Source organism: Frateuria sp. GZRR35, assembly GCF_051900415.1.
Lineage (GTDB): Bacteria > Pseudomonadota > Gammaproteobacteria > Xanthomonadales > Rhodanobacteraceae > Frateuria_A.
The window spans coordinates 1-53652 of record NZ_JBHZGL010000002.1; the positions used below are offsets into that span (position 1 = coordinate 1).

A 53652-nucleotide genomic window follows, 5' to 3' on the forward strand; every position below is an offset into this window, starting at 1 on the left:
GCGCCCCCCCCCCCCGCGCTTGCGGGGGGCCCCTACTGTCGCGATGCAGCTTCGGTGTTTCGCACGACCGACCTGTCGGGCGAGCCCCGGCCCCTCACCCTGCCCTCTCCCCGGAGGGGAGAGGGTTCAAGAACGGATCGGCCATCCCATGGCCACGGCGCGCGTGCGTTCAGCGGTCGTCGCGCGTCCAAATCGCGCCTTCGTCCTGGCGTACCGGGAAGCTGGCGATCGGCTCATAAGCCGGCGGGCGGGTGACCGCACCGGTGCGCACGTCGAAGCGCGCACCGTGGCGGGGGCATTCCACCTCGAAGCCGAACACCTCGCCACCGGCGAGGTCGCCGCCGTCGTGGGTGCACACGTCCTCGATCGCGTAGAACTGCCCGTCGATGTTGTAGACGGCGATCGGCGTGTCGCCGTCGAACACCACGGCGAACTCGCCGGGCAGCAAGCCGTCCTGCCCGCACACGCGCACCCAGCCCTGCGCCGCCAGACTCATGCTGCGACCCCGGCCAGTTCCTTCACCAGCACCTCGAAACGAAGGTCGTCCCGACGCGGGATGCCGAAACGCTCCTGCCCATAGGGAAACGGCTTGTAGTTCCCGGTGCGGCGGTAACCACGACGTTCGTACCAGGCGATCAACTCCTCGCGCTGCACGATCACCGTCATCTCCATCAGTCGACAACCCCACTGGTCCCGCGCAACACGCTCGGCCTCGCTCAGCAATTGCTTGCCCAGGCCACCGGTCTGCAGGGCCGGGGCGACCGCGAACATGCCGAAGTACGCCGCCTCGCCCTTGCGCTCGAGGTGACAGCTGGCGAGCAGTCGGCCGTCGCGCTCGAGCAGCAGGATGCGACTGTCGGGGCGGGCCATGGCATCGGCCACATCGGCCGCGTCGGTGCGCTGGCCGTCGAGCAGGTCCGATTCGGTGGTCCAGCCGCGCCGGCCCGAATCGCCCCGGTAAGCCGATTCGACCAGGGCGACGATGGCGGGAATATCGGCCGCGGTGGCCGTGCGGAAGGAGGGCGCAGGGAGCGTAGTCATGCGTCCATGATACCGACGGGCACGCCGCAGGCGATGACCTGGGACAGGCCGGCGGTTCACGCGAACTTGCTGCCGCAGCCGTTCCACTGGCCCTCCTCATGGAGGCGTTTCCGGTGCCGCTCACCCGCCGCCCGCTGTGGCTGCTTCCCTGCCTGTTGGCGCTGGCCGCCTGCGGCGTACGCGCGCGCCTGCCGGTGGCGGCGGGCGTCGGTCCGGAACCCGCACTGCCGCCACCCAACCCATCGCTCATTCCCACAGTGAACATCGCCCCGGCCAGGGGCTGGCCAGCGGGCGGCCAACCCATCGCCGCGCCCGGACTGGCGGTGCAGGCGTTCGCGCGCAATCTCGATCACCCGCGCTGGCTCCATGTGCTTCCCGATGGCGACGTACTGGTGGCCGAGACCAACGCGCCGGAGCGCCCGGAGGACGGTGACGGACTCAAGGGCTGGATCATGCGCCGGGTGCAGCAGCGTGCCGGCGCCGGCGTGCCCAGCGCCGATCGCATCACCCTGCTGCGCGATACCGATGGCGACGGCATCGCCGAGACCCGCAGCGTGCTGCTCGATCACCTGCACTCGCCGTTCGGCATGGCGCTGGTGGGCGACACGCTGTACGTGGCCGATACCGACGCGCTGCTGAGCTTCCCCTACCGCGAAGGCGCGACGCGCATCGACGCGGCAGGCACCAGGGTTGCCGACCTGCCCGCCGGCCCGATCAACCACCACTGGACCAAGAACGTGGTCGCCAGCCCCGACGGCAAGCGGCTGTATGTCAGCGTCGGCTCCAACAGCAACGTCGGCGAGAACGGCCTGGCCGTGGAACGGGACCGCGCGCGCATCCTGGCGATCGATCCGGCCACCGGCGCGACGCAGGTGTACGCCACCGGCCTGCGCAACCCGGTGGGCATGGCCTGGCAGCCTCGGAGTGGCGCGCTATGGGTGGCGGTCAACGAACGCGATGAGCTGGGCAGCGATCTGGTGCCCGACTACATGACCGCGGTGCGCGAGGGCGCCTTCTACGGCTGGCCTTACAGCTACTACGGCGCACACGTGGACACGCGCGTGAAGCCGCAGGACCCGGCACGGGTCGCGCGTGCCGTGGTGCCCGATTACGCGCTCGGCGCGCATACCGCGTCGCTCGGACTGGCGTTCTACGACGCGGACCTCATGCCGCAATTCCGCAACGGCGCGTTCGTCGGCCAGCACGGCTCGTGGAACCGCAAGCCGCTGAGCGGCTACCGGGTGATCTTCGTGCCGTTCGTCGATGGCCATCCTGCAGGTCGACCGCAGGACGTGCTGACCGGCTTCGTCGACACGGGCGGGCATGCGCAGGGACGTCCGGTTGGCGTCGCGGTGGCGAAAGATGGCGCCTTGCTGGTCGCCGATGACGTGGGCAACACCATCTGGCGCGTGGCTCCCGCAAAACCGTAGGGTGGCTTGAGCCCACCGCTTTGATCGCCATCAGGGCCGGTGGGCTGAAGCCCACCCTACAAACTCGCGGTTACATCAGCAGCTTGCGGACCTTCTGCAACGCAGCGACGAACACGTCGATCTCTTCCATCGTGTTGTAGAACGCCATCGACGCGCGCAGCGTGGCGGGCACGCCGTAGTGCTGCATCAGCGGGTGTGCGCAGTGATGCCCCGAGCGTACGGCCACGCCCTCCAGGTCCAGCAGCGTGGCCAGGTCGGTCGACTGCGTGCCCTCAATGAGGAAGGAGATCACCGGTTCCTTCTCCGCCGCCTCGCCGAACAGCTTGAGCCCCGGCACGTCGTGCAGGCGTTCGGTGGCGTAAGCGAGCAACTGCTGCTCCCAGGCGTGGATCGCTTCCAGGTCCAGCGAATGGTAGTAGTCCACCGCCGCGCCCAGGCCGACGAAGCCGGCGATGTTGGGTGTGCCCGCCTCGAACTTGTGCGGCGGATCGGCAAAGGTGGTGCCATCCACTCGCACCTGCCGGATCATGTCGCCGCCGCCGAAGAACGGCGGCATCGCGTCCAGGTGCGCACGCTTCGCCCACAACGCGCCGGTGCCGGTGGGACCGAGCATCTTGTGTCCGGTCATGGCGTAGAAATCGCAGCCCAACGCCTGCACGTCGACCGGCCGGTGCGGCACCGCCTGCGAACCGTCGACCAGCAGCGGGATGCCGCGGCGCGCACACTCGCGGGCGATCTCGCGCACCGGGTTCACGGTGCCCAGCACGTTGGACACGTGCGCCACGCAGGCGAGCTTCACCTCGGGCGTGAGCATGGCGATATAGCGCTCCACGTCCAGTTCGCCACGGTCGTCGATCGGCGCGAACTTCACCGTGGCACCGCTGCGCTGCGCCACCAGCTGCCACGGCACGATGTTGGCGTGGTGCTCCATCAGCGTGGTGAGGATGGCATCGCCGGGCTTGAGCTGCGGCAGCGCATAGCTGTACGCCACAAGGTTGATCGCCTGGGTGGTGCCGGAGGTCAGCACCAGCTCGTTGCGCGAGGGGGCGTTGATGAAACGGGCCAGCTTGTCGCGCGCACCTTCGTAGGCCAGCGTCGCCTCTTCGCCGAGCTGGTGCACGGCGCGCGAGACGTTGGCGTTGTGCAGGCGGTAGTGCGCGTCCATCGCTTCGATCACCGCCGCGGGCTTCTGGCTCGTGTTGGCGTTGTCCAGGTAGACCAGCGGCTTGCCATGCACGCTGCGGGAAAGCAGCGGAAAGTCGGCGCGGATGCGCTGGATATCGAGGGCAGGTGCCGAGTGCGCGTGGGCGGCGGTGGCGGACATCGGTGTCTCGCTGTGTGAAGAAGGGATCACGACGTTTTAGCCTGCCGGATGTGAAGGAAAGTTGGGCTTGCCTCGACCACCTCGGGCCCGGTTCCGCCGGTCAGGCCGGCAGCCGGCCCAGCAGCAACTGGTCGATGTGCTGGCGCAGGGCCTCGTTCGGCAGCGACTCGAAGGGCGCGCGGGCGAAGGCCGTGGTCAGCAGCGTGCGCGCCTGCGCCTCGGGGATGCCGCGCGAGCGCAGGTAGAACAGCGCGCGCTCGTCGAGCTGGCCAACGGTGGCACCGTGCGCCGCCTTCACCTCGTCGGCGTAGATCTCCAGCTCCGGCTTGGTATCGATCTCGGCCTGCGTCGAGAGCAGCAGGTTCTTGTTGTTGAGCGAGGCATCGGTGCCGTCGGCGCCGGTGTTCACCACGATCGCGCCGCGGAACACGCCACGGCCGCGGCCACTGGCGACACCGCGCCAAGTCGACGCGGACACGGTGTTGCGCGCCTGGTGATGGATCGCCAGCTGGGTGTCGAGGTGCTGGCGGCCGTCCGGCAGGAATGCGCCGTGGGTGTGGAAACCGGCTGCGTCGCCGACAAGCTCCGCGCGCACGTCGTGGCGGGCCAGCGTGGCGCCCAGCTCCAGCACGTGCAGGTGCGCCTGCGCGCCGGCGTCCAGGCGGTAGTGGCTGCGCCGCACCAGGCTGCTGCCCGCACCGGCCTGTTGCAACACCACGTGGTGCAGGGTTGCGTCCACGTGCAGCGTGAAGTCGGCCAGTCGGCTGCCCAGGTGGGCCTGCTCGCCGGCGCCCAAGTGCTGCTCGATCAAGGTCAGCTCGGCGCCTTCGCCGAGCTCGACAAGATCGCGCACGTGCCAGGCCACGTCACGCTCCGCCGCCGCGCCGATGAACAGCAGGCGCACCGGCGTGGCGGCCTTGGCGCCCGCGGCCACGCGCAGCACGGCGCCGTCGGCGGCAAAAGCGCCGTTGAGCCGCGCGAACGCATCGCCCGGCTCGCGGTAGTGGCGGGACAGCGCGAAGCGCAGCGCATCCGGCGCGTCGGCCAGCGCACGCGACAGCGGCTGCAGGCTCACGCCGGACGGCAAGTCATCAAGCAAGGAGAGATCGGCGCGAAACACGCCGTTGACGAATACCAGCGCGGGGCCCTCGATGCCCGGCAGCGCCAGCATCGCCGGATCGATCGCGCGGCCGGCCGCCTGCGCATCGCCGGCGGCAAAGCTGCGCTGCGAGAGCGCACGCAGCGCAGTGTATTTCCATGCCTCCACGCGCGTATCCGGCAGACCGGCCTCGGCGAAAGCATCGAGGTTCTCGCGGCGCGCCTGATCCAGCCAGGCGATGCCGCTGTCCGGCAGCGGCGCGTCGGCCAGCGCGGCGACGAACGGTGTACGAGCCGGCTGGTTCATGCGGAGGCCCCGGCCGGTTCCCCGTGTTCGGCCACCCACGCATAGCCGTGTTCTTCCAGCTTGAGCGCCAGGCTGCGGTCGCCACTCTCGACGATGCGCCCGCCCGCCAGCACGTGCACGAAGTCCGGCACGATGTAGTCGAGCAGGCGCTGGTAATGCGTCACCACGATGAACGAGCGCTCCGGCGAGCGCAGCGCGTTGACGCCTTCGGAAACCTGCTTGAGCGCATCGATGTCCAGGCCCGAGTCGGTCTCGTCCAGGATCGCGAGCTTCGGTTCGAGCAACGCCATCTGGAAGATCTCGTTGCGCTTCTTCTCGCCACCGGAGAAACCCTCGTTCACGGCGCGATTCAGCAGGTCTGGCGAGAGCTGCATGATCTTGAGCTTCTCGCGCACCAGCTTGAGAAACTGCATCGAGTCCAGCTCGGCCTCGCCGCGCGCCTTGCGCTGGGCGTTGAAGGCCGCGCGCAGGAAGTAGGTGTTGTTCACGCCGGGGATCTCGACCGGGTACTGGAAGGCCAGGAACACGCCGGCGGCGGCGCGTTCCTCGGGCTCCAGTTCCAGCAGGTTGCGGCCCTCGAACAGCACCGAGCCGGCGGTAACCTCGTAGCCCGCGCGCCCTGACAGCACGTTGCCCAGCGTGGACTTGCCGGCGCCGTTGGGCCCCATGATGGCGTGCACCTCGCCCGGCTTCACCTCGAGCGATAGGCCCTTGAGGATGTCCTTGCCCTCGACGCGGGCGTGCAGGTTGTCGATCTTGAGCATGGTCGTGTCCATCAGGCAGAGAGGTGCGCGAGCGCGTCGAGCGCGTCCTCGCGGCGGTCCCAGGGCACGAACACGTGGTCGTGCAGGAACGCGGAAACCGGGTTGCAGGAAATGCCACGCGTGGCGAGCGCCGCGGAGACGGCGGCCATCATGCCGACCGCGTCGAGGCTCGATTCCACGCCGAGCGTGATCTGCGCCCACAGCAGCCGGTCGGCGACCACTTCCGGGCCGTCCAGGTCGTGGTCGACGATCAGCGTGACGCCTTCGTCTTCGCGGAACATCATCAGTGCGTCCTGCATGCGAACGGCGGCCTTGTCGTGCGAAACGAACAGAAACCGGCGCGGCATCGGATGCAGGCGCGGATTCAGGCCGGCGAGCAGGGCATGCAGGTCGGTGCCGCCGGGGTGCGTACTGGTGACGGCCGCGGTCATCCGACCGCTCCTTCCAGCGAGACTTCCAGCAGCTTCTTGGCCTCGACCGCGAACTCCATCGGCAACTCGCGGAAAACCTGCTTGCAGAAACCGTCCACGATCATCGAGACGGCATCTTCCTCGCCGATGCCGCGCGAACGGCAGTAGAACATCTGGTCGTCGGAGATCTTCGAGGTGGTCGCCTCGTGCTCGACGATCGCGGTGGGATTCTTCACTTCCATGTACGGAAAGGTGTGCGCGCCGCACTTCTTGCCGATCAGCAGCGAATCGCACTGGGTGTAGTTGCGCGCGTGCTCGGCGCCCTTCTCCACCTTAACCAGGCCGCGGTAGCTGTTGGAGCTGCGCCCGGCCGAGATGCCCTTGGAGACGATCTTGGATTTTGTGTCGCGGCCGATGTGGATCATCTTGGTGCCGGTGTCGGCCTGCTGGAAATGGTGCGTCAGCGCCACCGAGTAGAACTCGCCGACCGAGCGGTCGCCGCGCAGCACCACGGACGGATACTTCCAGGTCACCGCCGAACCGGTCTCGACCTGCGTCCAGCTGATCTTGCTGTCCGCGCCGCGGCAATCGCCGCGCTTGGTCACGAAGTTGTAGATGCCGCCGACGCCGTTCTCGTCGCCCGGATACCAGTTCTGCACGGTTGAATATTTGATCGTGGCGCCTTCCAGCGCGACCAGTTCCACCACCGCGGCGTGCAGCTGGTTCTCGTCGCGTCGTGGCGCCGTGCAGCCTTCCAGGTAGGAGACGTGCGCGCGGTCCTCGCAGACGATCAGCGTGCGCTCGAACTGCCCGGTATTCTGCGCGTTGATGCGGAAATAGGTCGACAGCTCCATCGGGCAGCGCACACCCGCCGGCACGAACACGAAGCTGCCGTCGGAGAACACCGCGGAATTGAGCGCCGCGAAGAAGTTGTCGCCTTGCGGCACCACGCTGCCCAGGTACTTCTGCACCAGCTCGGGATGCTCGCGGATCGCGTCGCTCATCGAGCAGAAGATCACGCCGGCATCGGCGAGCTTCTTGCGGAAGGTGGTGCCGACCGAGACCGAGTCGAACACCGCATCGACCGCCACGCCAGCCAGCGCCGCACGCTCGTGCAGCGGCACGCCGAGTTTCTCGTAGGTCTCAAGCAGCGCCGGATCGACCTCGTCCAGCGACTTGGGGGCCTTCTTGGGCGCCGAGTAGTAGCTGATCGCCTGATAGTCGATCGGGTCGATCTTGAGCTTGGCCCAGTCGGGCCGGGGCATGGCCTGCCAGTGGCGGAAGGCGGCCAGACGCCACTGCGTCATCCATTCGGGCTCGCGCTTGATCGCCGAGAGCTGGCGGATGGTGTTCTCGTCCAGGCCCGGCGGCAGGCTGACGCTTTCGATGTCGGTGACGAAGCCGGCTTCGTAGTTGCGGCCCAGGGCTTCGGCAACCTCGGCGTTGTCGCGCAAGGCGTTTTCGACAGTTTCGGTCATGCGTGGGTCCTGCCTTTGAGTTCGCTCAGCGCCACGGTGGCGACCGCCGGGCGCGGCGGCTGCAGCATGTCGGCCAGGCTCACCGCGCGCAGCGCGTTGTCCAGCACGCTGCTGATGCGTCGCCAGCTGCCGCGCACGCCGCACTGCGACTCGCGGTCGCACTGCCCTTCGACGCTGCATTCGGTCATGCCGATCGGCCCTTCCATCGCCTCGACGATCTGCGCCAGGCTGATCTCGCGCGCCGGGCGCGCCAGCCGGTAGCCGCCGTTGACGCCGCGGAACGACTCGACCAGGCCGGCGTGGCCCAGCGACTTCAGCAGCTTGCTCACGGTCGGCAGTTCCAGGCGCGTCTCGTCGGCGATCTGCGCGGTGCTGAGCACGTCGTGCGGATGGGCGGCGATGCAGGTCATCACTACCGCGGCGTAGTCGGTCAGGCGGCTGACGCGAAGCATGGGGAGAGCCTCGTCAAATCCAGACCAAAATGGTACGGATTAGGCGACGCAAAATCAACCGGACGCTACGGGTTCCCTGTAGGAGCGCCCTTGGGCGCGACCGCAATGCCGCGTGCCAGTCCGCAGTCGCGCCCAAGGGCGCTCCTACAACCGGCCGTCGACGGCCTCTTGCGGCAGCACCGACTTCACGTCGTAGATCACCGCGCCGGGCTTGCCCAGCGCGCGAATGCGCCCGGCGCCCATTTCCTGGAACTGCCGGTGCGCCACGGCCACGATGATCGCGTCGTAGCCCTCGCCGGGCTCATCCACCAGCCGCACGCGGTAGGCGCGCTCGGCTTCGGCCGGATCGACCCAGGGGTCGTACACATCCACCCGGGCCGCGGAGGACTCGAGTTCGCGCACGATGTCGATCACCCGCGTGTTGCGCAGGTCCGGGCAGTTCTCCTTGAAGGCGAAGCCCAGCACCAGCACGCGCGCATCGACAATGTGCAGGCGCCGCTCGCTCATCAGGCGGATCACCCGGTCGGCCACGACGCTGCCCATGCGGCTGTTGATGCGCCGCGCGGCCAGGATCAGCTCCGGGTGGTAGCCGGTGACCTCGGCCTTGTGGGTGAGGTAGTACGGATCAACACCGATGCAGTGGCCCCCGACCAGCCCCGGCCGGAACGGGAGAAAGTTCCACTTGGTGCCGGCGGCAGCCAGCACTTCCTCGGTGTCGATGCCCAGACGATGGAAGATCAGCGCCAGCTCGTTGACCAGCGCGATGTTGACGTCGCGCTGGACGTTCTCGATGACCTTGGCCGACTCGGCCACGCGGATCGAGGAGGTCTTGTGCGTGCCTGCGCGGATGATCGTGCGGTAGAGCGCATCGACGCGTTCGGCCGCCTCCACGGTGGAGCCGGAAGTGAGCTTGACGATATCGGTCACGCGCCGGGCATGGTCGCCCGGGTTGATCCGCTCCGGACTGTAGCCGCAGAAAAAGTCGACGTTGAAAACCAGCCCCGAGCCCTCGGCCAGCAGCGGCACGCAGACTTCCTCGGTGGTGCCCGGATACACGGTCGACTCGAACACCACCAGGTCGCCGCACTTGAGCTGCGGTCCGAGCATGCGGCAGGCCGACTCCAGCGGCTTGAGATCCGGACGCTGCGCTTCGTCGATCGGGGTGGGTACGGTGACGATGTAGACGTTGCACGAGGCGAGGTCGGCCGCACGGTCAGTGAACGACAGATGCGTGGCGGCACGCAGCTGCTCGGCGGTGGTTTCCAGCGTATGGTCGTGACCGCCGCGCAGTTCGTCCACGCGCGCCGTGTCGATGTCGTAGCCGAGCGTGCCAAAGTGGCACCCGAACTCCACTGCCAGCGGCAGGCCGACGTAGCCCAGTCCGATGATGCCGATGCGCGCGGGGGTATTCGGGTCCATGGTTCCTGGCAGGCGGATGAAATGCGCTGAGCGTACAGGATGCCGGTAGCCTGAGTCCCTGCCCCGTTCGCTGTTCTTCGACGCCCGCCACGTGAGCATGTGCGCATGGAAGAAGCCCGCTTGCCCGCCCTGCCCTGGCCCGGTTTCTCGCCTGGCCGCGCATTCGTGCTGCCGCTACCGGCCGAGTTGATGGCTGCACCCTTTGGTGACGCGTGCGGGATCGACGGCGTGCGGCTGAAACGCAAGTCCGAGTTCCACGTCACCGTGCTGGCCCAGGCGATGTGCCGTATCGCGGCCGAAGGCATCGGCGAGGCCCCGCTGCGCACGCTATACGAGTCGCTGACGTGGGCGCCGCGCCGCACCGGCCGCTATGCACTGCTGCACAAGACCAAGCCGGGCGATAGCGGCACGCTCGACTGCTGGTCGATGATCGAATACCTGGACCTGCCCGCGATGCACGCCTTCCGTGGCGAACTGGCCCGCCTGCTCGGCCCCACCTTTGCCGATCCGGTGCCGCACGTGACCCACTACGTACGTGGCGATCCCAACGGCATCGGCGTGCCGGACACACGTGCGCTGGCGGCCCTATGGGTGCGCGACGTGGCGGCCTGACCATCACCCCGCCCGCACGGCGCGGACGCCACACTCGGGCGGTCTCCCCAGCGAGGTCAGCCTCATGCAAGAACCGATCGAACCGGGCTTCATGGTGTTCGTCGCCGACGGCGAACTGGGCGTCGGCGCTGTGCGCGAGGTGCATGCCGACAGCCGCGAGCTGGTCGTCAACATCGAGAACGGCGGCGACTTTACCCTGCCGGCAGACGCGATCCGCGACGTTCACGAGGGCAAGGTGATCCTGGACGTCGCTCACCTGCCGCAGGAGGTGCGCCAGGCCTTGAAACGCCCCCACGCCGCCGAGTACCCGGACTCGGTCTACGCAGCGAGCGACCCGAAGGAAGGCGCGATCAAGGACTGATCCGGACGTGCGCAGCGAGAAGCAAAAGATGCTCGCCGGCGATCTCTACCACGCCAGCGCACCGGAGCTGCAGGCTGAACTTGCCGCCAACCATCGCTGGCTCGCTCGCTACAACGCCGCGCTCGCCGATGGCCCGGAGCGCTGGCACGCGCTGCTGAAGGAACGGCTCGCGGCGGTCGGCGACGGCGCGGTGATCCGCCCGCCCTTCCATTGCGACTACGGCTTCAACATCCACCTGGGTGCCGATGCCTTCCTCAACTTCAACTGCGTGATCCTGGATGTGGTGCAGGTACACATAGGCGAGCGCACGCAGATCGGACCGGGCGTGCAGATCCTCGCTGCCGATCACCCGCGCGATCCCGCGCAACGCGCTACCGGGCTGGAGTTCGGCCGTCCCGTGCGGATCGGCCGCAATGTCTGGATCGGCGCCGGCGCGCTCATCCTGCCTGGCGTCAGCGTGGGCGACGATGCACTGATCGGCGCCGGCGGCGTGGTCACCCGCGACGTGCCCGCGGGCGCCACCGTCGTGGGCAACCCGGCGCGCGTGCGCGGCTGAGCGACGGCACGACGGCTGAGCTCGCGCGAGGGCTGATGCGCGCAGCTGCAGGCGGCTCGCCCCATCATCTCTCCCGCTCGTCCAAGCGGTGACCTGCGGCCGACGGACTGGGCATGCCCATCGGGTGCGTTATTTCTTTCTCGGCAGCACCTAGTCGCGTGCTTAACGCCGGCGCGCGCACATTGCGCGCCCTTCGGGAGGGACTCATTGGGGAGGCGTGGGGAACGCCGCTTGCGCCACGGTCGGTCTACGGCCGGGCAACGTGCGTCAACCGCACACCTCGGTCGGATTCATCCAGGGCTTTCGTCGCTCGTCTGTGCACGTCCCGCCATGCCGCGGGGCGCTGGCGCGGTCGTGTCCTTGCATTTGCCCATGGGTGGCAATCGGGGGGATATTTCCAAACGGAGCACGACCATGAAGAAGCGCCCACTCGCGCCATCGCTTTTCGCTTTCCTGCTCGCCGTCGTGGCAGCGCCCCCTGCGCTGGCGGCCACGGCCTCGGTGTTGTTCTCACGGGGGACAACCTGGCCGGACGACACCCTGCGCACCGCCACGATCTACCGGGTCCGACCGACCACCGGCGTGGTCGTGCAGCTGACGCCACAGGTCGACAACATCTACTACTTCGGCGGCAGCTGGTCGCCCAACGGCACCACCATCGTCTACGAGAAGGCCAAGCGCGCCACGTCGGATCGCTCGCAGCTGTTCACCGTCGATCGCAACGGCGGCTCGGTCCACCGCATCACCTCCGGCGTGGGCCTCAAGCAATACGCCACATGGGGGCCGGGAGCGCGCATCGCGTACGTCGATGTGATCGGCGACCAGTCCTGCCTCTCCACCGTGCGCGGCGACGGCACCCGCAACCGTACGCTCTGGTGCACCACGCACGAGATGGATCCCCCGCAATGGTCCAGCGACGGCAAGAGCCTCTTCGTCCAGGTCGACTGGTTCGGCTCCGGGCTCGAACCGCCGTTTTATTCGCGCGCCTACCGCGTCAACGCCAGCACCGGCACCCGCACCCTGCTGACCGCACAGACCCTGGACGAGGCACGCTACTTCACGTTCTCGCCGGACGGCACGGAGGGCATCTACTATGACCTCACCGATAGCATTACACCCATGATGCGGGTCGACTTCGCCACCGACGTGATGACGTCGCTTGGCGACGGATACCTTCCGCGCTACTCGAAGGACGGTACCCATATAGCCTTCTCGCGCGAGGACCTCGGAAGCGCTCCGGAATATCCGCTCTACAGCTCGCTCTACGTCATGAATGCCGACGGCAGCGGCGTCACCGAAGTCACCCACGAGCACGTCGACGGCGTGGACTACTGGGCGGCCGATTGGTCTGACAGCGGGACGCGCGTGCTCGCCAGCCGCAACGGTGACCTGCGCATCATCGACGTGTTGACCGGCACGCAGACCTTGCTGCCCAGTGGAGGGGCCGGCCCGGGATCGTGGTACCAGCCCTGAGCGACCTTGCGCCGTCCGTCCCCGCGCGGACGGCGCGACCTCGTTGTCTATTCATCCATGCCACGGATGCCGGGGGTAGAAGCGCTGCATCATGCGGGCGACATAGGCGGTCAGGTTGGCATGGGCCTGCGCGGCCCGACGCAGCGGCGTGTCGAAGAACGGCGTGAGTACACAGGCGAGCATGCCGAAGGCGGTAGCGTCCACGCCGCTCTGGATCTCGCCCATCAACCAGGGCTTGTAGCCGAGCTGCACGGCGAGCGCGTCGATCGAACGCGTGCCCAGCGCGGCGATGTCCTCGGGCGTGTGTCGGCCCAGCCCCTGCGCGTGCAGCTCCGCCCGCTTGCGCGACTGCAGCTCATGACGCAGTTGCTCGCGCTGGTCCTGTGGCGCCGAATCGGCGAAATGGGCCGGTCCCTTCGCGAAGTTCGCCGGATCCAGCCAGCGGAACCAGACCATGGCGAAATATAGGTGATCTTCGAGCATGCGTTCGATCGCCCAGGCCTGCGCGCGCTGCAGCGCGTCCAGCCCCGCATCCAGGTCCACCCCGCAAGTACGCTCGATATGCGCGCGGATGAAGGTCGAATCGGTCACCACGACGCCGTGGTCGTCGATGTAGGGCAGCTTGCCCTTGGGCGCCTGCGGCGGAACCGCGGACTCGCGCTCGTAGCCCAACCCCGCCATCTGCAGCTGCACTTCGGTCTTGAGCACGAACGGGCTGGTGTCAGGCAGGTCGAAGCCGGCGCGGGTGGCGTAGAGAGTCAGGCTGGAAGCGGACATGGGCGTCTCCGGGGAAGGTGCCGCGGAGCATGTCGGGAGCCTGCTGACAGCATCGTGTCAGCAGGGGACGGACTCAGCCTGCCGCCGCGACGTCGAACGCGTAGCGGGTGCGTCGCGCGGCGGGTCGTTCGCGCCAGGCCTCGGTGAACGCGGCCAGGTGGTGGTAGGGCGCGAGCGGCAGCGTGTCGCGGAACTCCAGGTGTTCCAGCAGACAGAACAGCGACGCCTCGAGCAGACTCAGGTCATGCGGCGGCAAGCCGTGCAGCACCGATTCGAGGTTCGCGTCCAGCCAGGCCAGCGCGTTGCGGAAGCCGTCGGCCGCCTTGGCGAAGTACACGTTTTCCGCCGGCAGGCGCGCTACCTGCATGCCGAAGACCAGTTGCACCTGCGCGCCCATGCCGTGCCAGATGAGCTCCTGCGCATTGCGGGCACGCGGATCAGGCAGTTGTTCGGTCCACAGGATGCGTCGCGAGTCACCGACTCCCTCGGCCAGCGTGCGGCAGATGTTCTCGGCACCGAACACCGGCCCTTGCGCCAGCACCAGTACCGGCAGCTTGAGTGCAGGGTTGCCGGCGTAGTCGGCCGGATCGCGCGAGGCCAGGTCATGCACGGGCTCGAACGCGTAGGCGATGCCCAGCTCCTCGGCAAACAGCCGCGCGAGCCGGGTGTAGTGGGAGCTGCTGCGGCCAACGAGGCGGGGGATCGCGGGCATGGGGGGCATCCGTCGAGGGGCGGGCTGCCAATGTAGGACAACCGCCCGCCCCGTGGCCGTCAACTAGCGGCGCCGGCCGCCATCGCCTTCGAGGCGCCGCAGTGCTCGCTGTCAGGGCCTTCCATCTGGCGCACCTCGCACTCGAGGTCCCACGAGTCGCCATGCACGGCCAGGAAGCGTCGGGTCAGCGCGATGGCATGGTCCATGGAATCGGCCTCCAGCACCGCGTAGCCGCCAATCACCTCCTTGCTCTCGGCAAACGGGCCATCGGTAGTAGAGATATGGCCACCGCGCAGCCGCACCCGCACGCCCTCGGCGCTCGGACGCAGGCCGGCGGTATCGACCAGCGTGCCTTCGCGGGTCATCTGTTCGATCAGCCGCCCCATGTCGGCCATCAGTTGCTCGCTGGGCATCCGGCCGGTTTCCTGCAGCCGGATCATCGACAAAAACCGCATGGTTGTTCTCCTTCGCGTGGTACCTGTGCGCCGCGTGATTGCTGCGCCCGAAGTACGACGCACGAACACGCGTGACATCGACATGCCATGCGCCTCCCTGTTTACGCGGCAACCCGGAGACAGACACGCGCGACGGAGCGGCGTCAAATCACACGCATGGATGCGCAGGGCGACTGAGAGGATTGCCCGGAAGTCGGCCGCAAGCCGCCAAAAAAATCCCGGCCAGTTGCGGGGCCGGGATGATTATCTACAGGCCGACGACGGGCTCAGCGCTGGTTGCGCGGCTGGCTCGCAGGCCGTGCGTGGGTTGCTCCGGAGGCGGCTGCGCCCTGAGCCGACGAAGCGGGGTTCGACGAAACGTCCCAGCGGCGGTTGTTTTGCTGCGGGAGGGAACGACGCTGCCATCGGGGCGACACGTCCTGGCTCCTCAACGCGAGCCGGCGGTTGTCCGTGTGCGCCCAGTGCCACGAGCCCGTCGGTACCGGCGAGGTCGACACGTAGACGAAGCGAGCCTCGTAATTACCATCCGATCGGGGCACCGCCTGCATGCCTAGGTTGATCACGAACTGACTCGCCACTGGCTGTCCGTGGTCGTTTGCGGGTCGGGTGATCATCTCGTCCAGGGTCTTGCGCAGCAGCTTGTCGTAGTTCGGCCTCAACTCGACCGCGGGCGACACCTGCGTGACCTTGCCCTGGCTATCCACCTGCACCAGGACCGGCAGGACCTCGGGTGTATTCATCGTGATCGAAGCTGCCAAGGCACCCTGGCCGGCGGCCATCGTGCCGAGCAAGAGGAACGCGCACATCCGTTTCATATGAACCTCCAGGTTCCGTTACCCCCTCCCCGAAATCCGAGCCTACTCTTGCCACGAGCAGCCCGCCACTACATGAGCCATCTCGCAGCAGCGTGCGATCGAGCGGCCCTGCGCCGCTCCGGCCATAGCCGGCCTTGCCCAGGCGACCCAGCCCCCGCCTACGCCGCCCGAAGGGGCACGCCCCGCCTGGCGTCACGCCATGGCACGGCGGGCGGTCCGCTGGCATGACAAGGGCTTCGCTTCTCCGAATTTGCGCTTAAGCAGTCAGCCGCTGTCGCGGTTGAATCGCCTCGATTCGAGGCCAGCCTCTGTGGGAGGCCATCGGGCCGTTTGTCCCCAAACCCAAAGAGGAGGTGTACATGAACGCACAGAAGCGCATCGCCGTATCCATCGGCCTTTCCCTGCTTATGGTGGGCGCCGCCAGCGCCGCACCGCTGGACAGCGACAACCCACAGAGCAACAGCAACACGATCCAGAAATCCCCGGCGCAGAAGCCCAACGGCACCTGGCTCAGCCTGAGCGGCACCATCACCGACGCGCAGAACCGCTTCTTCACGCTCGACTACGGCAAGGGCAAGATCCCGGTCGAGATGGACGGCTGGACGTGGTACGGCCAGAACTACCAGTCGCTCGAGGGCGACAAGGTGACCGTCTACGGCCGCGTCGACGACGATCTGTTCGAGCGCGACAAGATCGAGGCCAGCAGCGTCTACGACCAGGACCTGGGTACCTACTTCTACGCCAACGCCTCGGATGAGGAGGGCCCGGCCAACTACGCGCTGTGGGTGCATCCGGTGGTCGTGGGCGAGACCTTCGTGCGCGGCACCGTGACCTCGGTGAACGGCCGCGACTTCACCGTCGACTACGGCCCGCGCAAGATTACCGTCGACACCAGCCAGCTCACGAACAACCCGCTGGACGACAAAGGCTTTCAGCAGATCGACAAGGGCGACTACGTCAGCGTTGCCGGCGACATGGACAGCGCCTTCTGGGGTCGCCGCCAGTTGCAGGCCGACTCGGTAGTGACCTTGTCGAACGGCTGAGCTTCGCCTGAGCCTGCGAATCCCGGTCCGCGCGGACCGGGATTTTTTTGCTCAGGGATGGCCGGGCGGATGCGAAGGCGGTCGGGTCGGCGGCGTATTGGTGGCGTTCTGCACCGGCGGGTAGTCGCGCGGCGGCGGGGTGGGCCAGTGATAGTTTGGCGGATGACGGAAGAAGCGCTGCCGCATGTCGGCATTGCGGCTTCGCAGCGCCAGCCGATGGCCATCGACGTGCACCCAATACCACGACCCAGAGGGCACGGGCGAGGTCGACACGTACACGAACCTCGCGTCGAAATTGCCGTCCGGCCTCGGCGTGGTCTGGAGGCCGAGGTTGATCACGAACTGGCTGGCGACCGGACGCCCGTGATCGTTCGCCGGCCTGGTGATCATCTCGTCCAGGCTCTGGCGCAGCAGCCGGTCATAGCGCGGCGACAGCTCCACCGCAGACGACACCTGGGTGACCTTGCCGTGGCTGTCCACCTGCACCAGTACGGGCAGGACCTTGGGCGTGAACTGGTTGAGCGACATCGAGGTCGCCAGCGCACTTTGGCCGGTGGCCAGCGTGCCCAGCAGCAGGAACGCGCAGAACGGCTTCATGAGGACCTCCGGGGGTTTCGTTGCCCTCCGCCGACCATGGTAGTCCCGCGGCGGGCGGCCTGCCAGCAGGCTCCCTGTGTCGATTTTCACGGTGGCTGCTCGTCGTAGTACGAACCCACTGGAGCGTCACATGTCCTCGACCCTGCCCCGCCTTTACGCCCATCCGTTTTCCTCCTACTCGCAGAAGGTGCTCGTCGCCCTCTACGAGAACGGCACCGCCTTCGAATACCGCTCGCTGGAAGAACCCGGGGCCAACGAGGAGCTGGCCTCGCTGTGGCCGATGCGACGCTTCCCGGTGCTGGTCGACCAAGGCCGCACGATCCTGGAAGCCAGCTGCATCGTCGAATACCTGGACCTGCACCACCCCGGCCCGGCGCGGATGGTTCCCGCGGATCCCAAGGCGGCGATGGAAGTGCGCATGCTCGACCGCGTGTTCGACAACTACGTCTCCACGCCACAGCAGAAAGTGGTGCTCGACAAGCTGCGGCCTGAGGGTCGCCAGGACGACCATGGCGTGCACGAGGCCACGGCCATGCTGGAAACCACGTACGCCTGGCTGGATCGGCGCATGGCCGGGCGCGAGTGGGTTGCCGGTACGTTCAGCCTGGCCGACTGTGCAGCCGCACCGTTTCTTTTCTACGCCGACTGGACGCATCCGATCGATCCGGCGTTCGCCAACGTACACGCCTACCGCGCCCGCCTGCTCGCGCGGCCCTCGTTCGCTCGCGCGGTCGACGAGGCGCGCCCCTATCGCGGCTATTTCCCGCTCGGCGCACCCGATCGCGATTGAGCACCTCTTCCGCAGGGTGGGCTTCAACCGATCGCCTTCCGGTCTTCGAAGCGGCGGGCTGAAGCCCACCCCGCGGGCGCCTAGCCGCGCTTGTTGTCGCGGTCGCCGTCGTGCCGGCGCACAATCCCCTGCCCGCTGGCTTCCTCGTGGAAACCCTGCTTGGAGGCGGCCTGGGGCTGGCGCCGGTTCTCGATGTCCTTGGCGTCGTTCTTTAGGCCTTCCTTGTGTTGAGCGTGGAGTTTTTGCTGATCGGGACGCATGGGCCCTCCTGTCGCAAACCGGATGTCGTGGCCATGGCGGAGCAGGAATCCGGTGGCTCCCGTGTCCGCCAAGGCAGGCTAGGAGAACGTGCGTTAGCGCGGGCGCATCGAGGCGTGATCCGCCCGCCACGATCAAACCATCGCACGCGCCGACCCCGCCACCGCGTGCCGGGATGACCAGTTTCTAACACCCATAGGCGCATGGTCGAAAGCGACGCTTTGAGCGTCCCACGCCGGAGGACTGCGGCCGACCACCGCGTACGGCCCTCCCGTCAACCGCTGCAAGGAGCGCTCCATGCCGCACAAGCAACAACCCGTCTCCGTCGCCGAACTGCACGACATCTACGGCGGCGATCGCCCCAAACCCAAAGTCGAGGACACCGCCAGCTACCGCAAATCGTCGTTCTCGGTCAGGGAGGCCGGCCACCCCGGCGCACCACCAAGGCCACTGAACGAGAAAAAGAAAGGTCGCTGAGGCGATCCCTCAGGCGACGCGTTGCCGAGGCCACACGTCCTCATGGGCATCCCGCCGCGCGAGGACCGTCAGCGGCCTCGCGCCACCGTGGCCGGTGCAAGCTTCCTTCAGTTGCCTTGCATGAAGCCGTTCACGGCCTTCAGGAAGGCCTCCGGTTCTTCCTGGTAGGTGAAATGCGCACTGCCGGGAAGAACCACCAGCGTCGCGTGCGGCAGGCGTGCGGCCAGCTCGCGTTGCGGGGCGACGCCCACGGCTCCGTCATGCGCACCGACCAGCACCAGCGTGGGCATGCGCAGGCGCTCGGGATGGTGCACCGAATAACAGATGAAGTTCGATTCGGGTGCCATCAGCGCGGCGCCGATCTCGCCGGTGTTGCGCAGGCCGCTCTGCGCGTCCAGGCGCTCCTGCTCCTGCTTGGCGGCCATCACGTGGAACTGCTGGCGATCGTGGAACGCGTGCCCGTCCGGCAACGTGGCCATGCCGGCGCCGACGAACGCCATCCGCGCGTGGGCCAGCGCGCAGGTATCGGCGGGGGCGACGGCGCGCAGCGCCTTGCCGGCGTCGGATCGCTCGGCCGCCGCGTACGCCTTGGGGAACTGGCTGGCCAGCGTCTGCATCCAGCTCTCCAGCGCACCGGGCAGGTCCACCGCCGCGTCGATCAGGATCAGCCGCGCCACGCGCTGCGGGTGCGTCTGCGCATATTCCACCGCAAGCGTGCCGCCGAAGCTGTGCCCGGCCAGCACCATCCGCTCGACGCCCAGTTGCCGCCGCAGTCCTTCGATGTCTTCCATCTGCGTCGACAGCGTGTAATCCCCACGCCAGGGGCGCTCGCTCTCGCCGCTGCCACGCTCGTCCAGGTAGACCATCGGATAGCGCGCATCAAGCGCCTGGCCGGCCGTCATGCGGAAACTGTAGGAGTTGTAGCCGGGTCCGCCATGCAGAAACACCACCGGCACGTCGGTCGGCGTGATCGGGCGCGAGGTCCAGTAGGTGAGCCGGATGCCGTTGATCACTGCGTCGTGGCGGATTTGGGCAGCCCGCGCTGAAGGAGCAACGAGGCCGGCGATGAGCACGGCGGCGACAAGCAATGAACGCATGGCAGGTCCGGGGCGATGAGGGTTGCGCAACATTGCCTCGCCTCATCGGTTCGCATAAGTGCCGTTGGTCAGACACACCCGCCGCGATGGGCGCGCGTGGGCTGCGGCGCGGAAGCGGTGCCGGCGCGGAACCGATCCAGCGGCCGCGCTCCACCCCGGATTCACGACGCGGATGCCACAACCTGAGGAGCCACTGTCGCGGAGCCATCGCTTGAGCCTCAGGGAATACGATCGCAAGCGGCGTTTCGACACCACGCCGGAGCCGCGTTCGGAAGACTCCGCGGCGGAAGGTGGTCGGCCGATCTTCGTGGTGCAGCTGCATCACGCCAGCCGGCGGCACTACGACTTCCGGTTGCAGGTTGGCGACACGCTCAAATCCTGGGCCTGTCCCAAGGGGCCGAGCTACGACCCGAACGTCAAGCGCCTGGCGGTGGAGGTCGAGGACCACCCCATTTCGTACGCCAAGTTCCAGGGCGACATCCCCGCGGGCGCCTACGGCGGCGGCCACGTCGACACCTTCGACAGCGGCGTGTGGTCGACGCAGAACGACCCGGAGGCGCAACTGGAGAAAGGCCATCTGCGCTTCGAGCTGTTCGGCACCCGGCTCAAGGGCAGTTGGCACCTGGTGCGCAGCGGCAAGCCGGCGAAGCAGCCGCAGTGGTTCCTGATGCACGACAAGGACGCCTACGCGAGCGACGTGGAGGCCGACGACCTGCTCGATGCGCGCATGATCGCCAGCACCAGGGCCGCCGCCGGTCGCTCCGGCGGCGCGAAGGAAGTGGCCGCGACGCTGGACACGCGCAAGCGCAAGAAGGTGCCGGTCGCCGGTCACCACGCCAGCAAGGTGGGCAAGCTCGCCGCCGCGGCGGAAGGCGCGAAGAAGGCGAAGGCGAGCGCCGATTTCTTCCAGCCCGAGCTTGCCACCCTACGCGAGAATCCGCCGACCGGCGACCAGTGGCTGCATGAGGTGAAGTGGGACGGTTACCGCATCCTTGCGACCATCGCCAAGGGCCAGGTAGAGCTGTGGTCGCGCAACGGCCTGTCGTGGTCGGACAAGGTCCCCGACATCCGCCAGGCGATCGAATCGCTGGGCCTCGATTCGGCCCGGCTCGACGGCGAACTGATCGCCCTGAGCGCGGACGGCCAGGCCGATTTCAACGCGCTGCAGAAGACGCTTTCCGGCGAGGCCAACGCGCCGCTCGCCTACATGCTGTTCGACCTGCCCTTCCTGGAGGGCTACGACCTCTCCGCCACGCCGCTGCACGCGCGCAAGGCAATCCTCGAGGCGTTGCTCCAGGACCCGCCCGCGCATCTCTCCTACAGTACCCATGTGGTTGGCAACGGCGACCAGGTATTCGCCATGGCCAGCGAGAAGAAGCTCGAGGGCATCCTCAGCAAGCGCGCCGATTCCCGCTACCGGGCCGGTCGCGGCGACGACTGGCTGAAGATCAAGCGCGTGGAGTCGGACGAATTCGCGGTCGTCGGTTACACCGCGCCCAAGGGCGGGCGCCAGGGCTTCGGCGCGCTGCTGCTGGCGAAGCCGGCACCGGAAGGCGGCTGGCATTTCATGGGCCAGGTCGGCAGCGGCTTCAGCAACCGGCAACTGCTGGATCTCAGCCGCACGCTCGCTACCGGCGGCAGCAGCAAGCCGACCGTGCGCAATCCGCAGGACGCCCCGCGCGGGGTCAAGTGGATCGAACCCACTGCGGTGGCGGAGGTGAATTACCGCGGCATCGGCAACCAGGGTCTGTTGCGCCAGCCGAGCCTGAAGACGATGCGCAAGGACAAGACGCCTGCCGACCTGCGCGACAGCGACCGCGCGGCGCCTGCGCCTCCTGCCACTCGACGCAAGGCCTCCGCGCGCAAGGCCGCGGCGCCCGCGCCTGCAGGCGTCACCATCACCCATCCCGAGCGCGTGGTGTATCCGGCCGACGGCTACACCAAGCAGGACGTGGCCGACTACTACCGCACGGTGATGGACTGGTTCCTGCCCGGCGTGATCGATCGTCCGACGTCGATCATCCGTTACCCCGACGGCATCGACAAACCCTCGTTCTTCCAGAAGCACATCCCTTCCGGCGGTCTCAAATTCGTGGGCAGCGTGAAGCTCAAGGAGGAAACCGGCGCCGCCGCCGTCTACCTCTATCCGCAGTCCGCCGACTCGGTGATGGAACTGGTGCAGTACGGCACGCTGGAGTTCCACCCCTGGGGCGCCAAGGTCGACACGCCGGACCTCGCCGACCGCGTGGTGTTCGACCTGGACCCCGGCCCGGACGTGAGCTGGGAGCGCGTGGTCGCGGCCGCCCGGCTGGTGCGCAAGCTGCTGGCCGACCTGGAGCTGGAATCCTTTCTGCGCACCACCGGCGGCAAGGGCCTGCACGTCGTGGTGCCGCTCAACCCGCCGTCGGACTGGGGTACGGTCAAGCAGTTCGCGCAGGGTTTCGCCGGGGCGTTGGCGGGCATCCATCCGATGGAGTTCGTCGCGGTCAGCACCAAGTCGATTCGCCACCAGAAGATCTTCGTCGACTACCTGCGCAACGGCCGCGGCGCCACTGCGGTGGCCTCTTACTCGCTGCGCGGGCGCCCCGGCGCGCCGGTGGCGGTGCCGCTGCGCTGGGAGGAGCTGGGCAAGATCAAGAGCGGCGCGCAGTTCGACATCCGCTCCCTGCCCGCCCGGCTCAAGCGGCTGCGCAAGGATCCGTGGGCCGGTATCGACGAGCTGCAGCAGAGCCTGGACAAGGTGATCGGGAAGCTGGGCGCAGCTTGAGACGCTGTCTCGTTCCAGAGAGGCGCGGCCTCCTGGTCCAGGGCAGGGACAGGCGCCAAGGTCTGGCTCCCTCTCCCCCGCAGGGAGAGGGCTGGGGCGACGGGCCGAGCTCGCGCCAAACCACACGCCCGCCGAATGCGGGCCGTCTTCCATCCAGGTGCCACCACCCACCCAGGCGGATCGCGGGAATGGCCGGCGCCCCACCGATTCGCTATGGTCGCGCTTTACGCCGCGACTGCTGCGCGCCAGGAACCGCCCTTCGTGCCCCACTACCACGGCCCCCTGCTCACCCGTCCTGTCGCCGAGACGCTGGTCGACGCACGCGACGCGGGCGCCGATACGTGGAACGGGTCACTGGACCTGGACCGCTCGCGCTCCAACGCACACCTGCAGGCGGACGCCTGGCAATGGCTGGACGCGCACTATCCCTATCCGGCGAAGCTCAAGGACCGCACGATCTACTACTGGGATGGCGAGGCCTTCGCACCCGTTTCGCGCTTCGCAGGTTCGCTGATCAAGCTCGTGCCCACCGAGTGGGGCGCGCCGACCTTCGAGATCGACGGCATCAAGATGCTGCCCACCGCGAAGGATTCGCCGGTCGAAGACGCGCGCCGCAAAGTGGCGTTGGTGGATCCGCGCGGCAAAGTGGTGCTCGACACGTGCGGCGGGCTGGGCTACTTCGCAGCATGTTGCCTGGAAGCCGGCGTGGAGCACATCCATTCGTTCGAGAAAAACCCCGACGTACTGTGGCTGCGCACCCTCAACCCGTGGTCGCCCGACCCCGACGCACCCGCCAGCGGCGGCCGGCTGCAACTCGCCCACGCCGACGTGTCCGTCGCGATCACGCAGGTCGCCGACGCCTCGGTGGACGCATTGCTGCACGACCCGCCCCGCTTCGGCATCGCCGGCGAGCTCTACTCGCAGGCGTTCTACGGCGAGCTGGCTCGCGTGCTGCGCCGTGGCGGGCGGCTGTTCCACTACACCGGCAGCCCGAACAAGCTCACCAGCGGCCGCGACGTGCCGCGCGAAGTGGCAAAGCGACTGGAAAAGGCCGGCTTCAAGGCACAACTGGCGCTGGATGGCGTGCTGGCGACGAGGCGCTAGGCGATGCTCAGATCGCTGGCGATCGGCGGCCCTTGAGGCGTATCCACAGACGCGCAAGCCACGGGCGCAGGCACAGGTGCAGGATGGCCGAGGCGAGCGCGATCACGGAAGCGACCAGCATCGGTAACAACGCGCCAAAGGCATGCATCATGCCCAACACGAACCCCAGCAGGCATTCGGCCCGGTAACCCGGCAACAACAGGGCCAGCACGAGCATTCCCTGGAACAACCAGGACAGGAATGTTTCGTACCCTCCCGTGAACGCCACCGCGATACCGATACCGAACAGCAGGCCCACGACGAAGCCCGCCACGATCGTCCGATAGACGGACAGCCTTGCGTTCTCCGGATGCCCCTCGATCCGACGCTGGATTCGCCCGGTGAGAAACCAGGCCAGCGCGGGCACCAGCAGGGCGCTCCATGCGTTCGATATGCCGGGAAGGTCCGCGCGTGCGAACAGGTGGTGCGTGGCAATGCCGCCGTGGGCATGCTCCCAACCGAGGTTGGCCAGCTCCAGCAGCGTCGCCAGGATGGTGAATCCCACGCGCCAGCGCAGCAATGCTTGTTTCCCCATGGTTCCCTCCACGCGAGGCGGGCGTCGTGCCCAGCACCCTATCGACTGAGGCTGGAGCGGCAACCTGCCAAAAGTCAGGCCATATCACAGGTATCGGTTCGGGCCCGCGCCCCCGGGGCGGTCAGGCCTGGACCAGGGCGTTGGCCACTTCAAGATCACCCATGACGCAATTGCGGCCGGCGCGCTTGGCGCGATAGAGCGCCGCATCGGCTTCCCTGCAGAGCCGCTGCACCCCGTAGCCGGACGTGGCGGTAGAGGCCAGGCCCACGCTGGCGGACACCATAATCTCGCACCCATCCTTGCTGACGGGCGCCTCGACGATCGCCGCACGGATGCGATTGGCGATATCCATGCCCTGCTCGCGCGAACACTCGTACAGCAAGATGCCAAACTCCTCGCCACCCAGGCGTCCGAACAGATCGACGGGACGCAACTGCTGCTGACAGGCAGCGACGGCGCGCTTCAGCACGGTGTCGCCCGTGGCATGGCCGTGGGTGTCGTTGACGAGCTTGAAGTGATCCAGATCCAGCACGATCAGGCAGGCGTGGCCAACCTTCTTGTTCAATTGCTGCAGGGCGCGCTCCGTCCTGCAGATGAAGTGCTGGTGGTTGAGGATGCCCGTAAGACCGTCCAGTCGAGAGAGCCGCATAAAGCGCAGCTGTGAGCGCTTGAGCCTGAACAACCAGAAGACGATCGAGAAAAGAACGACCAGCAACAACATGTTGTAGAGGCGGCTTGTCTCGGCAGCCTTCGTGGCAAGTGCTCTCTGCAGTTTGAGAATGCTGTTCTGCTTGCTGAGCGCCTCGGCCTCAAGCCTGGCTGTCAAAACATGTTGCTGGGCCACCTGATAGGCCAGGGTGCGGGCACTGACATCATTGAGATAACCCTTGTCTTGCGCCACATACTGCTCGTAATACGCGAGCGTTGCGGCAGCATTACCGCGCTTCCTTTCGACCTCATAGAGGACTCTATAGGCGTCTCGTAGAGATCCGCTGAGATCGCCGCCGCTGCTCATCGCGACCGCGGCAAGCGCCGTCTTCAGCGCCTTGTCGTCCTGACCCATTTGTTGAAAGGCTTGGGCCAGCTCCACCTTGGCCGCCAGCGAGTGGGAGTAGAACTGACCCGCGGCAATGCCGGGGGCAGCCTGATTAATTACGGCGCGCGCCTTGTCCGGCTTGCCCTCGTCAAGGTAGAGGCTGCCGAGAACCAACCACATTGCGTTGGCAAAGACGCTCTGTTTTGCCGCCTGACATGTCTCAATCGCGCGCTGCAACTCTGTACCGGAAGAACTCAGCCGCTTGGCGTTATAGAGCGCCGTCACCTGTTTGGTCAGGGGGTTGCACGAAGTCTCCCCGGGCGGGAGCGTATCTTCCATCATGCGGGCATAGTTCAAGGCCAAATCGTTCTGCCCGGCTAGGGCAAGCAACTGAGATAGATTGGCAAGAACGGAAAATCGCGCCAGGCGATCGTGGATGGCTGGCAGCTTGCCAGCCAGCCGATTGGCCAGTACGAAGGCCTCCTCGTACCGACGCTGCAACCCAAGGTTGCTCATCAATAGCGCCGAGGCCTTTGCCTCAAGGGCAACATTTCCGGAGTGGGCGATGACCCCACGCAGCACGCGATCAGCCGTGTCGTAGTCGCCTTGGTAGGACGCCTGCCAAGCATCCAGGTAACGCAGGTACCACTGCTCACCGGGTGACAGGTCAGGTGTTTCCCGATGGAGCTGCTCCAGCATGCGCACGAAGCGCCCGTGGTCTGCGGTGCGCAGACGCTCCGCCTGCTCCAGGAAGCCGGTCACGTTACCGGCTTGCCTGACAGGATGGGCGGCCTGCGCCAACAGACAAAAGACCAGGCCCGCCAACGCGAACCATGGCCTCAGACAGTGGCGTAACGAACGCATGCCGGCATCAACCGACGTGATATGGCATCAGCCTGCGTTACTGGAATCCGGCACGCGCTCGAGCTCACCAACATCATCATCGGCGGGGTCTTCCTCTTCGTGTGCTGGCGTCTGGGTTGCGTGGTCGACTTGCAACGGCTTCTGTCCAAGTTCCGCTGCGAGGCGTGAACTATCGCCAGACATCACCGCCTCCTTGAACGCATCTGATGCCTTGGCCGACTCGAGCGTGGATGCCAGTTCCTCCGCCGAGGCATGACGCAGGGCTGAGTTCTTTCCGATAGTTTCAAGTAGTTCGATTGAGTCCGACATCTCTCTTCCCCTGTTGGTATTGATTCCAGCCCGGCAAGCACGCCAGGTCAGGCTTCTTCGGATAAGGCGCCAGCGTTGGCCTTGTCCAGAGCCGCCAATCGCTCGCGCATGGCAAGGTTGGGTTGCAAGGACACAGCCGGCGGCAAGACAACGGTTTCCTCGGCGGTCAGGCTGGCGTCTACCAGATCGCGCAGCGCCAAGCGTCGCACTCGCGGCTTCTGGATCGGCAGCGTGGCGCCGCGATAGATGATGATCTCGTGCGCGAGCGGATAGTCCAGGGCCAGCAGGTCCACCAGCAGCTGCCGGTAGGCAGGGCCAGTGGAGAAGCGCTTCAGCGAAAGATCGCCCACCAAACCGACCTGCCACAGCACCAGATATCCCGCCGGGTCGATCCTACGCTCGTAGAACAACAACTGGCTCGCCTCGAAATGCTGGCAGCCACAACGGCCAGGATCGATACCCAGGTCGGCGTACAGGCAGTCCTCGGCCGAGATGCCAGGTTCCATATGGGCAGCAAAACCTTCCGCCCTGGCTACCGCAATGACCTTGTGCGGCGACCACGCGAAGATGCCTGGATGCCCGTAGAACACTCCGCAAACACGTTTGCCCGCGCGCACTTCGGCCATCATCACCTCGACCCACTGCCGGTAGGTCGTCATCCGCGACTTGCCCTCCTGGTAGTACGGCTGAAGGCTGCGCACGTCCGGGTGCAACCGCTGCAGCCATAGCTCAACGATACCGTCGGAGAGCGCCGCAAAAACGACGTCCGCCTGTTCGATGTGGCTGCGCGCCAGCGGCGTGAGGTGGGAGCCGAGAGTCATGCCCATGCCGACGCAGGCCAGGCTGCCGCGGCGTTGGCTATCCAGGGAGGAAGGATTCGGTGTCATCGCGTAATAGTAGGGCGTTTCGCATGGGTCGACGCAGTGTGACACGCGTCGCACAACATCCGGCTGTGCAGTATCGGAAAACAGATTCTTAGATGCAAAAAAGGCCTTGGTGCTTTAGCTACCAAGGCCATGTTGGCCGTGCCGAACGAGACCGAGCCGGTTGCATCTGACGCATTTAGCAGCGGCCGATGGCGTCCTCGCGCCACATCGTCTGGCTCGTTTGAGGCGCGCCCCATTGGATGACGTGCATCGCCTTCTCGGCAAGGCCCCGGGTCAGAACCGACACATCGCCGGATAGAACGGCATTCCTCAACGCCTCCGGCGCCTGCCCCTGATCCAGCGCAGACAATACCTTCGCGGAAGGAGCGTAACGCAGCCCGGCGTTCGTCCCGATCGCTTCCAACCATTCAACAGTATTCGTCATACCTGTCATCTCTCGCTCAATGCGGTCAAAGGCTTGCGCCGGCGCCAAGACCCACTTCCCAGCTATCGGGAGGCCGTAGTGGCCTCGTTTCTCCATATCGTCTGCGTGGACTGGGGTACGGCTTGGACCCCGAGCATCGTCTTCTGTCCGAACTCTTGCATCAGCAGTGCGCAATCGCCATGCGAGATCGCATTCCTGAGCGCGACCGATGCGTGACTTTCTTCGAGAGCGCCAAGAAGCTCCCGAGGTCCAGCGTAACGAAGGGCAGCATCCCTTCCGATGGTTTCCAGCAATTCGATGGTAGACACAGGATCCTCCTGGTTGATCTGTTTCAACGAGGCGTGGCGGGCGCTGGCCCATCACGCCGCAGCGAGAGCTTCTCGCCAAACCATCTGGATGACCTGGGGAGAGGCCTGAACGAGGTGCATCTTGGTCCCGAAGTCTTCCAACAGGGCTGAACCGTTACCCGAGCAAGCCGCGCGCTTGAACGCCGAAGACGCATTTGCGCCCTCCAGTGCACCAGCCAACTGTGTCATGGATGCATAACGTAGCGCAGCGTTTGCGCTGATCGTCTCGAGCAGCTTGATGGTGTTGCTCATGCGGAATCTCCTGAGATCTAGATAGATCCGCTGGTGCTTGGTCGAACCAAGGCCGGTGACGTCTTGGTACGGCGCTCTACTTACCCCGCGGCGGCGTCCATCTCCCGCCAAATCATCTGGGTAATCTGGGGCGTCGCCTGAACGAGGTGCATCGCCTTGTGCCCGAAGTCTTCCAACAGGGCTGAACCGTTACCCGAGCAGATCGCGCGCCTGAGCGCCGAAGACGCATCTGCGCGCTCCAGGACACCAGCCAACTGTGCCGTGGATGCATACCGTAGTGCAGCGTTTCCGCCGATCGTCTCAAGCAATTCGATGGTATTGCTCATGTGCTTCTCCGCTGGATTCCCTATAAACCTAAAGGCTCTGGGCAAACCAAGACAGCTGATGTCTTGGTCGGGCGCTCTACGATTCCGCGGTGGCGATTTCCCGCCATACCATTTGGGTGGACTGGGGAGTCGCCTGAACGAGACGCATCGTCTTGTGCCCAAAGTCTTCCAACAGCGATGACCTGTTGCCCGAGGAGATCGCGCGTGTGAGCGCCGCAGACGCGTTTGCGCCCTCCAAGGCACCGACCAACTGGGCTGCGGGTGCATACCGTAGTGCAGCGTTTCCGCCGATCGTCTCAAGCAATTCGATGGTGTTGCTCATGTGCTTCTCCGCTGGATTCCCTATAAATCTACAGGCTCTGGGCGAACCAAGACAGCTGATGTCTTGGTTTGACGCTCTACGATCCCGCGGCGACGAGTTCCCGCCACACCGTTTGACTGGCCTGGGGAGTCGCCTGAACGAGACGCATCGTCTTGTGCCCAAAGTCTTCCATCAGCGATACCCCGCTACCCGAGGAGATCGCACGCGTAAGCGCCGCAGACGCGTTTGCGCCCTCCAAAGCACCGATCAGTTGGGCTGCGGGCGCATACCGTAATGCAGCGTTTACGCCGATCGCCTCGAGCAATTCGATGGTGTTGCTCATGCGTCACTCCTTCGCTTGGCCTAAAAATCAATGGGCGTGCCACCGGCTCAAGCACGGGGATGCCGCGGACAGCTTTTATGACCTCGCCCCCGACATCTTTTCAGTAGCGGAGAAGCCGTGACCCAAAGGGATCGCAACTGAGCGCCAAGGCTGCATCAGGCGCCCCCTAGCGCGACTGCCCGTACCGCGGAGCGCATCGCACGATGGCTCCCGCGCGATCGCTGCAGTTCTATTCGGCGAGGAAACCGTCCCCACGCCACATCATCTGAACTACCTGAGGAATCAGTTGGACCGCCTGCATCGCCTTTTGCCCGAAGTCTTCAAGCAACGATGCTTCGTTGCCGGAGGACACCGCATTCCTGAGCGCAGGTGATGCGTGGGCGTTCTCCAGTGCTTCCATCACCTGCGCGGAAGAGGCATAACGCAGGGCGGCGTTTCCGCCGATGGTTTCAAGCAGTTGGATGGTGTTGTTCATGTGCTCCCCCTTATGGACTTACGTATAGCGGAGCGGCAGGGCTGACTGCACCGGGTGACGGTTCCAGTAGAAGCCAACTGCGCTATCCGGTGAGCCGACTCGCGTGTCACTCGGCCGCAAAACCTTCCTCTCGCCACATGACCTGGACCGCCTGCGGAGTGGCTTGGAGAACTTGCATGGCCTTGTCGCCGAAGTCCTTCAGCAACAACGAGCCATTGCCGGACGATACCGCCCCCCTGAGCGCCGAAGATGCATCAACCTGCTCCAGGGCGCCAATGAGCTGGGCCGCGGAAGCGTAGCGCAGGGCGGCGTTGCCGCCGATGGTTTCGAGCAACTCGATGGTGTTGGACATGCGCTTTCTCCTAAAGAAGCGAACCTTGCGGCCGCTCAACTAAGCCGATTCAGCCATGAAGGGCTGACTTCAGACCGTGCCTTCTTCCAATTCCTGGAAGCTGATCTTGTCCAGCTCAATCAGGCGTTTGCACATGGCGTCGTTCGTTTTCAACGGCACCGAGGGCGGCAGGACCACCGTATCTTCAGCCGTGAGGTCGGCCGTAGGCAGGTCGCCCAGGGTCACGCGGCGGATGCGGGGACTCTGGATCGGCAAGGTCGCGCCACGGTAGACGATCACCTCGTGGTCGAGGGGATAATCCTGGCTCAGGCGTTCCACCAGCAACTGGCGATAGGCCGGCCCGGTGGAAAAGCGCTTCAGGGTCAGGTCGCCGACGAGCCCCACTTGCCACAGCACCAGGTAGCCACAGGGATTGACGCGGTGCTCGCATGCGAGCAACTGGTTTGCTTCGAAGTGCTGACATCCGTAACGACCGGGATCGATGCCCAGATCGGCATACAGGCAGTCTTCCGCCGAGATGCCGGGTTCCATGTGCGCTTCGAAACCTTCACCACGGGCGACCTTGATCACTTCGTGGGGTGCCCAGGCAAAAATGCCCGGATGGCCGTAGAACACGCCGCAGACCTTCTTGCCGGCGCGCACCTCGTCCATCATCACTTCCACCCATTGCTTATAGGTGATCGCTCTGGATTTGCCCTCGCCATAGTAAGGCTGCAGGCTGCGCACGTCTCCGTGCATGCTTTCCAGCCAAAGCTCCACGACGTAGTCGGAAACTGCGGCGAAAACCACGTCCGCCTGTTCGATATGGCTGCGGGCCAGCGGGGTGAGATGCGAACCCAGGGTCATGCCCAGGCCAACGCAAGCCAGGCTGCCGCGCTGCGGGCCGTCGGAAACAGGTAGGTCGAGTGTAGTCATCTGGCAATCGTAACAGCATCGCGCAGCCGCACTGCAACCGGCCATCCGCCCAATAAAAAGATGCCCTCGCCGCGAGGCGAGGGCATCCACTGGCTGCGCAGGCTTAATGTGGGATCTTGTAATTGCCGTGATTATCGATTGGGCAAGCGCATTCGTTGCCCACCTGTTTCGGGGCGAAGTGGTAGCCCGGAATGCGGCTGGTGAGATACGCAGCCGTGGCCTTATAGGCGTTCAAGTTGTAAGGCGGCTTCGCCGAACCGAAGGTATTGCCGCCGGGGGTGGTCAGCACCTGCCACAGCGTCGGTTGCGCAGCAGATGGCGAGATGTAGAAGCTCGGCACAACGGTGTCGTTGAAGGCGGCGTACTTGTCCACGCCGACCAGATTCCAGGCATCCTGCGAGGCGTTCTTCCAGAAGCCCGGCGAGCACCACGCGCCCGGCGTCTTCATCGGCTGGCAGCCGTGGCTGACAACCAGTTGGACGTTTCCATTCCTGACGTCACCTTCGTAGGTGGCAGTGACCGGCAGGCCGACGAGCTTGTTATAGCGGTAGTACTTGCTGGCGTACTTGAAGGTGCCGCCAACCTTGATCATCTGCACGGTGCGGTCCGGCAGGGTCAACGTGGCCGATACCGCGCCATTGGCGGTAAGCACCCAGACCAGGTAACCCTGCCCCGTCTGATAGGGCTGACCGGTTCCATTCCAGTTGGCGAACAGGCCGGTGCCGCCGTCGTCGGCATCGTCCTGCCCGGTGAGGCCACAGCGCTCGTCCTGCAGGTTGTGCGTGTTGCCGTCGAAGCTGAAGCCCTGCCCGGTGTAAGTCACGACCGTAGCGGCCCACGCGGGCGCGGCCCCGACCAGGGTCAGCAGGAGGGCCAGCAATGGCATGCCGAGCAGGCGCCTGGACTTCATGAGCAGGATCTTCATGAGCGTGTACTCCCGGGGATCCGCCGCAGCGGGGGAGCGCAGCATGCGGCGCACGCCGGACCGGATGAATACTCCGATCGGAGTAGGCGCCGGGCGCCCCCGCCTGCGTGCCGCGGCGATGGACCGGCCTCACCCGGCGTGGCGCGCTGGTGGGCTGAAGCCCCACCCTGCGATGGCGGGGCGAACACGCCCCGCTCACGGCGGCGCTTCAATCCTCCGCAGGAAAACGCGGGATTGCGGGAGGGCCGCGTGATCAGCATCGTGCTCGGCGGGCCGGACCCCGCCATCCGTCTGGCCCTGGCCGCCGGTTTCGGGCGCGTCGAAGGGTTGCAGGTCGTTGGCGAAAGCGGTGCGCCGGAGCACCTGTCGATGCTGGTCGCCTCCCGTCGACCGGCCATTGCGGTGATCGAAGCGTGCTGGGCCGATGCCTGTCCGGGCCTGCTCGGTCGCCTGCTGGCCCGGCAGACCGCGCCAAGGATAGTGATGTACGCAGACACCTTGGCCCGGCCGGAGGTCCTCGCCGCCGTGAAGCAGGGCGCCCATGGCTGCCTGCCACGGCATGCGCCCGTCGCAGCGTGGCGCGATGCGATCCTGACGGTCCACGCTGGCGATTCCTGGATTCCGCGCGCCCTCATGGCCACCGCACTGGCTGACCTCCGGCACCTGTTGCGCATGGATCTGTGGCCCACGCCGGACATCGCGCCGCTCACCGACCGCCAGCGCGAGATCGTGCGCTGGGTGGCCCAAGGACTGAGCAACAAGGAGATCGGCCGGCGCATGGGCATCAGCCCGACCACGGTGAAGACGCACCTGCACAACATCTTCGAGCGTGCCGGCATCAACGGTCGGCAACAGCTGACTGTCCACGCGCTCAGGCAGGCCATCCCGGGGCACTCGGCGCCCGGAACCGGGGTGAACTGAACCGCTCCCGGCCCTCGTCGGGCGCCAGCCTCCACGGGCGCTGGCGCCACCTGCAGCCGACTAATACTGCGGCGCGTACCAAGCCAGCACGTCCCGCGCCTGGCGGATATCCAGCGGCGGGCACTGGCCCAGCTCGCCGCCGGAAAGCGCCGACTGGGCCCGCATGCGGATGCGCGTCTCCTCCGGATCCACCGGCGCGGAAAGCCGGCCCCATTTCGCCTCGCAATGTGCGACGACTTCCTGGAATGCGTTCATGCGTGATCCCTCCTTGCGACAGGTGGTTTGCCAGCAGCAGAACGAATACCGATGTCCCCATGCCCGAGCCTCATGCCGAGGGTCGAGCCCGCTTCGGTTCGCGACCAGTATCGATGGCCCACGTGAACCCCCTGCCAAGTTTGCGTGGTCCGCGTGTGTGGTCGCCCACGGAAACGAAACGGGCGCGGTGGAGCTTCCACCGCGCCCGTCATCGTCAACACTGGCTCAGAGCTGGAGCCGGGAAATACGCGTCGACCAGTTGCTGAGCGCACCGCGCGTGCCGCCGCACTGGAACAACGGCGGGGTCAGGTACTGCGCCAGCGTGCAGGCGTGCGCGATGTACTCGGAGGCGGTCCAGATGGTGTTGCCCTCGGCAGCCGCCGCACCGTAGTCGCCCCAGCGCGGACGGTTGTCGCCCAGGTAGGGAATGCCAGTGAAGCCGTCCCACGGCGCTGCGCCCGCGGCGGCGATGTGCACGTCGCCGGCGCCCTGTTTCGCATCAAAGCTGGCATAGCCGGCGCTGGGCCAGTCATTCGGACCCACCACGGTGAAGGCGATCACGCCGCGCCCGCTCTGCGTCACCGCCGAGGTTCCGTAGGTGAGGTTGGCGTCAGGCAGCGCCAGCGTGCCGTTGGCGAACACGCCGCCGGACTTCGGATCGATCACGAACCAGGCGACGCCCGACCCATGGCTGCCGTCTCCCAGCAGCACGTCGGTGTCCAGCGTGCCCCACAGCTTGCCGTTGGCGAAACTGACCTGCTGCATGCGCGAATCGTTGACCGCGAGCGCGCGTGGCGTCGAGTACACGATGTTCGGGTAACCGAGGTAAGTCGGCGCACAACCGGTGAGCGCGAAGCAGTCGCGCAATGGCGCGTCGCCGGGCTTCTGTTGCGCGAGGCTGGTGGGCACCGCGTAGGTCTGCACGCCCACCGCCGACACATCCAGCGTCAGCGCCATGGGCGCGCTGTCGATCGCGCTGGTGTGGGACACGGACCACAGCCAGATCGTGTTGGACGTGCCTTCGTCGTAGAACACCGCGTCGGAGCTCAGCAGGTATTCGGTACCGCCATGCGCACCGGCGTACTGCCCGCCGCTGGAAATGGCCGGCCACACCGTGAATGCCGGTGCCGGCACGCTGGGGTCGCCGGCGTTGAACAGCACCACGTTGGGCGAGGGATCACCCGCCACCAGTGCGCGCTTGGAGATCGCATAGATCTGCGCGCCGTAGAAGCCCGGACCGAACAGCGCGAACTCGTTGGTGGTCAGGAAGATCGCGTTGGCGTCTGCGCCGATGTGCGGGTAGTCGCCCAGGCAGAAGCCGGCCGTGCATCCGTGGTTCGGCGTGCCGTCGCTGCCGTTGTTCTGCACCGGCAACTGGTAGACCGTCCATGCCCCGGTCGGATCAGCCGTCTGGCTGACCGCGATGTCCAGGTGGTTGGTGCCCGAGAGCGCCGAACTGGTGCCGACCCGGTCGAGCGTCAGCACGACGTGGAACCAGCGGCGGGTATCGGCGTCGTAGTAGCACGTCGGATCGGTAATGCTCGGGCCGTAGGCGCCGGTGGTGCGATTGATCGCTGCCGGGTAGCCATAGAACGTGTTCAGGTCGACCGGACCGACCAGCTCGTTGCCTGCGCGATCGTAGATCGCCAGCACGTCGTTCACGCTCTCCACGACGAAGCCGTTGCCGGCGCACAGACCCTGGTCCGGCGGCTCCACGGAAAACTGGTTGCCGCCGTTGGCATAACGCTGGTCGTGGAAGTTCAGGCCCTCAAAACCACCCTTGAGTTCGGGATGCGACTTGGCGCGCGTGCCGTGGCCCATGGTGTTGAGGCCATTGTGGCGGCCGTGGTGGAGCGTGCGGTTGACCACCGGCTCGTCGCCCAGGTCATCCTCGCCATCGCCCGAATCGGCGTCGCCCGCCGCCATCGCCGGATCCTGCTCCAGGCTCGTGAGCGGCGCGCCGCCTACGGGAGTGGTGTGGGGTACGGTGGTGGTGCCCTTCTGCAACTTCAGCGTGACGGGGGTTGCCCCCATCGCGCAGGTGGCAAACGTCATCGCCGCGAGGGCGATGAGCAGTCGAGTCTTCATAAACGGTCTCCTTCCATCCGTGAATCGGTTGGGTGACCGCGTCCCCCTGTGAGCGCCGCCGTCGATCAGGCCGACGTGCGTCCACGCAAGTACGCATACGAGGGTATGCGCGCGCGCCACGATACGCCCGGGCCTGGCGGTATGCCACAGCATTAATGGAAGAGCCTGGCAGGTCGAAAAAAACCTTCGTAGGGTGGGCTTCAGCCCACCGCTCGCGAATCAGAGCCGGTGGGCTGAAGCCCACCCTACGACCGGTGCCCGGCGTCCACCTCGTCATGCCCCGCGTGATCACCCAACGCAAACCCGGCGCCGCCGGCGGCCATGCCGCCCAGCCCCCCGCCGCCAGTTTTGCCGGGCGTGTCCTTGCCGCCACCCTCGCCCCGCGCCTTGGCCGGCGAGGGACGAGTCGGCCCCTGCTTTGGCACCACCAGTCCGGCCGGGATGGGCGGCAAGTCCAGCGCGTGTCGGACGAAGTCACGTAGCGAGACCACCAGCTCCGCCGTGTGCACCGGCCGGCCGGCAGCCAGTTCGTCGGCGGCGCGGGCGGCCAGCCGGACCTGTTCGTCGGTACCCAGCAGCAGGATGTCCGAGAGCGCCGCCTCGACCGCATCGCGGATGCGCCGCGAGCGATCCGAGCTGCCCCCCTCTCCCTCCGCCGATTCGCCGCGCTGGCGCAGGTGGCGAAAGTGCGTGGGGTCGACCGCCAGGTCGCCGGTGAACGAACCGCCCAGGGTTTTGTACGCGGCCATCAATGTGCGTAGCCGCTCGTTGATCTGCCGGTTCTCCCGCTGCTGCCGACGCTGCACCGCCTGCATCGCAAGCAGGCGCATGCCCACGCCCAGCAGCGTGACCAGCACCAGCCCGAACAAGGTCGGCCACAGCGCGTGCCAGGAAGTGAAATCGAGATTGCGCACGCCGCCGCTCCGGAGAGTTGGCGCCAGCATGGCAACGCGCATGCAGGCAAAGCGTCATGGCAGTGCCCGTCATGGCATCGCCCATGGCATGCGCACCGGCGAACGGTGATATCTGGCGTACCGCCATGGCCCATTGGCTGCCGCTTTCACGACGGCCCCACAAGCGTCTGCCTAGTGTCCATGCCCGTTGCCCGCGGGGAGGCCGCGGCAGGGTTTGGCTGGAGGCAGGGGTACTCCGGCTCCGAGGTTGCCTGTGACAGGACAGCGCCATCCGGCGCTGTCGTCGCTTGACGCGCCACACGTTCGGCGCCCATACCGGAGGACCACCGCATGACACACCGTTACGCGATCAAGGCGCTGCTGGGCGCCTCCATCGCCCTTGCCCTGTCGCTCTCCGCCCACGCCGCCGCGCCATCGGGCCCGGCCGGCACGCGCTACGACGTCAGCAGCCTGGCGCCCAATGGCCATTACGACCGCTTCATCGTCACCTACCGCGACGGCAGCACCGAACGCAGCAACCACGCGGCGCTGCTGCAGAACGTGGGGGCGGCGATCAGCCGGGCGGGCCTGAACCGCGCGACCGCCGCCGGCGGCCGCAGCACAGGGGTGCAAGCCGCCTACCAGCGCAAGCTGGCCACAGGCGCGGACCTGGTGCGCACCTCGCGCAAGCTCGACAGCAGCGAAGCGGCGACGCTGGTCCGGCAGATCGCCGCCGACCCGGCGGTGGCCTTCGTGGCACCGGACGTGATGTTGCACCGCGTGCGCGACATCCAGGCGCCGGCCAACCTCGCACCGGCGACCTTCAGCCCCAGTGACACCTACTACCCGTTCTACCAGTGGGACCTGAAGGCGCCCGACGGCACCATCACCGCCTTCGGCGACGCCAACCACGGCGGCACGCGCGCCAACGACGCCTGGGACCTGGCCGACGGCAAGGGCGTCATCATCGCCGTGCTGGACACTGGCATCACCCGCCACGTGGACGTCGACACCAGCCTCGCCGACAAGGGCTACGACTTCATCACCGATGCCCTGGTCTCCGGCCGCGCCACCGACGACCGCGTGCCCGGCGGTTGGGATCTGGGTGACTGGACCACTACCGAGCCGTGGCTGTCGGCCTGCACCAACGAAAACAACCCGCCCGAGCTCAGCTCCTGGCACGGCACACACGTAGCCAGCACCGCAGGTGCCGAAATCACCGACAACGCGCAGGGCATGGCCGGCATCGCCTTCCACGCCCGCGTGCTGCCGGTGCGCGTGCTCGGCCACTGCGGCGGCTACACCAGCGACATCGCCGACGCGATCGTCTGGGCAGCCGGCGGCAAGGTGGACGGCGTGCCGCGCAACCGCCATCCGGCGCAGGTGATCAACCTGAGCCTGGGCGGCGAGGGCCGCTGCAATCCGCACGACGTGACCGCCAAGGCCGTGGCCAAGGCGAACGCGCTGGGTGCGGTGGTCGTGGTTTCGGCCGGCAACAGCGGCGACGATGCCGCCAAGTACACGCCGGCCGGCTGCCCGGGCGTAATCACCGTGGCGTCCACCGGCATCACCAGCCAGCGCGCGTACTACTCCAACTACGGACACGCGGTGGAGATCGCCGCGCCCGGCGGCGGTGTGTATCAGGATGACGATCCCAACACCGGAGCGATCTCCTACGACGGCTTCATCTGGCAGGCGCTCAACAACGGCGACACTACACCGGTGCCCGAAGGCACCACCTACAGCGGCTACGCCGGCACCTCGCAGGCCGCCCCGCACGTCACCGGCACGGTCGCGTTGATGCAGAGCGCACGCAAGGAACTGTGCCTGCCGTTGCTCAAGCCTAAACAGGTCCTCAAGCTGCTGCAGGCGACCGCCTATGAGCCGATGATCCGGCCCAAGGGCAAATACTCCATCGGCGCCGGCATCCTGGACTCCGCCGCCGCGGTGGAAGCGGCCGTGCAGTTCGTCCCGCACAAGTAAGCAAGCCTGCTCCCCGGAGAGAGGGGGCTGCGGCCAGGAACCGGATCCTGCCGCAACCGGGCTCCCTCTCCCCGCCGGGGAGAGGGCTGGGGTGAGGGGCCAAGGCTTGCGGGAAACCACAGCGACCCTCGCAACGATCTTCAGCCCTCCTCACAAGGACAGAAAAAGGCGGGCACCGCCCGCCTTCCCCTCGCATCCGGACACCTGGCCTCAGGAATGCACAGCCGCCTGCGCAGGCTTCACCCCGGCCCGGGCGAGCATGCCACGCGCCAGGAACAGCTCCACCCGCTCCAGCGGAATGCGATCGCCCGCATCACCGCCGTAGTAGGCCTCGGCGATATTGCCGTCCTCGTCGATCAGGAAATCGGCCGGCATCAGGTTGGTGGTGTTCAGGCCCGCCAGGCCGACGATGCGCAGACCTTTGATCAGCGTCGGCACGCGCGTGACGATGCCCTTGAGCTTGCGCCACAGCGAACGCTCGATCCCGTAGGTTTCATGCGCGTGCGAACTGGGGTCCGCAATCACGCTGAAAGGCCGCGGCTTGCGCGCGACAAAGCGCTGCACCGCCTCGGGCGTGGAGGTGAACACGGCCACGATATCCAGCCCCAGCGCCGACAGCGCTGGATGGTGGTTGGTCAACTCATAGATGCGGAAATTGCAGAACGGGCACGCCGCGTCGCGGAAGAAGCACAGCAGCGTGCGCCGCCCCGAGCCGCCGATATCCACGCGGCGGCCGTAGATATCGACGAAATGCAGCAGCGGCGCCTTGGAAGGTGCGTTCAGTCTCATTTCGGAATTCCCCTGTTCCTGCCGGAATCTTGCGTACCGCGGCTCGCGCGCGAGCCGATGCCGTTGGTGCCACAAACACGGAAGAAGGTTGGGTTGTACCCGAAAGCGGAAACCCGTTTCCCCGACCGACATCCGCTGACGTATTTGTAGCGTATAAACGGTCTCTCCATGCCGCCCAGGAGTCCTGCCATGAAGTCTCCGCTCAAACTCGCCGCGCTCGCCCTCGCCGGTACCGTCACCCTCGCTTCGCCGGCTTTCGCCACCCTCAAGGAAGGCACGCGGGCGCCGGACTTCTCCGCGCCGGCCTATCTCGCTGGCAAGGCCTTCACCTTCAACCTCGCCGATGCCCTGAAGAAAGGCCCGGTGGTGTTGTACTTCTTCCCGGCCGCGCACACCGCCGGCTGCAACCTCGAAGCCCATCTGTTCTCCCAGGCCATCGACCAGTTCAAGGCGCTGCACGCGACGGTGATCGGCGTAACCGCCGGCAATACCGACCAGTTGGCCGACTTCTCGAAGGAAACCGAGCATTGCAGCGGCAAGTTCCCGGTCGCCGCCGACGCCGACGCGAAGATCGCCAGGGAATACGACGCCCTGCTACCGATGCGCCCTGGCTGGTCGGACCGCACCTCCTACGTGATCGCGCCCTCGGGCAAGATCACCCACGTCTATTCGGACCTCAAGCCGAACAAGCACGTGCAGGAAACGCTCGACGCGGTGAAGGCGCTGGAGAAGTAGCCCGTCGGCAGATCACGGAAGCGCGCGCGGCCCGCCGCGCGGGCTGCCCCGCGATGCGTCCACACGGGAGATGACCATGTTGCGCTTCGCGAGACACATGGCTGGATGGGGGATCGTGCTGCTGCTCGCAGCGTGCGCCGGCGCCCCCGGCAAGACGCCTGCCGCCGGCCCCGCGCCGCCGAACGGCGACGCCGACGTGCAGCAGGTAATCAAGAGCGTGCAGATGATCCGGGACGGGCAAATCATGTCGGCGATCGATGGCCCCCTCCACAGCGTGGTCGCCAAGTACGAAGCCACCTACGGGCATGCCGACGCGATCGTCTACAGCGCCCGCGGCCCTTCGGACGCCCTGCTCTACTCCGCCATGGTCGCCAGCGGGAACCTGCGACAACCGAAAAAGGTGCTGGTCCTCGGACCCGCCTGGGCGATGGCTTACTGGGCGCGCGGTTTTGCCTACAACGAGATGGCACGCTACGACGATGCGATCGCCGAATTGCAGAAGGCGCTCGCACGCGCGCCGATGGACAGCCAGTACCAGTTGGAGATCGGCTTCGCCTATCAGGGCAAGCACCAATGGGAGGAGTCGCTGGCGCACTACAAGGAAGCCGAAACCGATGCGCCCTTCACCGCCGCGGACGTGCCCGACTCCACCTGCAAGGCCCTGCGCGGCCAGGGCTTCGCGCTGACGGAGATGCGCCGCTTCGACGAGGCCCGCGCCGCTTACCACGCCTGCCTGAAGCTGATCCCGGATGAACCGCGTTCGGTGGCCGAGTTGAAGTACATCGACCAGCAGGTCGGAAACATGCCCAGGGAAAAGGCGGGCGAGCCCGGGGCACCACGGCCGTGAATTAGTGAGCGTTCCACCCACTCGCCAGCTGCCCGCGATCGACGGCCTGACCGATCGTTCGCGCACGCTCCCCTGCTGACGTCCGCCGTCCCATTGCCCCTGTCCGGCCTGCACCCTTTCGAAGCCCGCACCGATCCGGAAATCGTCGCCTCGTGCCCGCCGGCGCAGAAGTCCTGCTAGCGCACTTTTGTGACGATGGTCGGCAGGCTCCATGCACCACCGGGGGCCAGCAGTTTGCACATGCCGCTGGTCGAGGAAGCGGTGTGCACGAACTGGCGACCGTCCCAGGCCCATTCCTCCGTGGACCAGCAATCGCCCAGGCCGCGGCCTTTCATCGACGAGCTGATACGCCCGTCCCCGTAATCCGAGCCGATCGTGGTGACCAGCACCGGTTGGTAGGGTGCGCTGTCGTTGATGACCCAGAATCCGGACCCGCTGTTGTACGCAGCAAGCCAGCAGCCAGCGGACACAAGCAGGTGATGAGCATCCAGCCGGGCAGCCCTGAACGGAACAGGACCGCCCTCTTCCGCTGGCGACAGATCGCAGTCATCGATCGAGGTCGCCGCAGCGATCGCCTTGCGTAGCGCCGGCAGGTCAACCGCTGCCGGCAGCGCGTCCGCGCTCATCGTCCGATCCACCACGCTGGCCTGGTGCACGGCCGGCACGGGTAGCGCCGGCGCGACGTCGGCTTCGTCCCGCGTGCCTTTCCTGGCCAGGGCGCCGCGCGTACCGACCCGCCGTTGGTAGTCGTCCACCTTCAACAGGACGGCCGCGGCGCCGTCGTCGGAGAGATGCCAGCTGACATCCCCGGTCGAGAACTCGATCGTGCTGTGGCCCGGCAAGGCTGCCAGCAGGGCCGCTACCTGTGCTTGGGATAGCTTGGCGGCAAGGCTTTCCTGGCTGACCGATACCGCGCCCACGGAAACGCCATCGATCGTCATCGACAGGCGCAGTGGATCGCCAAGGCGTTGGAGCAGGTCGAAATCCTCCTCGTCGTAGGCGCCTACCATCAGTTCGCCGGTCACCGGTTGGGCCGGACCGGCCTTGCGGGTCAACAGGACCGAGATGGCATGCTCGTCGCCGTCCTGTTGATACCCCGCGATGCGACAGGTGCGCGTGTTGTCACAGGCCACCTCCCAATCCCCGTGGAAGAAAGCCATCCCGCCATCCACGTTTACCGTATCGGCCTGCGCCCAGGGTGCCAGCACGGCCAGGGCCAGCCACACGATCGCTGCATAACGCTTCATCACTGCCTCCTTGTGCCAGAGGCCTATTCTGCGGCCCGCCGTTGCGCGGTAAAGGGCGGGATAAAGGAAAAGCCGGGCGCTGCGGCGGCGGTTTGCCATCGGCCCTGAGCCCTGACTTGGGCGCCTGGCAACCGGACTGACCAGCCGCAATGTCGCTGGTGGCGTGCGAACTGCGCGACCATCAGGCCGGCGGCATTTGTTGCCAAGCCTCTCGCACCGGTGCGGCGGAGAGGGCGCGCGACTGGTCGCTGACCGTCGAGGTCCGACGCATCCCGCGGCACGCCACTGGCAAGCGGTGGAGCCCGCTCACCCTTATGACACGCGCATTTTACCGCCGGCACCCTAGCGTGGCCCTTCCGGCGCAAGTCATGGCCGGGCTCAGAGTGCGGGCCGTCCCCGCATGGCGACCAACGAGGAGGAACGCATGAAACACACATTGCCCAGGCCGCTGGCCGTGGGAGTGTTCGCAGCGCTCGCGGCAAGTACCGGCGCTTTCGCGCATCAGGCCACGCCCATGCAGTCGCCACCTGCGTCCAGCCAGTCAGCGGCCGGCGTGACCAGTGAGGATGCCGACAACACGCGCCTGAACCGGCGTGATCGCAACGACGCATCGGTCACGCCCATGGACCAGTCCAACAGCTCGTCCGCGGTCGATCTGGTGGCCAAGGTCCGCCAGGCGATCGTCGACGACAGCAACCTTTCGGTGAAAGCCCGCAACGTCAAGGTGGTGGCCAACAACGGCGTGGTGACCTTGCGCGGGCCGGTGGCCAGCGCGCAGGAAAAGGCCCGCCTGGAGCGGGATGCCGCCGGCGTGCGCGGCGTGACCCGCGTCGACAACCAGCTCGACATCGAAACCGATTCCGATTGAGGAGACCTCCATGTACGCATCCGTCTATTGCACCGTCCCCGACCAGGACAAGGCCGAGGCTGTCGTCGACGACCTCAAGGACGCCGGCTTCTCCAACAACGACATTTCCGTGCTGATGCAGAACCGGCGTGGCACACGCGATTTCGCTACCGAGCACAACACCAAGGCGCCCGAGGGCGCGACCACCGGCGGTGTGCTCGGCATGGGCGCCGGCGCCGGCCTCGGCTGGCTGGTGGGTATCGGCACGCTGGCCATTCCGGGCCTGGGCCCGTTCATTGCCGCCGGGCCCATCATGGCCGCACTTGGCGGCGCAGCGGTCGGCGGCGCAACCGGTGGCATCGTCGGCGCGCTGATCGGCATGGGCATCCCGGAGGTCGAAGCCAAGCATTACGACGAGCGCATCCGCGAGGGCAATGCACTGATCACCGTGCACACCGAGGACATGGTCGAACGCGACCGTGCTCGCGCGATCTTCGAGCGTCACGGTGCGGCTGACATCGCCACCGGCACGGGCACCGGGCTCGGCGCCACGCCGAGGGGCACCGGCTCCACCCTGCACAACGGGCCGCGCTTCTGATCGGCCAGCGATCGGTTCCCCCAGGCCGGGCCTCAAGCCCGGCCTTTTTTTTGTGCGCGCGGGGCGACCCGCCCGTCTTTCAGCGGATGCGGCTCAACGGCCCAGCTCGCAGGTATCCGGCCAGCGGAATTTCGCGCCGAGCGCCGCATCCCAGTGCGGCGGTGACAGCGCATACATGCCGGCGCCCGGCGTGACCGTCAGCTCGCCGATGTACACCCGGCCTTCGTAGTAATAGCAGTCGACGCGAAGGAACCCGAAGGGCGCGGCAAGCTTCCTGGCGATGCGCATCATCTCGTCCAGCCCATCCACCACCGGCAGCGGCTTGCCGCTGGGCTTGAGGCCGCGGAAGCGGAACGGCGCGGGCGTCAGGTCGGCCAGGTAGAAGTCCTGCGTCATGGCGTCCTTGAAGCGGTCATGGACGTACTGGACGAACACGAAGGCTTCCTCGCCGCCGCCCGGGTTGAGCACGTTGAACTTGTAGTCGTCCGGCGGCTCGCCCTGGGCACCCAGCAGCGCCTGTTCGAAAATGATCCTGGGGGCGATGTTCCGGTAGTGCTTTTCCCGCTGCCTTACCGAGAAGTCAGACTTCATCCAGCCGTTGGCCAGGTCAGCCAACGCATCGAGGTCTTCGCTGCGCTTGTCACGCACGATCCGCGTCTGCCCCGCGCTGTGGTTGGCTTTCATGACAAACGTGTCAGGCAGGGCGTCGAAGGTCTCCCGGGTGACCCGGTCGCAAGTGAGGAAGACCGGTACCAGATACTGTTCGCCCACCACCTCGGCGATGTAGCGGCGTACCGCTACCTTGTCGGCCAGTTGCGAGAAGACCGGCAACGGGTGGCGCATGCGGTAGAAGATCTTTTCCGAATAGCGTTCCGGCTGCGCAAGGCTTCCGACCCTGCGGTAGATCTGGAAGTACCGGTAGGGGTAGTACACCGGGTCGGGCATGCGCTTGACGATGGCTCTTCGTATTTTTTTTATGCGAGCGACGAGGCTGGCCATTCAGGCTTTCCTGTAGATACCGGCACGCGGCCCAAGGGGGCCAGACCACCGGAAAAACCGTTGCACTGCCGTCCAGAAAGTCGACGGCCCAAGGCCGTGAAGCCTGTTTCACCTCACGTGAAGAGTCCGGCAATCCACGCGGTTATCAGATTTTTCCTACATCGACACTGTGCGCTGGCACGCAGAACACGAACGTCTTCCCCTTGCACAGCAGAAGCTGGCCGCCTTCGCGCATACCTTCGATATCGCCATCCCGGGTCACTCTCGCGGCCCGCGGGAACGGGTAACCATCGTCATGCCCGCGCTCACGGGACGCAGCCTTTTGCGGGCGGCTACCGCGTCCGCGGGGCGATGATCTCGCTCAGGTAATCCGGCGTGCCCTTGACGCGCACCAGGTGTGGGTACTGCAGGCCACCGTGGTAATCGACCGGCACGGTGCGGTAGCCGCCCTGAAACTTCAACAGGAGCTGGATAGGCGTCTTTCCGTCTTTCGCTGTGGCGATCGCACTCTTCAGCACATCGGTGGAGTAGTCCTTACCGTTCACGGCCACGAGCGTGGCGCCCGTGCTGACGCCCGCCTTGAAGGCTGGCCCCTCCCAGCGCACGTCATTGATCTGGCCGTGATCGTCCAGCGTCAGTCCGATCGACCAGGTGAAGTTGTACAAGTGCCGCGGCGACTGCGGGCGGTTGTTGTACTGCTTTTCGTAGTCGCTCGGCTGGTCGGTGTAGACCAGCTTCCAACCGGTGCCTTCCAGGCCATCGAGCAATGGCGGATCGAGCGTGTCGACGCGCGCGTGCAGGAAGCCCGCCCAGTCGTACGGCGCCACGCCGTTCAAGGCCGCAGCCACGTCGTCGAAGGTGTAGGTCTTGGTCACGAAGCTGCCGTTGTCGACGCCGAAGAACGCGCGCGCGAAGTCATCCAGCGACTTCCTGTCGTGCGTCAGCGCGCGCAGCTTGGCATCGACCTCCAGCCAGATCATCTGGCCGGCGCTGTAGTACTCCTCGCTCATCTGCCAGCTTCGGTACGGCAGGCCAGTGCGATGCGCGGCGGTCGGATCGTTGGTGGTGTCCTCCAGCGTGCGCCAGTGGAAGCCTTCGCGATTGCGGTCGTAGTTGGCCGCTGTCATGGCCAGCGCATCGCGGAACTGCTCGGGCGTCCACAGACCGGCACGCGCCGTCAGCACGAAGCCCCAGTATTGCGTCTGCCCCTCGTAAACCCACAACAGCGAGTCGCCCATCGGCACGTTGAAGTTGGGCGTCCACAGGTCGGCTGGTCGGCGGAACTTGCCGTTCCAGGAATGGGTGTACTCGTGTGCGAGCAGGTCGCGCCCCGGCGCGGCGTCCTTCCACGCGGTGAAATAGTCGGCCTCCAGCCCGTTCTCGCTGGACTGGTGATGCTCCAGCCCATTGCCGCCGAGCTGGTCGGACAGCGAGAACAGAAAGTCGTAATGGTCGTAGTGGTGCGAGCCGAACAGCGTCGTCGCCTCCGCCACCAGCGCGCGATGCGCCTGCAACTGCCCGGGCGTCATCTCGAGGTATTTGGGCGCGTCCGCGACCACGTCCAGATGTACCGGCGCGCCACCCTTCGGGGTGAGATCGACGCGCTTGAAGTACTGGCCCGCGTAGATCGGCGAGTCGACCAGCGTATTGAACGGCACCGCCTTGAAGGTCGTGGTGTCGCCCGAGGATGAGACCTTCGCCTGCCCGGCCGGCTCCAGCGCGCTGCCGAACTGCCAGCCATGCGGCAGGGTCACGCTGGGCGCGAAGGTGATACCGCGCGAGAAGTGGCCCGCCGGGTACAGCGCCACCTTGTTCCATTCCAGGTCCAGCATGCGGTCGGTCATCTCGTAACCGCCATCGCGGCTGGAGAGGTACTGGAAATCCGCATCGATGCTCGAGACCCTCGCCGGCACGTCCACATGGAATGCGTACACGTCGTATTCGTCCCGCGTCCACTTGAGCGGCGTGCCGTCGGCGCTGAGCTTCAGGCCGGCAAGCATGGCGACCGGACCGCTCGGCGAGTGGTCACCGGGGATCCATTTCGGATACAGCAGCGTCAGCGCACCAGCCTGCACTGGCAGCGTTTCGTGGACGCGGAAGATGCCCTGCCGCGTGTCGCTCGCATCCACGTGGATCGTCACGGTGCCCGGATAGGGCGTGTCCCGCGGTGGCGGCACGCGGGCGCCGGGCGATGCCTGGGCACTGGCCACGCCGGCGGCGAGGGCCATCGATACGGCTAGGGCGAGGCGCCCATACCTGCGGGATGCAGCGACCGATGAACCAGCAAGGGCGGCACGGGACATGGAGACCTCCGGCAGGCATGTGGACAGCCTGGGAACTTAGCAGCAATCGTCGCCGCAAGTTCCTGCTGGTCGGCAGCGCAACGGCTTGCGAGTCGGAGCGTCCCCGCTATCGATCAGCAGCTTCCAGAGGAGACGGATGCGCGCATCGAAACCCTCTCCCGGGCTCCGCTTTTGCCTCGCCGCCCGGAGCGACGGCATTTCACTAGCGATGTACGTCCTGCAGCGCAGGCGGGGCGAGGGTCTGAGGCAGAACCGCCAGCGAGGCGTCCGCGCGGGGCTGGGGCGCTGCGAGAAACAGGCCCCCCCGCGATGGATAGACGATAGGAGACGGGGCCACCTTCCGTTCCCGCCCAACTACCAAATAGACGGCGCCGGCCCCCACGGCGATGTCGTGCGTATCGAGCTTTCGCATGCTTTTCCTCCCTGAACTGGCGATCGATTATTCGTCGCTTACCAGGGACACGTACGTCTCCAACGTGTTGGCTCGTCCGCACTTGCGAAACATGTCTCTTTGAGAGACTTCGAGGTTTGCGATGATCTCGCTTCCGTAGAGCGTGGTCTCCAGACCGGAGCTTGTGCTGTGAAACGCCAGCCAAGCGCGCTCGGAGGCCACCAACTGCTCCTTCGCCTTACCCTCTAGCTTGCCCATAAGTGTCTTGTACGAACGGTTCAGCCGCGCGTCCTGAACGTCCTCTTCGGAAGATAGGCAGGCGCCCACGGCAATGCTGTCGTAATCAGCCCTGTCGATACATCCATAGAACGCCTCACTAATTCCTTTGGGCGCATCGCGTCGGATCGGATCGCTCGGGCGCTCGACCGCTCCTGCCGCAGAGGCGCAGGCGAAGAGAGCGAAAGCGGTGATAGTCGTCCTGATGGGGTTCATGGAAGTTCCTGAGCTTGCGTACGAAAACCAAGCATGCCGCGGTCCAAAGCGCCTGTCTTCGGACGATGGCTGCCCGGCATCGTCTTGGTTGGTCGCCGAGATAGGGTTTTGGGACGCCGCGCCTCGATCAGTAGGGCAATTTCGGCAAACATGGCTTCCGGGCGGTTCGCCAGACGTAACCAGATGGGTGCCGGGCGCCTGCGAGCGCAGCTATAGCTTTGCGTGTTTGGTTCTGGCATGCCGTCGAAACGGTTGCAAATCAAAGTTCGCTGGCAAGAGCGAGATATTCTTCCAATCGATTGGCCTGTCGACAGATCGCGAAAGTCTCGTTCTCGGTCACCTCCAGATTTCCGATGAGATCGCTCCCGTACAGTGCGCCTTCAACAGGGGATGTCTTGCCCTGCCATCTCAACCAAGCGCGCTCCGCATTGATCACGTCTTTTTTTTGATCACCATCGAGCTTGTGCAACAGCGCCTGGTACGCCCGGTTCAGGCGAGCGTCTTGGCGTTCCCGCTCCTGGGACAGGCAATAGGCCTTGTCGATGTCGCTGGACTTTGCTTCATCGATGCAGGCATAGAACGTCTCCGTTAGTCCCTTTGGGGCATCACGCCGGATGGCGTCACTCGGGCGCTCGACCGCTCCGGCTACAGAGGCGGCGAAAAGAGCAAAAGCTATGACGGTCGTCCTGATGCGGTCCATGACACTTCCTGAGCTTCGCTAAGAAAACCAAGCTTGCCGGGTTCAGAGCACCTGTCTGTCGGGCGACGACTACCTGTGCAACCGGGAACGTATGTCTGATTGATCACCGACCTCCAGTGGAGGCGCGGCACCTCGGGCAATAGGGCGACGCCCGAAGACGCGATTTCCGACGCGTTGCCATGCGCCTGCTGATGGCTACCTCGGCGAACGCAAAACTTCTGAAGCTTGCAGCGCAGGCGGGGGGAGGGTCTGAGGCAAAGCCGCCAGCGAGGCGTCCGCGCGGGGCTGGGGCGCTGCCAGGAACTTCGCGCTGCTTTGCGCCAGCGGCGTGGCGACCGCCTGCAGGATGTCTACGGCCGCGAACCGCCTGAACGGCGAATCGAGTGCCCCCTGCACGGCAAAAGCGCGCGTGGCGTTCTCGCCCAGCACCACGTGATCGATGCGGGCAAGCCCGTGCGCCTGCGCCGCCGTAGCCAGCGAACCGGCCACGTTTTTCGACAACTCGTCCGGCACCCGCCCGCATCTGGCGTCGATCAGATGGACTTTCTCCAGCGCCTGGCAAAACAGCGGATGCCCGGGATGGCTGCGATCGGCGAGGCTCGCGGCTTGTTGCTGGATGGCGTCGCCCAGCGTATCGAGCGTCTTCGGCCCGGCGCGACCATCGGTCTCCAGACCATGCGCATGCTGGAACGCAACGACGGCCTGCCGTGTGGCCGGACCGAAATCGCCATCCGGCTTCAACGGGTGGCCATGGGCGTCGGTGATGCCCAACCGGGCGAGACTGGCCTGGAGAGAGGCGACCTCCTCCCCATGGGAACCCTGGCGAAGGACGTGGATCGGCTTCCCTCGGCCTATCGTTTTCAATCCCTCCTGCAAATCCTGATCACTGGCAAAGTTCGCAGGATTGAAGTCGGCGCTTCCCACTTTGGTTTGGGCGCGCGCAAGCGCAGCGGCTCTTTCCGGATCATCGTAGGCCTTTAGGTAACGGCCTGCGGGTACTACAGCGGCCGCACCAGCGTAACCGCGATGATGGCTCGCTATCTCCTGTGCTTTAGCCACGAGATCCCCGTAATCGCCACCGTCCGAAAGAACCTTGCGGAACTCGACCATTTCCGACGGCCTTTGGTTCGCCGTCTTTGTGAGGAGCGCCAGTGTTTCAAACCGGCGGTTCTCGGGAATGTTCTTGCCGACGCAATCCAGCATATCCAGCGCTTGCTGGGCCGCATGGCGAACTTGGGGGTAGTCGATATTCGTGTGGATCCATTGTTTCCCCTCCTCGGATTCCGTCCACGCGTTGAAGCTGTCACGAGTCCCGGAAGCAATGAATCGCAGCGCACTGTGGCGCCCCTTTCCATTGCCATGAGTCAAAAGTTCCTCCCGAAGCTGCGTCCTGTCAGAAGGGAACTCGAGGTGATGCACTTCCGCATACTTCGAAGCCTGCGCGATGAGGGCGTCCACATAGGTGGTCTGGCCAGGCTTAAGCGGCGCATCTTCCGTCGCACCTAGCGGCCACGTCCCACGTTGACCAAGATCGACCTGGATTGCCCCTAGGGAGTAACCGCTATTGGCAATGACCTTTTCTACCTTTCCCCAATCCTTGTCGCCTTCTTGTCGCGTAATGCCCGCGATAGACAGCCGATAGGGATGAGGCCCCCCTTCGGTAGCGCGCCCAACGACGAAATACATGGCGCCAGCGACTGCATCGATGTCGTGCGTGTCAGGACCTTGCATGCCGTTACTCCTTTAACGGGATCAATTGAGCCGATGCCTTAGAGGCCGCTGGCAACCGCCAGGTATTCGTCCAATTGATCGGCTCGACGCGTAACGGCAAAAAGCTCGTTTTGCGCCAATTGAAGGTTGTCGATGATCTCGTGACCGTAAAGCGCCTCCTCGAATGGCCCCGTGGTGTCTTGCAACTTGACCCAAGCGCGCTCTGCTTCGACAAGATGCTTCTTCTGGCCTTCATCCAGCTTGCGCAACAAAGCTTGGTAGGTGGTGTTGAGGCGCTTTTCCTGCTGCACATGCTCTTGCGACGTGCAGTAAGCTTCTTCGATCTCGTTGAAGTTCGCTTTGTCGACGCACGCGTAAAACGCGTTGCTAATTCCTTTCGGGGCATTGTGTCGGAGCGGATCACTCGGGCGCTCGACCGCACCTGCCGCACAGGCGCAGGTGAAAAGAGCAAAAGCGATGAGGGTCGTCCTGATGCGGTCCATGGCAATTCCTGAGCTTGGATACGAAAACCAAGCTTGCCGCGGTCCGGAGCGCGTGTCTGTCGGCCGATGACTACGCCTTGCGGCGGTTGGATGGAACCCGTGAGCTGCCAGCCCATGTCTACTTCCGCCCGCGCCCGCCGGACATCCGCACGTACGCCGTGGCGCGTGCCTTCCGGCACTGCGACAGCGGCACGCAGCCCGCTACCTTGGCGCTCCCCGGAACTGCGGAAGCGTGCAATGCGTTGGTGGTTGATTCTTGGTACCTGGCTGGCCCTGCCGATGGCGGCGATGGCGCAGTCGGTGCCGGCGACCGTGGTCGTGCTGGACACGCTGCACCAGATGCATGCCGAGGTGCCGGCTTACGACAACACGGCGCTCAGCCGCACCATCGAACGGCTCAGGCCGGACGTGCTTTGCGTCGAACTGCAGCCGGACGATCTCACTGCGCGGCCGCCGGAGAAGTCCAAGCAGGAGTATCCGGCGGTCATCTATCCGCTGATCGATCGCCACCATTACCGCGTCTACGCGATGGAGCCGGCCGAGCCGCTTTACGGCACGTTGCTTGCGCCCTATCGCGCCAATACCGTGGCCTTCCACAGCCGCGAGCCGGCGCAGGCCAAGGCGTTTGGCCAGTACGTGGATGGGCTGTACGGGGTGCTCAAGGCGCACTGGACGTCGCCGGCGAGCGTCAACGACGACGTTACGGACGCCGCGCTGCGTGCCAAGCACGCGCTGCAGGAGGCGCTGATGGGCCCGGGCGAGCACGCCGGCTGGGAAGCCTGGAACGGGCATTTTCTGCAGGTCATCCAGCATGCTGCGCGTGAGAATCCGGGGCGGCGTATCGTCGTTCTGGTCGGCGCCGAGCACGGCTTCTGGCTGCGCGAGCGTTTGCGTGACGTCCCGGGCGTCACCCTGCTCGACACGCCCCAGGCTTTGGCCGACCCCGGTACGAATTGATCGAGGTCGACATCGCTCTGGCGGCGGCGGTCGGTAACACCGACGGTGGAAGGGGCGACGGTGCCGGCAGCGCGCCGCGGATGCGTGCGAGATCACCATGCCGATGGCTAGGGAGACCCCCGCCCCATTCACCAGCCGGCGCGCTGCCCTTTTCCACCTCCTTCCGCGCAACGCGTGCCCGACCGGACATCACGCGCCCCTCATTCGCGTATCGAACTCACCACGCCCTGCACCAGCCGGTTCACTGCGATGGCCGTCGGCAGCTTGTCGTAGGCGCCCGCCGTAGTCACGATGGCGAGGTCCAGTTGCGGCACCACGAACAGCCGTTGTCCGCCGTTGCCGAAGGCGGCGTGCCAGGGTATGTCCCGTCCGCGCCACCGTGCCGTGCCGGCCCACCACTGCGCGCCGTAGCGGAAATCGCTCACGCCCGTCGCCAGGCGCGGCTGCAACGAGCGTTCAATCCATGCCGCAGGCACCACCTGATGTCCTTGCCACTGGCCATGGTCGAGCACCAGGCGGCCGATCTTCAGCAGGTCGCGTGGGCGCAGGCGCAGGCCGTTGAACGCCATCGGCCGGCCATGCACGTCGTGCACCCAGTCCCACGACGATATGCCCAAGGGCCGGAACAGCCGCTCACGCGCGTAGGCATCCAGCGGCACGCCAACGCCGCGGGTGATGAGGTCGGCCAGCACCGCTGTCCCGCCACCGTTGTAATTGAAGGTGGAACCGGGCGCGTGGACCATGCGATGCGCGAACACATACGCGGGGATGTCGCGCTTCCAGAACAGGCGCAGTTCGTCGTCGTGGCCGGACTCGCCCTCGCGCCACTCCAGGCCGCTGCTCATGTCGAGCAGGTGCTGCACGCGGACCGCGCGCGCGGCATCGGAAGCCACGCGATCCAGGGCGGGATAGGAGGCGAGCACCCGGGCGGACGGATCGGGCACGCACCCTTCGCCCAAGGCAATGCCGTACAGCAGACTGGTGACGCTCTTGCCGACCGAGCGCACGTCGTGCAGTTGCATCGGGCCGAATGATTGCCGCCACGACACCAGCCCATACACCGATCGGTCCCGGCCGCCCTGGTAATACTCGGCCACGAGCCGCCCGTGGCGTTCGACGAGCACCGCGTGGACGTTGAACGGCCCGTCCAGGAGCGCGCCTGCCGCCTGCCCAAGCAAGCGGCCGTCGAAGCCCTCCGCCGCTGGCGGGGCGATCGGCCAGTCGCCGTGCAGCGAGGCCGGCACCGGCCCGACGCGCGACGCGACCGGGCGCAGCCATACCGACCAGGCGGCCGCGAATGCCAATAGCAGGATCACTACGCGCCACGTCCATCGGAGGCGGCCGATGTTCGACATGAAAAACCGTCCGGCAGGCCGCGAGGTGCGGCCTGCCTATTCTTCCAGACGCCGGCGGTTGGCGCCTGCCGGCGCCGCTAGCCGCAGTGGCCGCAGCAGGTGCTTCCGCCGCTGATGTGCACTTCCTTCTCCAGCGGCGTGGCCACGCAACCGACGCTACGCAGCGCATCGAGAATCTGGGCACCGCTTGCGCTGGCCAGCACTTCCAGACGACCGCGCCCGGCATCCAGGACGACCCTGGCGTCCGGATCCAGCGCGCGGATGGCAGCGGTGATCGGGGCCGCATCCGGATGGGCGGTGGACAGTTCGAATTGCATCGTGGACTCCATGGGGGAACCCGGCAGTCGCCGGCCCGCGCATGGTCGGGACATGCGCGCCTGTCCGCCTTGACCCGGGTCAATCCCATCGCCGGTACGCGATCGCGGCTGCCGAGAAATAGCCGTTCGGCAGGCGCTCCCCGGGCAGTGCAGCGGAAGCGGATTCCTTGTCCGCCTGTGGCGGGCGACAATGCGAGGAGCACCAAGCTCGCGGCGGCGGCGACTCGACGGAGAGAGAAATGACCGAAAGGATCGAGGCAGCACGCTCGGCGAGCCACGCGCTGGAACTGCTGGGCAGGCGCATGGCCGCCAACGCCGCATACGGGGTTTACCTGCATGCGCGTCAGCAACTCATGCGGGTGCTGGAGGAGCTGAGCCATCCCAACCTGCCCGACCCCAGGGAGCGGCAATGGCTCGACATCGGGCTCATGGCGGCCAGGGAGTTGGAGGCTGACGACCCCGCATTGGCCGATGCCCTGATGACTGCCGATCACGACTTCAAGCACGCTACCTAAAGTGACAAGCGCGGGCCCATGGGTCTGAGCAAAGGCGCATTCGAGCTTTAACGCCGGCCGGCTCCTGACGTCGACCGGGCCGCGTTTGCGGGCATGTCGGGCGCGGAATACGAGCGCGGTCTCCATACGCCGCACAGAACCCCGACGAGGCCTCAAGTCTTGATCGTACATATCGAAACGCTCATTGATGGCAAGAGCGTCTTCACGCGCACGATCGCGCCGTTGAACGTACCGAACCGCCGGAGTGCACCGGCCGGTCG

At 66.2% G+C, this 53652-nt stretch carries 60 protein-coding genes; 18 read left to right on the forward strand and 42 right to left on the reverse strand.

Going from position 1 to position 53652, the window contains the following annotated elements:
• Positions 1-169 precede the first annotated feature (169 nt).
• Together ACFWZ3_RS02475 and ACFWZ3_RS02480 are read right to left on the reverse strand one after the other, a co-directional pair.
• The gene (locus ACFWZ3_RS02475) at positions 170-496 is read right to left on the reverse strand and encodes a non-heme iron oxygenase ferredoxin subunit (RefSeq protein WP_439706210.1); all 327 of its coding nucleotides are present in this window, start codon (positions 494-496) and stop codon (positions 170-172) included.
• Entirely contained in the window at positions 493-1041 is a 549-nt protein-coding gene (locus ACFWZ3_RS02480) for a GNAT family N-acetyltransferase (protein ID WP_439706211.1), read from the reverse strand. The genes ACFWZ3_RS02475 and ACFWZ3_RS02480 overlap by 4 nt, the downstream gene beginning before the upstream one ends.
• A 98-nt stretch (positions 1042-1139) precedes the next feature.
• On the opposite strand from ACFWZ3_RS02480, the gene ACFWZ3_RS02485 reads away from it, so the two are divergent.
• Positions 1140-2471, forward strand: coding sequence for a PQQ-dependent sugar dehydrogenase (locus ACFWZ3_RS02485; protein ID WP_439706212.1), 1332 nt, complete (start codon positions 1140-1142; stop codon positions 2469-2471).
• A 70-nt stretch (positions 2472-2541) separates the two neighbouring features.
• Here ACFWZ3_RS02485 and ACFWZ3_RS02490 read toward each other — a convergent pair whose 3' ends face one another.
• The 7 genes from ACFWZ3_RS02490 to ACFWZ3_RS02520 all read right to left on the reverse strand — a co-directional run bounded on the left by ACFWZ3_RS02490 (position 2542) and on the right by ACFWZ3_RS02520 (position 9723).
• Positions 2542-3795, reverse strand: a complete 1254-nt coding sequence (locus tag ACFWZ3_RS02490; RefSeq protein ID WP_439706213.1) for a cysteine desulfurase — start codon at positions 3793-3795, stop codon at positions 2542-2544.
• A 100-nt stretch (positions 3796-3895) separates the two neighbouring features.
• The gene (gene sufD / locus ACFWZ3_RS02495; protein WP_439706214.1) at positions 3896-5200 is read right to left on the reverse strand and encodes a Fe-S cluster assembly protein SufD; all 1305 of its coding nucleotides are present in this window, start codon (positions 5198-5200) and stop codon (positions 3896-3898) included.
• A complete protein-coding gene (gene sufC / locus ACFWZ3_RS02500) occupies positions 5197-5964 on the reverse strand; it encodes a Fe-S cluster assembly ATPase SufC (RefSeq protein WP_439706215.1) in 768 nt (255 codons plus the stop codon). The genes sufD and sufC overlap by 4 nt, the downstream gene beginning before the upstream one ends.
• A gap of 11 nt (positions 5965-5975) precedes the next feature.
• Positions 5976-6395 carry an ACT domain-containing protein gene (locus ACFWZ3_RS02505; protein WP_439706216.1) on the reverse strand — a complete coding sequence of 140 codons (420 nt, stop codon included), beginning with the start codon at positions 6393-6395 and terminating at the stop codon, positions 5976-5978.
• Positions 6392-7852 carry a Fe-S cluster assembly protein SufB gene (gene sufB / locus ACFWZ3_RS02510; protein ID WP_439706217.1) on the reverse strand — a complete coding sequence of 487 codons (1461 nt, stop codon included), beginning with the start codon at positions 7850-7852 and terminating at the stop codon, positions 6392-6394. The genes ACFWZ3_RS02505 and sufB overlap by 4 nt, the downstream gene beginning before the upstream one ends.
• The gene (locus ACFWZ3_RS02515; RefSeq protein WP_209619264.1) at positions 7849-8304 is read right to left on the reverse strand and encodes an SUF system Fe-S cluster assembly regulator; all 456 of its coding nucleotides are present in this window, start codon (positions 8302-8304) and stop codon (positions 7849-7851) included. Before ACFWZ3_RS02515 ends, sufB begins: the two co-directional genes overlap by 4 nt.
• Before the next feature lie 144 nt (positions 8305-8448).
• On the reverse strand, positions 8449-9723 hold the full coding sequence (locus tag ACFWZ3_RS02520) for a nucleotide sugar dehydrogenase (protein ID WP_439706218.1): 1275 nt from the start codon (positions 9721-9723) through the stop codon (positions 8449-8451).
• Positions 9724-9828: 105 nt separating this feature from the next.
• On the opposite strand from ACFWZ3_RS02520, the gene ACFWZ3_RS02525 reads away from it, so the two are divergent.
• The 4 genes from ACFWZ3_RS02525 (at position 9829) to ACFWZ3_RS02540 (ending at position 12725) form a co-directional block, all read left to right on the forward strand.
• On the forward strand, positions 9829-10335 hold the full coding sequence (locus tag ACFWZ3_RS02525) for a hypothetical protein (RefSeq protein ID WP_439706219.1): 507 nt from the start codon (positions 9829-9831) through the stop codon (positions 10333-10335).
• A gap of 64 nt (positions 10336-10399) precedes the next feature.
• On the forward strand, positions 10400-10696 hold the full coding sequence (locus ACFWZ3_RS02530) for a hypothetical protein (RefSeq protein WP_439706220.1): 297 nt from the start codon (positions 10400-10402) through the stop codon (positions 10694-10696).
• A gap of 7 nt (positions 10697-10703) precedes the next feature.
• Entirely contained in the window at positions 10704-11252 is a 549-nt protein-coding gene (locus ACFWZ3_RS02535) for a sugar O-acetyltransferase (protein ID WP_439706221.1), read from the forward strand.
• A 414-nt stretch (positions 11253-11666) separates the two neighbouring features.
• Complete coding sequence (locus ACFWZ3_RS02540) at positions 11667-12725, forward strand: TolB family protein (protein WP_439706222.1); 1059 nt, start codon at positions 11667-11669, stop codon at positions 12723-12725.
• 51 nt (positions 12726-12776) lie between these two features.
• Here the strand turns inward: ACFWZ3_RS02540 and ACFWZ3_RS02545 are convergent, their stop codons facing one another.
• The 4 genes from ACFWZ3_RS02545 to ACFWZ3_RS02560 all read right to left on the reverse strand — a co-directional run bounded on the left by ACFWZ3_RS02545 (position 12777) and on the right by ACFWZ3_RS02560 (position 15484).
• Positions 12777-13502, reverse strand: a complete 726-nt coding sequence (locus ACFWZ3_RS02545) for a glutathione S-transferase family protein (protein ID WP_439706223.1) — start codon at positions 13500-13502, stop codon at positions 12777-12779.
• Between the two features lie 73 nt (positions 13503-13575).
• The gene (locus ACFWZ3_RS02550) at positions 13576-14214 is read right to left on the reverse strand and encodes a glutathione S-transferase family protein (RefSeq protein ID WP_439706224.1); all 639 of its coding nucleotides are present in this window, start codon (positions 14212-14214) and stop codon (positions 13576-13578) included.
• Between the two features lie 59 nt (positions 14215-14273).
• A complete protein-coding gene (locus ACFWZ3_RS02555) occupies positions 14274-14669 on the reverse strand; it encodes a YciI family protein (protein WP_439706225.1) in 396 nt (131 codons plus the stop codon).
• Between the two features lie 266 nt (positions 14670-14935).
• On the reverse strand, positions 14936-15484 hold the full coding sequence (locus tag ACFWZ3_RS02560) for a hypothetical protein (protein ID WP_439706226.1): 549 nt from the start codon (positions 15482-15484) through the stop codon (positions 14936-14938).
• A 359-nt stretch (positions 15485-15843) separates the two neighbouring features.
• Between ACFWZ3_RS02560 and ACFWZ3_RS02565 the strand changes: the two genes are divergently transcribed.
• Positions 15844-16527: a NirD/YgiW/YdeI family stress tolerance protein gene (locus ACFWZ3_RS02565; RefSeq protein ID WP_439706227.1), complete on the forward strand. Its 684-nt coding sequence runs from the start codon at positions 15844-15846 to the stop codon at positions 16525-16527.
• A gap of 51 nt (positions 16528-16578) precedes the next feature.
• Here ACFWZ3_RS02565 and ACFWZ3_RS02570 read toward each other — a convergent pair whose 3' ends face one another.
• Positions 16579-17124, reverse strand: coding sequence for a hypothetical protein (locus ACFWZ3_RS02570; protein ID WP_439706228.1), 546 nt, complete (start codon positions 17122-17124; stop codon positions 16579-16581).
• A gap of 130 nt (positions 17125-17254) precedes the next feature.
• Here ACFWZ3_RS02570 and ACFWZ3_RS02575 point away from each other — a divergent pair, with 130 nt between their 5' ends.
• On the forward strand, positions 17255-17914 hold the full coding sequence (locus tag ACFWZ3_RS02575) for a glutathione S-transferase family protein (protein WP_439706229.1): 660 nt from the start codon (positions 17255-17257) through the stop codon (positions 17912-17914).
• 80 nt (positions 17915-17994) lie between these two features.
• On the opposite strand, the gene ACFWZ3_RS02580 is transcribed toward ACFWZ3_RS02575, so the two are convergent.
• Positions 17995-18174 carry a hypothetical protein gene (locus tag ACFWZ3_RS02580; protein ID WP_439706230.1) on the reverse strand — a complete coding sequence of 60 codons (180 nt, stop codon included), beginning with the start codon at positions 18172-18174 and terminating at the stop codon, positions 17995-17997.
• A 295-nt stretch (positions 18175-18469) separates the two neighbouring features.
• Between ACFWZ3_RS02580 and ACFWZ3_RS02585 the strand changes: the two genes are divergently transcribed.
• On the forward strand, positions 18470-18649 hold the full coding sequence (locus ACFWZ3_RS02585) for a hypothetical protein (protein WP_439706231.1): 180 nt from the start codon (positions 18470-18472) through the stop codon (positions 18647-18649).
• A 107-nt stretch (positions 18650-18756) separates the two neighbouring features.
• Here the strand turns inward: ACFWZ3_RS02585 and ACFWZ3_RS02590 are convergent, their stop codons facing one another.
• Positions 18757-19746 (reverse strand): alpha/beta fold hydrolase, encoded by a 990-nt coding sequence (locus tag ACFWZ3_RS02590; RefSeq protein WP_439706232.1) that lies wholly within the window; start codon positions 19744-19746, stop codon positions 18757-18759.
• Between the two features lie 211 nt (positions 19747-19957).
• Here ACFWZ3_RS02590 and ligD point away from each other — a divergent pair, with 211 nt between their 5' ends.
• Entirely contained in the window at positions 19958-22513 is a 2556-nt protein-coding gene (ligD, locus tag ACFWZ3_RS02595; RefSeq protein WP_439706233.1) for a DNA ligase D, read from the forward strand.
• Between the two features lie 261 nt (positions 22514-22774).
• A complete protein-coding gene (locus tag ACFWZ3_RS02600) occupies positions 22775-23617 on the forward strand; it encodes a class I SAM-dependent methyltransferase (RefSeq protein ID WP_439706234.1) in 843 nt (280 codons plus the stop codon).
• Positions 23618-23624: 7 nt separating this feature from the next.
• Here the strand turns inward: ACFWZ3_RS02600 and ACFWZ3_RS02605 are convergent, their stop codons facing one another.
• The 13 genes from ACFWZ3_RS02605 to ACFWZ3_RS02665 form a co-directional block, all read right to left on the reverse strand.
• Complete coding sequence (locus ACFWZ3_RS02605; protein WP_439706235.1) at positions 23625-24191, reverse strand: hypothetical protein; 567 nt, start codon at positions 24189-24191, stop codon at positions 23625-23627.
• A 121-nt stretch (positions 24192-24312) separates the two neighbouring features.
• Positions 24313-26091: a tetratricopeptide repeat-containing diguanylate cyclase gene (locus ACFWZ3_RS02610; protein ID WP_439706236.1), complete on the reverse strand. Its 1779-nt coding sequence runs from the start codon at positions 26089-26091 to the stop codon at positions 24313-24315.
• A 27-nt stretch (positions 26092-26118) separates the two neighbouring features.
• Complete coding sequence (locus tag ACFWZ3_RS02615; RefSeq protein WP_439706237.1) at positions 26119-26400, reverse strand: hypothetical protein; 282 nt, start codon at positions 26398-26400, stop codon at positions 26119-26121.
• Between the two features lie 47 nt (positions 26401-26447).
• Positions 26448-27287, reverse strand: a complete 840-nt coding sequence (locus ACFWZ3_RS02620; RefSeq protein ID WP_439706238.1) for an SAM-dependent methyltransferase — start codon at positions 27285-27287, stop codon at positions 26448-26450.
• Positions 27288-27462: 175 nt separating this feature from the next.
• A complete protein-coding gene (locus tag ACFWZ3_RS02625) occupies positions 27463-27711 on the reverse strand; it encodes a hypothetical protein (protein WP_439706239.1) in 249 nt (82 codons plus the stop codon).
• 359 nt (positions 27712-28070) lie between these two features.
• Entirely contained in the window at positions 28071-28310 is a 240-nt protein-coding gene (locus ACFWZ3_RS02630) for a hypothetical protein (RefSeq protein WP_439706240.1), read from the reverse strand.
• Positions 28311-28390: 80 nt separating this feature from the next.
• Positions 28391-28636, reverse strand: coding sequence for a hypothetical protein (locus ACFWZ3_RS02635; RefSeq protein WP_439706241.1), 246 nt, complete (start codon positions 28634-28636; stop codon positions 28391-28393).
• Between the two features lie 76 nt (positions 28637-28712).
• Complete coding sequence (locus tag ACFWZ3_RS02640; protein WP_439706242.1) at positions 28713-28958, reverse strand: hypothetical protein; 246 nt, start codon at positions 28956-28958, stop codon at positions 28713-28715.
• A gap of 76 nt (positions 28959-29034) precedes the next feature.
• The gene (locus ACFWZ3_RS02645) at positions 29035-29280 is read right to left on the reverse strand and encodes a hypothetical protein (protein WP_439706243.1); all 246 of its coding nucleotides are present in this window, start codon (positions 29278-29280) and stop codon (positions 29035-29037) included.
• 229 nt (positions 29281-29509) lie between these two features.
• Entirely contained in the window at positions 29510-29755 is a 246-nt protein-coding gene (locus ACFWZ3_RS02650) for a hypothetical protein (RefSeq protein ID WP_439706244.1), read from the reverse strand.
• Between the two features lie 106 nt (positions 29756-29861).
• Complete coding sequence (locus ACFWZ3_RS02655; protein WP_439706245.1) at positions 29862-30107, reverse strand: hypothetical protein; 246 nt, start codon at positions 30105-30107, stop codon at positions 29862-29864.
• Between the two features lie 69 nt (positions 30108-30176).
• The gene (locus ACFWZ3_RS02660) at positions 30177-31022 is read right to left on the reverse strand and encodes an SAM-dependent methyltransferase (protein ID WP_439706246.1); all 846 of its coding nucleotides are present in this window, start codon (positions 31020-31022) and stop codon (positions 30177-30179) included.
• Positions 31023-31125: 103 nt separating this feature from the next.
• The gene (locus ACFWZ3_RS02665; protein ID WP_439706247.1) at positions 31126-31947 is read right to left on the reverse strand and encodes a hypothetical protein; all 822 of its coding nucleotides are present in this window, start codon (positions 31945-31947) and stop codon (positions 31126-31128) included.
• Between the two features lie 249 nt (positions 31948-32196).
• Between ACFWZ3_RS02665 and ACFWZ3_RS02670 the strand changes: the two genes are divergently transcribed.
• Positions 32197-32868 (forward strand): helix-turn-helix transcriptional regulator, encoded by a 672-nt coding sequence (locus ACFWZ3_RS02670; RefSeq protein ID WP_439706248.1) that lies wholly within the window; start codon positions 32197-32199, stop codon positions 32866-32868.
• A 60-nt stretch (positions 32869-32928) separates the two neighbouring features.
• Here ACFWZ3_RS02670 and ACFWZ3_RS02675 read toward each other — a convergent pair whose 3' ends face one another.
• The 3 genes from ACFWZ3_RS02675 to ACFWZ3_RS02685 form a co-directional block, all read right to left on the reverse strand.
• Positions 32929-33123 (reverse strand): hypothetical protein, encoded by a 195-nt coding sequence (locus ACFWZ3_RS02675; protein ID WP_439706249.1) that lies wholly within the window; start codon positions 33121-33123, stop codon positions 32929-32931.
• 225 nt (positions 33124-33348) lie between these two features.
• Complete coding sequence (locus tag ACFWZ3_RS02680) at positions 33349-35211, reverse strand: hypothetical protein (protein WP_439706250.1); 1863 nt, start codon at positions 35209-35211, stop codon at positions 33349-33351.
• A gap of 245 nt (positions 35212-35456) precedes the next feature.
• Positions 35457-36125: a hypothetical protein gene (locus ACFWZ3_RS02685; RefSeq protein ID WP_439706251.1), complete on the reverse strand. Its 669-nt coding sequence runs from the start codon at positions 36123-36125 to the stop codon at positions 35457-35459.
• A 330-nt stretch (positions 36126-36455) separates the two neighbouring features.
• Here ACFWZ3_RS02685 and ACFWZ3_RS02690 point away from each other — a divergent pair, with 330 nt between their 5' ends.
• Positions 36456-38087, forward strand: coding sequence for a S8 family peptidase (locus ACFWZ3_RS02690; protein WP_439706252.1), 1632 nt, complete (start codon positions 36456-36458; stop codon positions 38085-38087).
• Between the two features lie 210 nt (positions 38088-38297).
• On the opposite strand, the gene ACFWZ3_RS02695 is transcribed toward ACFWZ3_RS02690, so the two are convergent.
• Positions 38298-38876 carry a redoxin domain-containing protein gene (locus ACFWZ3_RS02695; RefSeq protein ID WP_439706253.1) on the reverse strand — a complete coding sequence of 193 codons (579 nt, stop codon included), beginning with the start codon at positions 38874-38876 and terminating at the stop codon, positions 38298-38300.
• Between the two features lie 189 nt (positions 38877-39065).
• Between ACFWZ3_RS02695 and ACFWZ3_RS02700 the strand changes: the two genes are divergently transcribed.
• On the forward strand, positions 39066-39611 hold the full coding sequence (locus tag ACFWZ3_RS02700; protein WP_439706254.1) for a peroxiredoxin: 546 nt from the start codon (positions 39066-39068) through the stop codon (positions 39609-39611).
• A gap of 115 nt (positions 39612-39726) precedes the next feature.
• Positions 39727-40458 (forward strand): tetratricopeptide repeat protein, encoded by a 732-nt coding sequence (locus tag ACFWZ3_RS02705; RefSeq protein ID WP_439706255.1) that lies wholly within the window; start codon positions 39727-39729, stop codon positions 40456-40458.
• A 176-nt stretch (positions 40459-40634) separates the two neighbouring features.
• On the opposite strand, the gene ACFWZ3_RS02710 is transcribed toward ACFWZ3_RS02705, so the two are convergent.
• Positions 40635-41705, reverse strand: a complete 1071-nt coding sequence (locus tag ACFWZ3_RS02710; protein WP_439706256.1) for a DUF1176 domain-containing protein — start codon at positions 41703-41705, stop codon at positions 40635-40637.
• Between the two features lie 424 nt (positions 41706-42129).
• On the opposite strand from ACFWZ3_RS02710, the gene ACFWZ3_RS02715 reads away from it, so the two are divergent.
• Both ACFWZ3_RS02715 and ACFWZ3_RS02720 read left to right on the forward strand, forming a co-directional pair.
• Positions 42130-42573 carry a BON domain-containing protein gene (locus ACFWZ3_RS02715; RefSeq protein WP_439706257.1) on the forward strand — a complete coding sequence of 148 codons (444 nt, stop codon included), beginning with the start codon at positions 42130-42132 and terminating at the stop codon, positions 42571-42573.
• A gap of 10 nt (positions 42574-42583) precedes the next feature.
• Entirely contained in the window at positions 42584-43150 is a 567-nt protein-coding gene (locus ACFWZ3_RS02720; protein WP_439706258.1) for a general stress protein, read from the forward strand.
• Between the two features lie 93 nt (positions 43151-43243).
• On the opposite strand, the gene ACFWZ3_RS02725 is transcribed toward ACFWZ3_RS02720, so the two are convergent.
• From ACFWZ3_RS02725 to ACFWZ3_RS02750, 6 genes are all read right to left on the reverse strand, one after another.
• Positions 43244-44149: an ATP-grasp fold amidoligase family protein gene (locus ACFWZ3_RS02725; protein WP_439706259.1), complete on the reverse strand. Its 906-nt coding sequence runs from the start codon at positions 44147-44149 to the stop codon at positions 43244-43246.
• Positions 44150-44481: 332 nt separating this feature from the next.
• Complete coding sequence (locus ACFWZ3_RS02730; protein ID WP_439706260.1) at positions 44482-46452, reverse strand: M61 family metallopeptidase; 1971 nt, start codon at positions 46450-46452, stop codon at positions 44482-44484.
• Positions 46453-46891: 439 nt separating this feature from the next.
• Complete coding sequence (locus ACFWZ3_RS02735; protein ID WP_439706261.1) at positions 46892-47335, reverse strand: lysozyme inhibitor LprI family protein; 444 nt, start codon at positions 47333-47335, stop codon at positions 46892-46894.
• Positions 47336-47594: 259 nt separating this feature from the next.
• Positions 47595-48035, reverse strand: coding sequence for a lysozyme inhibitor LprI family protein (locus tag ACFWZ3_RS02740; protein ID WP_439706262.1), 441 nt, complete (start codon positions 48033-48035; stop codon positions 47595-47597).
• 195 nt (positions 48036-48230) lie between these two features.
• The gene (locus ACFWZ3_RS02745; protein ID WP_439706263.1) at positions 48231-49766 is read right to left on the reverse strand and encodes an XVIPCD domain-containing protein; all 1536 of its coding nucleotides are present in this window, start codon (positions 49764-49766) and stop codon (positions 48231-48233) included.
• Between the two features lie 38 nt (positions 49767-49804).
• Entirely contained in the window at positions 49805-50248 is a 444-nt protein-coding gene (locus ACFWZ3_RS02750) for a lysozyme inhibitor LprI family protein (RefSeq protein WP_439706264.1), read from the reverse strand.
• Positions 50249-50485: 237 nt separating this feature from the next.
• On the opposite strand from ACFWZ3_RS02750, the gene ACFWZ3_RS02755 reads away from it, so the two are divergent.
• Positions 50486-51205 (forward strand): hypothetical protein, encoded by a 720-nt coding sequence (locus ACFWZ3_RS02755; protein ID WP_439706265.1) that lies wholly within the window; start codon positions 50486-50488, stop codon positions 51203-51205.
• Between the two features lie 200 nt (positions 51206-51405).
• Here the strand turns inward: ACFWZ3_RS02755 and ACFWZ3_RS02760 are convergent, their stop codons facing one another.
• Together ACFWZ3_RS02760 and ACFWZ3_RS02765 are read right to left on the reverse strand one after the other, a co-directional pair.
• On the reverse strand, positions 51406-52560 hold the full coding sequence (locus ACFWZ3_RS02760; RefSeq protein ID WP_439706266.1) for a serine hydrolase domain-containing protein: 1155 nt from the start codon (positions 52558-52560) through the stop codon (positions 51406-51408).
• Positions 52561-52637: 77 nt separating this feature from the next.
• Positions 52638-52877 (reverse strand): hypothetical protein, encoded by a 240-nt coding sequence (locus tag ACFWZ3_RS02765; protein ID WP_439706267.1) that lies wholly within the window; start codon positions 52875-52877, stop codon positions 52638-52640.
• A 239-nt stretch (positions 52878-53116) separates the two neighbouring features.
• On the opposite strand from ACFWZ3_RS02765, the gene ACFWZ3_RS02770 reads away from it, so the two are divergent.
• Positions 53117-53392, forward strand: coding sequence for an immunity protein Tsi6 family protein (locus ACFWZ3_RS02770; RefSeq protein WP_439706268.1), 276 nt, complete (start codon positions 53117-53119; stop codon positions 53390-53392).
• Positions 53393-53652: the final 260 nt, after the last annotated feature.

What these genes read in the sequence shown, in the direction of transcription:
- ACFWZ3_RS02645 (WP_439706243.1), bottom strand. Translation starts at nt 29,280, where the DNA reads ATGAGCAACACCATCGAATTGCTCGAGGCGATCGGCGTAAACGCTGCA.
- ACFWZ3_RS02650 (WP_439706244.1), bottom strand. Translation starts at nt 29,755, where the DNA reads ATGAACAACACCATCCAACTGCTTGAAACCATCGGCGGAAACGCCGCC.
- ACFWZ3_RS02660 (WP_439706246.1), bottom strand. Translation starts at nt 31,022, where the DNA reads ATGACTACACTCGACCTACCTGTTTCCGACGGCCCGCAGCGCGGCAGC.
- ACFWZ3_RS02675 (WP_439706249.1), bottom strand. Translation starts at nt 33,123, where the DNA reads ATGAACGCATTCCAGGAAGTCGTCGCACATTGCGAGGCGAAATGGGGC.
- ACFWZ3_RS02765 (WP_439706267.1), bottom strand. Translation starts at nt 52,877, where the DNA reads ATGCAATTCGAACTGTCCACCGCCCATCCGGATGCGGCCCCGATCACC.
- ACFWZ3_RS02475 (WP_439706210.1), bottom strand. Translation starts at nt 496, where the DNA reads ATGAGTCTGGCGGCGCAGGGCTGGGTGCGCGTGTGCGGGCAGGACGGC.
- ACFWZ3_RS02525 (WP_439706219.1), top strand. Translation starts at nt 9,829, where the DNA reads ATGGAAGAAGCCCGCTTGCCCGCCCTGCCCTGGCCCGGTTTCTCGCCT.
- ACFWZ3_RS02680 (WP_439706250.1), bottom strand. Translation starts at nt 35,211, where the DNA reads ATGAAGACTCGACTGCTCATCGCCCTCGCGGCGATGACGTTTGCCACC.
- sufD (WP_439706214.1), bottom strand. Translation starts at nt 5,200, where the DNA reads ATGAACCAGCCGGCTCGTACACCGTTCGTCGCCGCGCTGGCCGACGCG.
- ACFWZ3_RS02585 (WP_439706231.1), top strand. Translation starts at nt 18,470, where the DNA reads ATGCCGCACAAGCAACAACCCGTCTCCGTCGCCGAACTGCACGACATC.
- ACFWZ3_RS02640 (WP_439706242.1), bottom strand. Translation starts at nt 28,958, where the DNA reads ATGAGCAACACCATCGAATTGCTTGAGACGATCGGCGGAAACGCTGCA.
- ACFWZ3_RS02735 (WP_439706261.1), bottom strand. Translation starts at nt 47,335, where the DNA reads ATGAACCCCATCAGGACGACTATCACCGCTTTCGCTCTCTTCGCCTGC.
- sufB (WP_439706217.1), bottom strand. Translation starts at nt 7,852, where the DNA reads ATGACCGAAACTGTCGAAAACGCCTTGCGCGACAACGCCGAGGTTGCC.
- ACFWZ3_RS02690 (WP_439706252.1), top strand. Translation starts at nt 36,456, where the DNA reads ATGACACACCGTTACGCGATCAAGGCGCTGCTGGGCGCCTCCATCGCC.
- ACFWZ3_RS02665 (WP_439706247.1), bottom strand. Translation starts at nt 31,947, where the DNA reads ATGAAGATCCTGCTCATGAAGTCCAGGCGCCTGCTCGGCATGCCATTG.
- ACFWZ3_RS02505 (WP_439706216.1), bottom strand. Translation starts at nt 6,395, where the DNA reads ATGACCGCGGCCGTCACCAGTACGCACCCCGGCGGCACCGACCTGCAT.
- ACFWZ3_RS02730 (WP_439706260.1), bottom strand. Translation starts at nt 46,452, where the DNA reads ATGTCCCGTGCCGCCCTTGCTGGTTCATCGGTCGCTGCATCCCGCAGG.
- ACFWZ3_RS02550 (WP_439706224.1), bottom strand. Translation starts at nt 14,214, where the DNA reads ATGCCCGCGATCCCCCGCCTCGTTGGCCGCAGCAGCTCCCACTACACC.
- ACFWZ3_RS02580 (WP_439706230.1), bottom strand. Translation starts at nt 18,174, where the DNA reads ATGCGTCCCGATCAGCAAAAACTCCACGCTCAACACAAGGAAGGCCTA.
- ACFWZ3_RS02760 (WP_439706266.1), bottom strand. Translation starts at nt 52,560, where the DNA reads ATGTCGAACATCGGCCGCCTCCGATGGACGTGGCGCGTAGTGATCCTG.
- ACFWZ3_RS02555 (WP_439706225.1), bottom strand. Translation starts at nt 14,669, where the DNA reads ATGCGGTTTTTGTCGATGATCCGGCTGCAGGAAACCGGCCGGATGCCC.
- ACFWZ3_RS02605 (WP_439706235.1), bottom strand. Translation starts at nt 24,191, where the DNA reads ATGGGGAAACAAGCATTGCTGCGCTGGCGCGTGGGATTCACCATCCTG.
- ACFWZ3_RS02740 (WP_439706262.1), bottom strand. Translation starts at nt 48,035, where the DNA reads ATGGACCGCATCAGGACGACCGTCATAGCTTTTGCTCTTTTCGCCGCC.
- ACFWZ3_RS02725 (WP_439706259.1), bottom strand. Translation starts at nt 44,149, where the DNA reads ATGGCCAGCCTCGTCGCTCGCATAAAAAAAATACGAAGAGCCATCGTC.
- ACFWZ3_RS02755 (WP_439706265.1), top strand. Translation starts at nt 50,486, where the DNA reads ATGCGTTGGTGGTTGATTCTTGGTACCTGGCTGGCCCTGCCGATGGCG.
- ACFWZ3_RS02635 (WP_439706241.1), bottom strand. Translation starts at nt 28,636, where the DNA reads ATGAGCAATACCATCGAATTGCTTGAGACGATCGGCGGAAACGCTGCA.
- ACFWZ3_RS02590 (WP_439706232.1), bottom strand. Translation starts at nt 19,746, where the DNA reads ATGCGTTCATTGCTTGTCGCCGCCGTGCTCATCGCCGGCCTCGTTGCT.
- sufC (WP_439706215.1), bottom strand. Translation starts at nt 5,964, where the DNA reads ATGCTCAAGATCGACAACCTGCACGCCCGCGTCGAGGGCAAGGACATC.
- ACFWZ3_RS02540 (WP_439706222.1), top strand. Translation starts at nt 11,667, where the DNA reads ATGAAGAAGCGCCCACTCGCGCCATCGCTTTTCGCTTTCCTGCTCGCC.
- ACFWZ3_RS02560 (WP_439706226.1), bottom strand. Translation starts at nt 15,484, where the DNA reads ATGAAACGGATGTGCGCGTTCCTCTTGCTCGGCACGATGGCCGCCGGC.
- ACFWZ3_RS02530 (WP_439706220.1), top strand. Translation starts at nt 10,400, where the DNA reads ATGCAAGAACCGATCGAACCGGGCTTCATGGTGTTCGTCGCCGACGGC.
- ACFWZ3_RS02485 (WP_439706212.1), top strand. Translation starts at nt 1,140, where the DNA reads ATGGAGGCGTTTCCGGTGCCGCTCACCCGCCGCCCGCTGTGGCTGCTT.
- ACFWZ3_RS02720 (WP_439706258.1), top strand. Translation starts at nt 42,584, where the DNA reads ATGTACGCATCCGTCTATTGCACCGTCCCCGACCAGGACAAGGCCGAG.
- ACFWZ3_RS02610 (WP_439706236.1), bottom strand. Translation starts at nt 26,091, where the DNA reads ATGCGTTCGTTACGCCACTGTCTGAGGCCATGGTTCGCGTTGGCGGGC.
- ACFWZ3_RS02515 (WP_209619264.1), bottom strand. Translation starts at nt 8,304, where the DNA reads ATGCTTCGCGTCAGCCGCCTGACCGACTACGCCGCGGTAGTGATGACC.
- ACFWZ3_RS02480 (WP_439706211.1), bottom strand. Translation starts at nt 1,041, where the DNA reads ATGACTACGCTCCCTGCGCCCTCCTTCCGCACGGCCACCGCGGCCGAT.
- ACFWZ3_RS02620 (WP_439706238.1), bottom strand. Translation starts at nt 27,287, where the DNA reads ATGACACCGAATCCTTCCTCCCTGGATAGCCAACGCCGCGGCAGCCTG.
- ACFWZ3_RS02700 (WP_439706254.1), top strand. Translation starts at nt 39,066, where the DNA reads ATGAAGTCTCCGCTCAAACTCGCCGCGCTCGCCCTCGCCGGTACCGTC.
- ACFWZ3_RS02715 (WP_439706257.1), top strand. Translation starts at nt 42,130, where the DNA reads ATGAAACACACATTGCCCAGGCCGCTGGCCGTGGGAGTGTTCGCAGCG.
- ACFWZ3_RS02570 (WP_439706228.1), bottom strand. Translation starts at nt 17,124, where the DNA reads ATGAAGCCGTTCTGCGCGTTCCTGCTGCTGGGCACGCTGGCCACCGGC.
- ACFWZ3_RS02625 (WP_439706239.1), bottom strand. Translation starts at nt 27,711, where the DNA reads ATGACGAATACTGTTGAATGGTTGGAAGCGATCGGGACGAACGCCGGG.
- ACFWZ3_RS02695 (WP_439706253.1), bottom strand. Translation starts at nt 38,876, where the DNA reads ATGAGACTGAACGCACCTTCCAAGGCGCCGCTGCTGCATTTCGTCGAT.
- ACFWZ3_RS02750 (WP_439706264.1), bottom strand. Translation starts at nt 50,248, where the DNA reads ATGGACCGCATCAGGACGACCCTCATCGCTTTTGCTCTTTTCACCTGC.
- ACFWZ3_RS02630 (WP_439706240.1), bottom strand. Translation starts at nt 28,310, where the DNA reads ATGAGCAACACCATCAAGCTGCTCGAGACGATCAGCGCAAACGCTGCG.
- ACFWZ3_RS02655 (WP_439706245.1), bottom strand. Translation starts at nt 30,107, where the DNA reads ATGTCCAACACCATCGAGTTGCTCGAAACCATCGGCGGCAACGCCGCC.
- ACFWZ3_RS02565 (WP_439706227.1), top strand. Translation starts at nt 15,844, where the DNA reads ATGAACGCACAGAAGCGCATCGCCGTATCCATCGGCCTTTCCCTGCTT.
- ACFWZ3_RS02770 (WP_439706268.1), top strand. Translation starts at nt 53,117, where the DNA reads ATGACCGAAAGGATCGAGGCAGCACGCTCGGCGAGCCACGCGCTGGAA.
- ACFWZ3_RS02575 (WP_439706229.1), top strand. Translation starts at nt 17,255, where the DNA reads ATGTCCTCGACCCTGCCCCGCCTTTACGCCCATCCGTTTTCCTCCTAC.
- ACFWZ3_RS02520 (WP_439706218.1), bottom strand. Translation starts at nt 9,723, where the DNA reads ATGGACCCGAATACCCCCGCGCGCATCGGCATCATCGGACTGGGCTAC.
- ACFWZ3_RS02490 (WP_439706213.1), bottom strand. Translation starts at nt 3,795, where the DNA reads ATGTCCGCCACCGCCGCCCACGCGCACTCGGCACCTGCCCTCGATATC.
- ACFWZ3_RS02745 (WP_439706263.1), bottom strand. Translation starts at nt 49,766, where the DNA reads ATGCAAGGTCCTGACACGCACGACATCGATGCAGTCGCTGGCGCCATG.
- ACFWZ3_RS02545 (WP_439706223.1), bottom strand. Translation starts at nt 13,502, where the DNA reads ATGTCCGCTTCCAGCCTGACTCTCTACGCCACCCGCGCCGGCTTCGAC.
- ACFWZ3_RS02710 (WP_439706256.1), bottom strand. Translation starts at nt 41,705, where the DNA reads ATGAAGCGTTATGCAGCGATCGTGTGGCTGGCCCTGGCCGTGCTGGCA.
- ACFWZ3_RS02615 (WP_439706237.1), bottom strand. Translation starts at nt 26,400, where the DNA reads ATGTCGGACTCAATCGAACTACTTGAAACTATCGGAAAGAACTCAGCC.